The organism is Mesorhizobium sp. M0292, assembly GCF_040321695.1.
Classification (GTDB): Bacteria; Pseudomonadota; Alphaproteobacteria; order Rhizobiales; family Rhizobiaceae; genus Mesorhizobium.
Window position 1 is genome coordinate 1 of record NZ_JAMYSB010000017.1, and the last position, 56052, is coordinate 56052.

53 protein-coding genes and 2 pseudogenes (1 of these 55 only partly in view) are annotated in these 56052 nt (G+C 63.4%); 30 read left to right on the forward strand and 25 right to left on the reverse strand.

Annotated features, from left to right (window positions below; genetic code table 11):
- Positions 1 to 124: 124 nt before the first annotated feature.
- Positions 125 to 310 (reverse strand): hypothetical protein, encoded by a 186-nt coding sequence (locus tag NKI96_RS23040; RefSeq protein ID WP_023710328.1) that lies wholly within the window; start codon positions 308 to 310, stop codon positions 125 to 127.
- A gap of 310 nt (positions 311 to 620) precedes the next feature.
- Between NKI96_RS23040 and NKI96_RS23045 the strand changes: the two genes are divergently transcribed.
- The 4 genes from NKI96_RS23045 to NKI96_RS23060 all read left to right on the forward strand — a co-directional run bounded on the left by NKI96_RS23045 (position 621) and on the right by NKI96_RS23060 (position 3862).
- Complete coding sequence (locus NKI96_RS23045; protein WP_023710327.1) at positions 621 to 980, forward strand: septal ring lytic transglycosylase RlpA family protein; 360 nt, start codon at positions 621 to 623, stop codon at positions 978 to 980.
- A gap of 252 nt (positions 981 to 1232) precedes the next feature.
- Positions 1233 to 2510, forward strand: a complete 1278-nt coding sequence (locus tag NKI96_RS23050) for a polyhydroxyalkanoate depolymerase (protein WP_352806380.1) — start codon at positions 1233 to 1235, stop codon at positions 2508 to 2510.
- Between the two features lie 192 nt (positions 2511 to 2702).
- On the forward strand, positions 2703 to 3320 hold the full coding sequence (locus tag NKI96_RS23055; RefSeq protein WP_023805854.1) for a transglutaminase-like cysteine peptidase: 618 nt from the start codon (positions 2703 to 2705) through the stop codon (positions 3318 to 3320).
- Between the two features lie 335 nt (positions 3321 to 3655).
- The gene (locus NKI96_RS23060; protein WP_023706943.1) at positions 3656 to 3862 is read left to right on the forward strand and encodes a hypothetical protein; all 207 of its coding nucleotides are present in this window, start codon (positions 3656 to 3658) and stop codon (positions 3860 to 3862) included.
- A 95-nt stretch (positions 3863 to 3957) separates the two neighbouring features.
- Here the strand turns inward: NKI96_RS23060 and NKI96_RS23065 are convergent, their stop codons facing one another.
- The 4 genes from NKI96_RS23065 to NKI96_RS23080 form a co-directional block, all read right to left on the reverse strand.
- Positions 3958 to 4326, reverse strand: coding sequence for a helix-turn-helix domain-containing protein (locus NKI96_RS23065; protein WP_023672100.1), 369 nt, complete (start codon positions 4324 to 4326; stop codon positions 3958 to 3960).
- Positions 4326 to 4844: a Smr/MutS family protein gene (locus NKI96_RS23070; RefSeq protein ID WP_023672101.1), complete on the reverse strand. Its 519-nt coding sequence runs from the start codon at positions 4842 to 4844 to the stop codon at positions 4326 to 4328. The genes NKI96_RS23065 and NKI96_RS23070 overlap by 1 nt, the downstream gene beginning before the upstream one ends.
- Entirely contained in the window at positions 4841 to 5941 is a 1101-nt protein-coding gene (gene mltA, locus NKI96_RS23075) for a murein transglycosylase A (RefSeq protein ID WP_023702441.1), read from the reverse strand. Before mltA ends, NKI96_RS23070 begins: the two co-directional genes overlap by 4 nt.
- 79 nt (positions 5942 to 6020) lie before the next feature.
- Complete coding sequence (locus tag NKI96_RS23080) at positions 6021 to 6725, reverse strand: Tim44/TimA family putative adaptor protein (RefSeq protein WP_023672103.1); 705 nt, start codon at positions 6723 to 6725, stop codon at positions 6021 to 6023.
- Positions 6726 to 6921: 196 nt separating this feature from the next.
- Between NKI96_RS23080 and NKI96_RS23085 the strand changes: the two genes are divergently transcribed.
- Both NKI96_RS23085 and secB read left to right on the forward strand, forming a co-directional pair.
- A complete protein-coding gene (locus NKI96_RS23085) occupies positions 6922 to 7422 on the forward strand; it encodes an FxsA family protein (protein ID WP_023742015.1) in 501 nt (166 codons plus the stop codon).
- A gap of 139 nt (positions 7423 to 7561) precedes the next feature.
- Positions 7562 to 8062, forward strand: coding sequence for a protein-export chaperone SecB (secB, locus tag NKI96_RS23090; RefSeq protein ID WP_023672105.1), 501 nt, complete (start codon positions 7562 to 7564; stop codon positions 8060 to 8062).
- A 263-nt stretch (positions 8063 to 8325) separates the two neighbouring features.
- Here secB and dnaQ read toward each other — a convergent pair whose 3' ends face one another.
- From dnaQ to NKI96_RS23115, 5 genes are all read right to left on the reverse strand, one after another.
- A complete protein-coding gene (gene dnaQ / locus NKI96_RS23095) occupies positions 8326 to 9030 on the reverse strand; it encodes a DNA polymerase III subunit epsilon (protein WP_023698097.1) in 705 nt (234 codons plus the stop codon).
- A gap of 125 nt (positions 9031 to 9155) precedes the next feature.
- Positions 9156 to 9740: a dephospho-CoA kinase gene (gene coaE / locus NKI96_RS23100; RefSeq protein WP_352806449.1), complete on the reverse strand. Its 585-nt coding sequence runs from the start codon at positions 9738 to 9740 to the stop codon at positions 9156 to 9158.
- Between the two features lie 27 nt (positions 9741 to 9767).
- Positions 9768 to 10595: a shikimate dehydrogenase gene (locus NKI96_RS23105; RefSeq protein WP_023822333.1), complete on the reverse strand. Its 828-nt coding sequence runs from the start codon at positions 10593 to 10595 to the stop codon at positions 9768 to 9770.
- Positions 10588 to 11187: a Maf-like protein gene (locus tag NKI96_RS23110; protein WP_023698100.1), complete on the reverse strand. Its 600-nt coding sequence runs from the start codon at positions 11185 to 11187 to the stop codon at positions 10588 to 10590. Before NKI96_RS23110 ends, NKI96_RS23105 begins: the two co-directional genes overlap by 8 nt.
- 58 nt (positions 11188 to 11245) lie before the next feature.
- Entirely contained in the window at positions 11246 to 12184 is a 939-nt protein-coding gene (locus NKI96_RS23115; RefSeq protein WP_373420152.1) for a pyruvate, water dikinase regulatory protein, read from the reverse strand.
- A gap of 283 nt (positions 12185 to 12467) precedes the next feature.
- Here NKI96_RS23115 and hemE point away from each other — a divergent pair, with 283 nt between their 5' ends.
- The 9 genes from hemE to NKI96_RS23160 all read left to right on the forward strand — a co-directional run bounded on the left by hemE (position 12468) and on the right by NKI96_RS23160 (position 22989).
- The gene (gene hemE / locus NKI96_RS23120; protein ID WP_352806384.1) at positions 12468 to 13499 is read left to right on the forward strand and encodes a uroporphyrinogen decarboxylase; all 1032 of its coding nucleotides are present in this window, start codon (positions 12468 to 12470) and stop codon (positions 13497 to 13499) included.
- A 53-nt stretch (positions 13500 to 13552) separates the two neighbouring features.
- Positions 13553 to 14041 carry a protoporphyrinogen oxidase HemJ gene (hemJ, locus tag NKI96_RS23125; protein ID WP_502900296.1) on the forward strand — a complete coding sequence of 163 codons (489 nt, stop codon included), beginning with the start codon at positions 13553 to 13555 and terminating at the stop codon, positions 14039 to 14041.
- A 162-nt stretch (positions 14042 to 14203) separates the two neighbouring features.
- Entirely contained in the window at positions 14204 to 15469 is a 1266-nt protein-coding gene (rho, locus tag NKI96_RS23130) for a transcription termination factor Rho (RefSeq protein WP_023672113.1), read from the forward strand.
- 146 nt (positions 15470 to 15615) lie between these two features.
- Entirely contained in the window at positions 15616 to 16542 is a 927-nt protein-coding gene (gene yddG / locus NKI96_RS23135) for an aromatic amino acid exporter YddG (RefSeq protein ID WP_352806387.1), read from the forward strand.
- Positions 16543 to 17014: 472 nt separating this feature from the next.
- Positions 17015 to 18337 carry a tRNA uridine-5-carboxymethylaminomethyl(34) synthesis GTPase MnmE gene (gene mnmE, locus NKI96_RS23140; RefSeq protein ID WP_023692916.1) on the forward strand — a complete coding sequence of 441 codons (1323 nt, stop codon included), beginning with the start codon at positions 17015 to 17017 and terminating at the stop codon, positions 18335 to 18337.
- A gap of 332 nt (positions 18338 to 18669) precedes the next feature.
- The gene (gene mnmG / locus NKI96_RS23145) at positions 18670 to 20544 is read left to right on the forward strand and encodes a tRNA uridine-5-carboxymethylaminomethyl(34) synthesis enzyme MnmG (protein ID WP_023692915.1); all 1875 of its coding nucleotides are present in this window, start codon (positions 18670 to 18672) and stop codon (positions 20542 to 20544) included.
- Positions 20541 to 21173, forward strand: a complete 633-nt coding sequence (rsmG, locus tag NKI96_RS23150; protein ID WP_023692914.1) for a 16S rRNA (guanine(527)-N(7))-methyltransferase RsmG — start codon at positions 20541 to 20543, stop codon at positions 21171 to 21173. The genes mnmG and rsmG overlap by 4 nt, the downstream gene beginning before the upstream one ends.
- Before the next feature lie 65 nt (positions 21174 to 21238).
- A complete protein-coding gene (locus tag NKI96_RS23155) occupies positions 21239 to 22036 on the forward strand; it encodes a ParA family protein (protein ID WP_023692913.1) in 798 nt (265 codons plus the stop codon).
- Between the two features lie 62 nt (positions 22037 to 22098).
- Positions 22099 to 22989 carry a ParB/RepB/Spo0J family partition protein gene (locus NKI96_RS23160; RefSeq protein WP_023692912.1) on the forward strand — a complete coding sequence of 297 codons (891 nt, stop codon included), beginning with the start codon at positions 22099 to 22101 and terminating at the stop codon, positions 22987 to 22989.
- 272 nt (positions 22990 to 23261) lie between these two features.
- Here NKI96_RS23160 and holA read toward each other — a convergent pair whose 3' ends face one another.
- Complete coding sequence (gene holA / locus NKI96_RS23165; RefSeq protein ID WP_023692911.1) at positions 23262 to 24305, reverse strand: DNA polymerase III subunit delta; 1044 nt, start codon at positions 24303 to 24305, stop codon at positions 23262 to 23264.
- Positions 24306 to 24810: 505 nt separating this feature from the next.
- Here holA and NKI96_RS23170 point away from each other — a divergent pair.
- From NKI96_RS23170 to NKI96_RS23190, 5 genes are all read left to right on the forward strand, one after another.
- Positions 24811 to 26043 (forward strand): 3-methyl-2-oxobutanoate dehydrogenase (2-methylpropanoyl-transferring) subunit alpha, encoded by a 1233-nt coding sequence (locus NKI96_RS23170; protein ID WP_023687602.1) that lies wholly within the window; start codon positions 24811 to 24813, stop codon positions 26041 to 26043.
- A gap of 2 nt (positions 26044 to 26045) precedes the next feature.
- Positions 26046 to 27059 (forward strand): alpha-ketoacid dehydrogenase subunit beta, encoded by a 1014-nt coding sequence (locus NKI96_RS23175; RefSeq protein ID WP_023687603.1) that lies wholly within the window; start codon positions 26046 to 26048, stop codon positions 27057 to 27059.
- 2 nt (positions 27060 to 27061) lie between these two features.
- Entirely contained in the window at positions 27062 to 28465 is a 1404-nt protein-coding gene (locus NKI96_RS23180) for a dihydrolipoamide acetyltransferase family protein (protein WP_023692910.1), read from the forward strand.
- Between the two features lie 235 nt (positions 28466 to 28700).
- Positions 28701 to 30089 (forward strand): dihydrolipoyl dehydrogenase, encoded by a 1389-nt coding sequence (gene lpdA, locus NKI96_RS23185; RefSeq protein ID WP_023692909.1) that lies wholly within the window; start codon positions 28701 to 28703, stop codon positions 30087 to 30089.
- A gap of 206 nt (positions 30090 to 30295) precedes the next feature.
- On the forward strand, positions 30296 to 31162 hold the full coding sequence (locus NKI96_RS23190) for a glycosyltransferase (protein ID WP_023692908.1): 867 nt from the start codon (positions 30296 to 30298) through the stop codon (positions 31160 to 31162).
- A gap of 160 nt (positions 31163 to 31322) precedes the next feature.
- On the opposite strand, the gene NKI96_RS23195 is transcribed toward NKI96_RS23190, so the two are convergent.
- On the reverse strand, positions 31323 to 32426 hold the full coding sequence (locus NKI96_RS23195) for a saccharopine dehydrogenase family protein (RefSeq protein WP_023685051.1): 1104 nt from the start codon (positions 32424 to 32426) through the stop codon (positions 31323 to 31325).
- Between the two features lie 149 nt (positions 32427 to 32575).
- Here NKI96_RS23195 and NKI96_RS23200 point away from each other — a divergent pair, with 149 nt between their 5' ends.
- Positions 32576 to 33004: an Lrp/AsnC family transcriptional regulator gene (locus NKI96_RS23200; RefSeq protein WP_352806451.1), complete on the forward strand. Its 429-nt coding sequence runs from the start codon at positions 32576 to 32578 to the stop codon at positions 33002 to 33004.
- Between the two features lie 178 nt (positions 33005 to 33182).
- Here NKI96_RS23200 and NKI96_RS23205 read toward each other — a convergent pair whose 3' ends face one another.
- From NKI96_RS23205 to NKI96_RS23225, 5 genes are all read right to left on the reverse strand, one after another.
- Positions 33183 to 35216: an aldo/keto reductase gene (locus NKI96_RS23205; RefSeq protein ID WP_023685053.1), complete on the reverse strand. Its 2034-nt coding sequence runs from the start codon at positions 35214 to 35216 to the stop codon at positions 33183 to 33185.
- A gap of 27 nt (positions 35217 to 35243) precedes the next feature.
- Entirely contained in the window at positions 35244 to 36323 is a 1080-nt protein-coding gene (locus NKI96_RS23210; RefSeq protein ID WP_352806394.1) for an ABC transporter ATP-binding protein, read from the reverse strand.
- A gap of 13 nt (positions 36324 to 36336) precedes the next feature.
- Positions 36337 to 37173: a carbohydrate ABC transporter permease gene (locus NKI96_RS23215; protein ID WP_023672164.1), complete on the reverse strand. Its 837-nt coding sequence runs from the start codon at positions 37171 to 37173 to the stop codon at positions 36337 to 36339.
- A 13-nt stretch (positions 37174 to 37186) separates the two neighbouring features.
- Entirely contained in the window at positions 37187 to 38047 is an 861-nt protein-coding gene (locus tag NKI96_RS23220; RefSeq protein WP_023745911.1) for a carbohydrate ABC transporter permease, read from the reverse strand.
- Between the two features lie 180 nt (positions 38048 to 38227).
- The gene (locus NKI96_RS23225) at positions 38228 to 39499 is read right to left on the reverse strand and encodes an ABC transporter substrate-binding protein (RefSeq protein ID WP_352806397.1); all 1272 of its coding nucleotides are present in this window, start codon (positions 39497 to 39499) and stop codon (positions 38228 to 38230) included.
- A gap of 106 nt (positions 39500 to 39605) precedes the next feature.
- Between NKI96_RS23225 and NKI96_RS23230 the strand changes: the two genes are divergently transcribed.
- Positions 39606 to 40475 carry a helix-turn-helix domain-containing protein gene (locus tag NKI96_RS23230; protein WP_023831916.1) on the forward strand — a complete coding sequence of 290 codons (870 nt, stop codon included), beginning with the start codon at positions 39606 to 39608 and terminating at the stop codon, positions 40473 to 40475.
- Between the two features lie 192 nt (positions 40476 to 40667).
- Here the strand turns inward: NKI96_RS23230 and NKI96_RS23235 are convergent, their stop codons facing one another.
- From NKI96_RS23235 to NKI96_RS23245, 3 genes and pseudogenes are all read right to left on the reverse strand, one after another.
- The gene (locus tag NKI96_RS23235; RefSeq protein ID WP_023692904.1) at positions 40668 to 42056 is read right to left on the reverse strand and encodes a HAMP domain-containing sensor histidine kinase; all 1389 of its coding nucleotides are present in this window, start codon (positions 42054 to 42056) and stop codon (positions 40668 to 40670) included.
- A 56-nt stretch (positions 42057 to 42112) separates the two neighbouring features.
- On the reverse strand, positions 42113 to 42784 hold the full coding sequence (locus NKI96_RS23240) for a winged helix-turn-helix domain-containing protein (RefSeq protein ID WP_023672160.1): 672 nt from the start codon (positions 42782 to 42784) through the stop codon (positions 42113 to 42115).
- Positions 42785 to 42904: 120 nt separating this feature from the next.
- Positions 42905 to 43274: pseudogene (locus NKI96_RS23245) on the reverse strand (hypothetical protein); the annotation flags it as partial.
- Positions 43275 to 43330: 56 nt separating this feature from the next.
- On the opposite strand from NKI96_RS23245, the gene NKI96_RS23250 reads away from it, so the two are divergent.
- Positions 43331 to 43963 carry a methyltransferase family protein gene (locus NKI96_RS23250; RefSeq protein ID WP_023715721.1) on the forward strand — a complete coding sequence of 211 codons (633 nt, stop codon included), beginning with the start codon at positions 43331 to 43333 and terminating at the stop codon, positions 43961 to 43963.
- On the opposite strand, the gene NKI96_RS23255 is transcribed toward NKI96_RS23250, so the two are convergent.
- Complete coding sequence (locus NKI96_RS23255) at positions 43957 to 44172, reverse strand: hypothetical protein (protein WP_023672157.1); 216 nt, start codon at positions 44170 to 44172, stop codon at positions 43957 to 43959. The two genes, NKI96_RS23250 and NKI96_RS23255, sit on opposite strands and share 7 nt — an antisense overlap.
- On the reverse strand, positions 44169 to 44924 hold the full coding sequence (locus tag NKI96_RS23260; RefSeq protein ID WP_023692903.1) for a COG4280 domain-containing protein: 756 nt from the start codon (positions 44922 to 44924) through the stop codon (positions 44169 to 44171). Before NKI96_RS23260 ends, NKI96_RS23255 begins: the two co-directional genes overlap by 4 nt.
- A gap of 59 nt (positions 44925 to 44983) precedes the next feature.
- Here NKI96_RS23260 and NKI96_RS32615 point away from each other — a divergent pair.
- A pseudogene (locus NKI96_RS32615) lies at positions 44984 to 45169 on the forward strand (ABC transporter permease); the annotation flags it as partial.
- A gap of 90 nt (positions 45170 to 45259) precedes the next feature.
- Positions 45260 to 46261, forward strand: a complete 1002-nt coding sequence (locus tag NKI96_RS23270; protein WP_023692902.1) for a LacI family DNA-binding transcriptional regulator — start codon at positions 45260 to 45262, stop codon at positions 46259 to 46261.
- Positions 46262 to 46267: 6 nt separating this feature from the next.
- Here NKI96_RS23270 and ocd read toward each other — a convergent pair whose 3' ends face one another.
- Positions 46268 to 47329, reverse strand: coding sequence for an ornithine cyclodeaminase (gene ocd, locus NKI96_RS23275; protein WP_023692901.1), 1062 nt, complete (start codon positions 47327 to 47329; stop codon positions 46268 to 46270).
- The gene (gene rocF, locus NKI96_RS23280) at positions 47326 to 48261 is read right to left on the reverse strand and encodes an arginase (protein WP_023706789.1); all 936 of its coding nucleotides are present in this window, start codon (positions 48259 to 48261) and stop codon (positions 47326 to 47328) included. Before rocF ends, ocd begins: the two co-directional genes overlap by 4 nt.
- Before the next feature lie 146 nt (positions 48262 to 48407).
- Between rocF and NKI96_RS23285 the strand changes: the two genes are divergently transcribed.
- The 4 genes from NKI96_RS23285 to NKI96_RS23300 all read left to right on the forward strand — a co-directional run bounded on the left by NKI96_RS23285 (position 48408) and on the right by NKI96_RS23300 (position 53044).
- Positions 48408 to 48848, forward strand: a complete 441-nt coding sequence (locus NKI96_RS23285; protein WP_023685065.1) for an Lrp/AsnC family transcriptional regulator — start codon at positions 48408 to 48410, stop codon at positions 48846 to 48848.
- 590 nt (positions 48849 to 49438) lie between these two features.
- Positions 49439 to 50653, forward strand: coding sequence for a glycosyltransferase family protein (locus NKI96_RS23290; RefSeq protein ID WP_023672150.1), 1215 nt, complete (start codon positions 49439 to 49441; stop codon positions 50651 to 50653).
- Between the two features lies 1 nt (position 50654).
- Positions 50655 to 51899: a glycosyltransferase gene (locus tag NKI96_RS23295; RefSeq protein ID WP_023706790.1), complete on the forward strand. Its 1245-nt coding sequence runs from the start codon at positions 50655 to 50657 to the stop codon at positions 51897 to 51899.
- Complete coding sequence (locus tag NKI96_RS23300) at positions 51896 to 53044, forward strand: glycosyltransferase family protein (RefSeq protein WP_023706791.1); 1149 nt, start codon at positions 51896 to 51898, stop codon at positions 53042 to 53044. Before NKI96_RS23295 ends, NKI96_RS23300 begins: the two co-directional genes overlap by 4 nt.
- On the opposite strand, the gene NKI96_RS23305 is transcribed toward NKI96_RS23300, so the two are convergent.
- A complete protein-coding gene (locus NKI96_RS23305) occupies positions 53022 to 53693 on the reverse strand; it encodes a class I SAM-dependent methyltransferase (RefSeq protein ID WP_081727413.1) in 672 nt (223 codons plus the stop codon). The genes NKI96_RS23300 and NKI96_RS23305 overlap by 23 nt on opposite strands.
- A 266-nt stretch (positions 53694 to 53959) precedes the next feature.
- Between NKI96_RS23305 and NKI96_RS23310 the strand changes: the two genes are divergently transcribed.
- On the forward strand, positions 53960 to 56052 hold the 5' portion of the coding sequence (locus NKI96_RS23310) for an ABC transporter transmembrane domain-containing protein (protein WP_023698117.1). 622 nt of this gene lie beyond the right edge of the window; the window shows 2093 of its 2715 coding nt (coding positions 1–2093); it begins with the start codon at positions 53960 to 53962; its stop codon lies off the right edge, out of view.

Sequence of the window (56052 nt, forward strand, 5' to 3'; positions counted from 1 at the left end):
CCGTTGGCGTGTCCTCTGGGAAACCCCCACCCTCACCCGTCACCCCCTCCTATCGGGGTAGTGGGGTCGAGCGAAGCTCGACGGAGTGGGGGTCGATCTGTGTGGGTCGATTTTTCGTCGCAACTCACCCCCGCGAACGGCTCGCCCATACCAGCCCGGCGAAACCGACCAGCATGGTCACGATGCCGATATAGAGCCATTGCGACTGGCCGGTCATGAAACTGCCGCCGACCACGCCAATGCCCTGCAGCGACCACAGCGCGCCAATGGCGAGCACGATCAGCGCCAGCAGATATCTGAACAGTCTCATCGCCAAGATTCCTTTCCGAAGTCGATCGTCAACTGCGCCATGACCGTGATGACAGAGCGAAAGGACGGCGCCCAATCGCGCTCTCTTCTACTTGTACTATAGCGTCCTGCCTTGCTCACGGAATCTGTGAAACAGCTCGCAATATCGCTGGCGATACGGCCGCGCCACACGAAAGATGCCTGACAAACTGTTTCCCAGCGACTCCAAACGTGTGCCAGTGCCACGGAACTGCCCGATGCTTGCCGCATTTCCCGCCTTATTCGACACTTAACGGCTGGGGTCTGTCGAAAACGGAGCCAATCCCCCCAACATGAAGAAAACAAACCAGACCGCGCTTGTCGCGGTAACGGTCGCGGCTGGCCTGATGGTCGGTGCATCCGCCTCCTCCGCCGCCGGCCAGTGCGGCCGCGCCTCCTGGTACGCACTGCATTCCAGGACCGCCAATGGCGAACGCATGAACCCGTCGGCGCTGACCGCCGCGCACCGCAGCCTGCCTTTCGGCACCAAGTTGAAAGTGACCAACCAGAATAATGGCCGCAGCGTCATCGTGCGCATCAACGACCGTGGACCGTTCATCAAAGGGCGCGTGCTCGACCTGTCCAAGGGCGCCGCCGGCCAGCTCGGCTTCATCGGCTCGGGCCATACCTCGGTGTGCATGGCGCGCGTCTAGATCTGTCCAAGTCCGGCCCGATCGGGCCGGACGCATCCTGCCCCGTTGTCCAACAGCCTTGCATTTTGCAGTGCACATTGAGCCGGCTGCACCCGCCCAACGCGGTTTCTCAAGGCCTCGGACGAAAGATTGGCATATGTCACGCCACGTGACGTATTGCATCGCAGCAATATCTTGTTAACCTCCGCGCGAGACATTCAAGGCTCGGCGCTGTCCGTCGTCCCTTCGGTCACGGCAGCTGCGGAGTACCTGATGTTCTACCAGCTCTATGAAATGAACCATGCCGCCCTGCAGCCCGCGCGGCTTTATGCCGATGCAGTGCGGCTGTTCTACACCAACCCGCTCAATCCGTTTTCGCATACGCCGTGGGGCCGCTCGGTCGCTGCCACCGCCGAACTGTTCGAGCGCACAACGCGCCGCTACAGCAAGCCGCATTTCGGCCTGAGCAAGACCGTGGTCGACTGGAAGAGCGTCGAGGTCAGCGAAAAGACCGTGTGGTCGCGGCCGTTCTGCAATCTCACCCACTTCGAGCGGTCGGTGCCCGCCGGGCGCAAGGCCGACCCCAAGCTTCTCATCGTGGCGCCGATGTCGGGCCATTATGCGACGCTGCTGCGCGGCACGGTCGAGGCGATGCTGCCCTATGCCGACGTGCACATCACCGACTGGGTCGATGCCCGCATGGTGCCGGTGACCGACGGCCATTTCGACCTCGACGATTATATCGACTACATCATCGACATGCTGCATGCGCTGGGGCCGGACACCCATGTGATGGCGGTGTGCCAGCCTTCGGTGCCGGTGCTGGCGGCGGTGGCGCTGATGGAAAAGCGCGGCGATCCCTTCGTGCCCTCGACCATGACCTTGATGGGCGGGCCGATCGACACCCGCCGCAATCCGACCGCGGTCAATCTGCTGGCCAAGGAAAAGGGCATCGACTGGTTCCGCGACAACGTCATCATGCACGCGCCCTGGCCGGTGCCGGGCTTCGGCCGCGAAGTCTATCCGGGCTTCCTGCAGCTGTCGGGCTTCATGAGCATGAACCTCGACCGGCACATCACCGCCCACAAGGACTTCTTCATGCACCTGGTCAAGCATGACGGCGACAGTGCCGAGAAGCACCGCGATTTCTACGACGAATATCTGGCGGTGATGGACCTGACGGCGGAATTCTATCTGCAGACCGTCGACACGGTGTTCGTGCGCCATGCGCTGCCCAAGGGCGAGATGACGCATCGCGGCGAGGTGGTCGACACCAAGGCGATCCGCAATGTCGCGCTGTTCACGGTCGAAGGCGAGAACGACGACATTTCCGGCCTCGGCCAGACCCAGGCCGCGCATGATCTCTGCCCCAACATCCCGGCTGACCGGCATGCGCATTACATGCAGCCGGCCGTCGGCCATTACGGCGTCTTCAACGGGTCGCGATTCCGCTCGGAAATCGTTCCGCGCATCGTCGATTTCATCACAAGCTACGGCCGCCAAACACGCGTAGCGGTGAAACCCAAGCTGGTCCGCTCCGCCAAAAGCTGAGGCTCGATCCGGCTGCAGAGTGCATTGCCCGCAGCAGCGGGGCGATTTTGCGCGCCACAGGCGTTCTGTTGCACAATAGACGCTGTTGGGCGGGCGCGGGTAACCATGCCGAAGAATCTGGCTCCCCCGATAATTGACACGGAGTGTAAATCCCCTTTAACCTTTCGTTAACAACAAGGGCGAACGGGGACAATGACTTCCTCACCGATAGCACGGACGCTGCGCTTGTGGGCGGCAGCAGGGCTGGCGATCTCTGCGTGCGGGGCAGTGCCGGCACTTGCAGGCGGCGCCATGGCGACGGGCGGCATGACCTCGCAGCCGATCGGCCACTATGATTTCTGTAAAACCCAGCCCGGCGAATGCTCGATCCGGCCGAGCAACCTCAACCCCGCCGCGATGACCGACGCCTTCATGCGCAAGCTGATCAACGTGACGTCAAGGGTCAACGCCGCCGTAAAGCCGATGAGCGACTACGACATCTATGGCAAGGACGAGGTCTGGGCCTATCCCGACAAGGGCGTCGGCGATTGCGAAGACTATGTGCTGGAAAAGCGCCGCCAGCTCTCGCGCTCTGGCGTGTCGCTGGCCGATCTCTTGATCACCGTCGTGCGCAAGCCGGACGGCGAAGGCCATGCCGTGCTGACGGTGCGCACCGACAAGGGCGACTACGTCCTCGACAATCTGACCGACAAGGTGAAGATCTGGGACGCCACCGGCTATCGCTTCCTCAAGCGGCAGGCCATCGACAACACCGGCCGCTGGGTCTCGATCCGCGGCGGCCAGCAGGTGCTGGTCGGCGCGGTTCAGTAAATAAGGACGATGCATGTGAGCGCGTCGCTGCGAACAGCTTCGTCGGAAGCCCGCGGCTAATAACTTTCACGAGATAACCGCAAGTCGGCGCTGCCCCTCATTGCCCTGCCGGGCATTTCTCCCCGTATATGACGGGGAGAAAGATGCTGCCATCGGTGATTTCGCCAATCGTCAACGTTGCAAAATAGTCGCCGGCAGGCGGATGAGGGCAGCGCTGCCCTCGAAATCTTATCTCTCGAAACGCCTCCTCAAAAAATTTCGCTACCTGCGTGAACCAAACCGTCTCCAGCGGCGACACACAGCCGTAAACAGAAACCCAACCATGGAGACTTCAAATGACTGCTTTCCTGCGTAATGCTTTCCTCGCCGCCATCGCGGTATCGTCCCTGGCCGGATCCGCTATGGCCGACCAGACCGGCTGCGCCAAGAACAACCAGTGGGGCAATCGCTGTTGCGATCTCACCTCGGACTGCCTGGGTGGCGGTCGCGGCGGCGATCATGACAGCAATGGCGGCCGTGGCGGCCAGGCCGGCGCGAAGTAATCTCGCTATATGCCCGCTGGCTAACGGCCGGCGGGCATCGCCTTCAGGATGAAATGCCGGCGCTATTGATGAGCATTCGTGGCCTTGGCGCCGCCCTACTTACGCCGCTCCAGTGCGGCCCGGATCGAGCCGGTGATGCGGGCAAGCTCGGCTTCGTCCAGCTTCTCGATGTTTTCGGCCAGGAGATTGGCCAACTCGGTGGCGGCAGGACTGAGGCCGGACGTATCGAGTCTCACCCGCGGATGTGAGGCCTCGGCCAGACGCGCCAGCTCTTCGGCATCGTCCCAGATGACGTTGAAATAGCCGATGATCTTCTGGATCAGCGTCCAGGTCGGCGCGCCGCGGCGGCCATGTTCCAGCGCCGACAAATAGGCGGCGCTGACTCCGATCGCCTGCGCCATGTCCTTCTGGCGCAAGCCGCGCTCGGCTCGAAGCGCCCGCAGTTTTTCGCCGAACGGCGTCATCAGCGGGTTCGCCTGAGTCGAACGTAGAGCGCGCCCGAACCGCCGTGGTTGCGGGCGGCGTGATCGTGGCTGGAGACCAGCGGCCGGAAGGCAGGCGTCGACAGCCAGGCAGGCACGGCGCGCCGCAAGACGCCGTCGCCGCCCGACGACGACCCTTTTCCCGTAATGACGAGGACATAGCGGATGCCGCCGGCATGGGCCCGGTGCAGGAACGAAAACAGCAGCGAATAGGCCTCGTCCTGGGTCATGCCATGCAGATCGACGCGGCCTTCGATCGGCAGCCGGCCCTTCTTCAGCTTGTCCAATGTCGGCTCGTCCAGCGCGTGCGATACATGCTGCGCCTTCGGCTTGGCGGCGAGGACCGGACCGACAGCGACCGGCGTCTGTGCCGGCTTGGGGTCGACGACGATGTCGGGAATCTCGACCGCGGTCCGGCCCTTCAGCGGTCGGGCGGTGCGCGCCACCAGGTTCCACAGCACCCGGTCGTCTTCGTTGAGTTTATCGGGGCGCTTGCTCATCGATTCGATTCCGAAACGAGAGCGCGTGGAACCAAGGCATAGAAATCGGCCGCATTGCGAACGACGCCGGCGATCTCGCCGGCCGCATCGCCGGAGCCGGCGAACAGATCGCCCCGCGCCGGTCCGGTGATGGCCGAGCCGGTGTCCTGCGCAATCATCAGCCGCCGGAACGGTTTTCCGTCGAAGGCGGTCAGCGACGGAGCGTCGATGTAGAAGGGGGTACCGAATGTGTGCCGCAGGCGGTCGACCGCGAGCGAACGGCCCGGCGTCAACGGCACCTTGGCGGCGGCGATAGGACCGAGTGCGGCATCGTCGACATCGGCTTCGCGAAAGAAGATATAGGAGCGGTTCTGCCAGAGGATCTCGTCGACGCGATCCGGATGCGCCCTGAACCAGGCGCGGATAGACTGCATCGTCACTTTTTCCAGTGGGATTTCGCCGAGTTCGGCGAGAATCTTCCCCGGACCGCTGAAACGTTGGCCGGATTTGGCGGCGTAGGTGACGCGGCAAAGCCGGCCGTCGGTCATCTTCAGCCTGGCCGCACCTTGCACATGGATGAAGAAGACGTCGACCTTGTCGGCAAGCCAGGCGATTTCCAGGCCTTGGCCGGCCAGCGCGCCTCTCTCGATCTCACTGCGGTCGAAATACTCCACCAGGCCCTGCGGCGTATCGCGGGCGAAGGCGAGATAGTCGTCCATCCCTCGAGGACGGTTGGCATCATCGATGTCGACGAGATCGGAAGGCCGCTCCAGCAGCGGCACCGTGAATTCATCCGTGCGCACTGGTGAGGCCTCGACCTCCGGCTCGTAGAAGCCGGTGACCAGGCCGGGGTTTTCGAATCGAATCTGGACTGGGGCGAAATGGCGCTCGAAAAAACCCTTGGCCGCCGACCGATTCGCCGGCGAAACGGTGCGCGCCTCGTCATAAGCGCCGGCAAACGCGTCGAACCGGACGCCCAACGAACCGGTGCGGTAGGGCTTGTTCAGGACATGAAAGGCCGAACGGCGGAAGGCTTCGAAAGCGGGCAGATGGTCATCGAAATTCCAACCGGGAAGATCATCGAAGGACTTTTCCACGAAAAGCGGCGAGAGCGACACCTCAGCCTCGCCACTGCCGATGTTTGCCTGCATGTCGCTATCCCAAAAAAGCTGCCCGCACCGGGCGACATGCATAGGCTCAGTCTTCTTCCTCGGTGGCGACCAGCTTCCAGTTCGGATCGCGCGAGCGTGTGTCGCGGGCGAAGGTCCAGACATCCTTGACCTCGGCCACCGTCTCGGGATCGCCGTCGATGACGGCACCCGCCTTGTCGCGGGTCGCCGAAATCAGTTCGCTCACGATGCGCAGCGTGATGTGGGCCTCGCCGCCCTTCATCTCGGCCGAGACGATGTCGGCCTTGTCGATGCCGACGAAGGAGGACTGGATCTTTTCGGCTTTCGCCTCGCGGTCGCCAATCGCGGCAACGAAGCCGTCAAAAACCTCGCGCGACAACAGGTTCTTCAGCGTTTTTCGGTCGCCATCGGCATAGGCCATGACGATCATCTCATAAGCCATCTTGGCGCCGTCGACGAAGACTTTGGGGTCGAAGGAGGGATCATTGTCCTTGATCGCGCGCAGGCCCTTGTTGAGGTCGGTGTCGGGCTTGGCGAAGGCATCGATGGCCGCATAGGTCTCGGCAGCCGTCTCGCCCGGCATGCGCTTGCGTGGCAGCGAAACCACATTTTCGGGCTTCTGGGTCGCGTCCTTCTCGGTGCGGCTGGCCGTGTACGGATCGAAGGGCGGGCGCTCGCTGCCCGTGCGGCGGCCAAGCACGTTGCGCAGCTGGAAAAAGATCACCACCGCCGCAATCAGAAAGAAAATGGTGCCGAAGTCGAAGAATCCCATATCTTTCGCCAATCAATCCCTGACTTGGCCGGGACCGTCAGCCAATCGGGCGGCGGTCGCATGGCGTTAAACATGCAAAGCATATAGAACGCATGGCGCAATCATTCAAATCAAAGGCAGGCATACCTATCTAACGGCCTCAGTGCCAGCGGCGATTATGCGCCGCCCGGCAAACATGGAAACGATCGGTCAAGACTTGCGCATTTCCTTCCTTCCTCTGTTCCTGCTTGCGCTGCCGCTGCTGGAAATCGCCGGTTTCGTCATTGTCGGCCGCGAGGTCGGGGCGCTCGCCACGGTCGGCCTGGTGCTGGCTTCAAGCATTGCCGGCGTGCTTCTGCTCCGGCACCAGGGTTTTGGCGTCATGGCGCGGGTCCGCGCCGAGATGGCCGGCGGCGGCGACCCCAGCCGCCAGCTCGCGCATGGCGCCATGATCGTGGTCGCCGCGATCCTGTTGATCATCCCTGGCTTCATTACCGATATTATCGGCCTGCTGCTGTTCCTGCCGCCGGTGCGCGACCTTGCCTGGCGCAGGCTCAAGGGCCGCATCGTCGTCGCGACCGATTTCACCGCCGGCGGTTTTCGCGGCAGGTCGCGCGACAAGGTCATCGACCTCGACGACCGCGACTATTCGCGCGAGGACGATTTCAAGCGCGGTCCCGACCATAACTCGCCGTGGCGCCGCCTGAAGGACGACTGAACGTCACCTTGCCAACGACTGACTATTGACCCCTTTCGGCCTGAAGGCGGCAAACCTTGTCTTGTCTTGCCGACCATGCTAGCCAACGCCCGATTTCAATTCGGTCAGCGCTGCTGTCCAGGCAAAAGGAACAAGGCTCATGGCCAGCAAAGATGACGCGCCGGTCGGCGCCGCCAACGGCAACGGCGAAACGGCGCAGCCGTCGCTCAACGTGCTTGCCCAGTATGTGAAGGACCTGTCCTTCGAAAGCCCCGGCGCGCCGAACTCGCTGCGCGGCCGCGACAAGGCCCCAGGCATTGCGATCAACGTCAATGTCAATGCCAACCCGCTCTCCGACAAGCAGTTCGACGTCAATCTGACCTTGAACGCCAAGGCGTCCTTCGACCAGGAAGTGCTGTTCAATGTCGAACTGGTCTATGGCGGCGTCTTCGCCATCGCCGGCTTCCCGCAGGAGCACATGCTGCCGATCCTGTTCATCGAATGCCCGCGGCTTTTGTTCCCGTTCGCCCGCCAGATCATCGCCGAAGCCACCCGCAATGGCGGCTTCCCGCCGTTGATGCTCGACCCGATCGATTTTGCACAGATGTTCCAGCAGAAGCTGGCCGAGGACCAGGCGGCATCGAAGGTCAAGGTGAGCTGAAGGCAAGCGTCACGCGCATGAGTTGAAAGCCCGGCTTCGTGCCGGGCTTTTAGTATACTGAGATGCTGGCGGGACAGCACCCCCTCTGCCTTGCCAGGCATCTCCCCCTCAAGGGGGGAGATTGGCCGTCATCGCGACCTTCGCCAAATTTAGACGTTGCAGGAATGGGCTGGAGCGGCGAAGCTGCTGATCTCCCCCCCTTGAGGGGGAGATGGCCGGCAGGCCAGAGAGGGGTGTGACGGAACGCTACCTCCGCGATCCGTTCACCCCGCCGCCACCTTCAGCCACAGCGCCTTTTCACCGAGCGTCGCCACCAGCCCCGCATGCGCCGCTCGCTCGCCCTCGGTCAGGCGCGGCGGCAGGGCGATTGGCCTGGCGGCGATCGAGATGTCGATATCGGCAACGTCGCCATTGCTGTTGAGCTGCACCACGACGGCGTCGAGGACAAGTGCGGCCTGCTTGCCGCCGATGAGTTCGATGTAGACTTCGGCCAGGAGCTCGGAATCGAGCAGCGCGCCGTGCTTGGTGCGGTGGCCGTTGTCGATGCCGTAGCGGCGGCAGAGCGCGTCGAGCGAATTAGGGCCCATCGGATGCTTGCGCCGCGCCAGCGCCAGCGTGTCGACGACGCGCCCGGTGTCTATGGCCGGCTGGCCGAGCCGCCCGAATTCCGTGTTGAGGAAGCCGATGTCGAAACTGGCGTTGTGGGCGACGAGCTTGGCGCCGTCGGTGAAGGCGAGCCATTCCTCGGCGATTTCGGCAAAGGTCGGCTTGCCGACGAGGTCGGCGGCGCTGATGCCGTGCACGGCTTGCGCCTCGACATGGACGGCGCGCCCCTGCGGATTGATGAATTTGTGGAAGGTGCGGCCGGTCGGGAAGCGGTTGACCAGCTCGACGCCGCCAAGCTCGATGATGCGGTCGTCGCGCATGTCGAGTCCGGTGGTTTCGGTATCGAAAATGATCTCACGCATAGAATCAACCTACTCCTGGAGGAGTAGAATCATGGGGCGGAACAAAATGGCAATGGGTAATGCCGACAGCCTGCCGTCAGGGGCCTGATGGGCGCGACTTATCCCCCAGGAGTTAGCAGGCGAGCTCAGCGTCTTGAGAGCTCGGCAATGATCGCGCCGACCGCGGTGCGGGCGGCGTCCATGCCTTCACCGGTGTCGATGACGAAATCGGCCTGCCGGCGCTTTTCGGCGTCGGGCACCTGCTTGGCCAGGATTGCCGCCAGCTTTTCCTCACTCATGTCAGGACGCGCCAGCACGCGGGCGCGCTGGATATCGGCCGGCGCGGTGACGACGACGACCTTGTCGACACGGTTGCGGCCGCCGGTTTCGAACAGCAGCGGAATGTCGAGCACGACGAGCGGCGCGCCGGCGGCGCGGTGCCTTGCCAGAAAGGCATCGGCATCGGCCCGCACCAGCGGATGGACGATCGCCTCCAATGTCTTCAGCGCAGCAGCGTTGCCGAGCACGCGGCGCGCCAACTCGGTGCGGTCGACCGAACCGGCAATCACGGTGCCGGGAAAGGCCGCCTCGACGAGAGGTGCTGCCTTGCCGGCATAGAGGCGATGCACGGTCTCGTCGGAGTCATGCACCGGCACGCCGGCGTCGACGAACAATTTCGCCGTCGTCGACTTGCCCATGCCGATCGATCCGGTGAGGCCGAGCACGGTCATCATTTGGCGCCCATCATTTGCGACCCATCATTTGGCGAGGATGTCGGCGACGATCATCTGTCGCAACTCAGGCGTGACCTGCGGCATCTTGCCGAACCAGCGTTCGAAACCGGGCACAGCCTGGTGCAACAGCATGCCGAGCCCGTCGACCGTCTTCAAATTTCTCGCGCGGGCAGCGGCAAGCAGCGGTGTTTCCAGCGGCACATAGACGATGTCTGCGACAATGGCGTGAGCTGGCAGGCAGGCCGGATCGGCGGCCAGCGTCGCATCGCCATGCATGCCAAGTGCCGTCGTGTTGATTAGCAAGCCGGCATCGCCAAGCAAGTCGCCGACCGCGCCATGCGCCGAGACGCCGGCCCCGAAGCGGTCGGCGAGTTCCTGCGCCCGCGCCAGTGTGCGGTTTACGATGCGGATATCGTTGATGCCGCGCACTTTAAGCGCGTGGATGACCGCGCGCGACGCGCCGCCGGCGCCGAGCACCACGGCCGGAGCGTTTCTCTCCCAGCCCGGGGCATGCTCGTCGAGATTGCCGGCAAAGCCGATCCAGTCCGAATTGCCGCCCCACAGCACGCCGTCGTCCAGCCACAGCATGTTGACCGCGCCGATCATCTCCGCCGCTTCGTCGCGGCGCTCGACCCGGGCGAAGGCGACTTCCTTGTGTGGAATGGTGACGTTGCCGCCCTGATAGCCATTGGCCTCGAGCGACGAGAGGAACTCGGGAAAATCGGCCGGCGCGACATCGATCGCATAATAGCTGCCGTCGATGCCGTATGTGTTCAGCCAATAGCCGTGGATCTTCGGCGAGCGCGAATGCGCGATCGGATGGCCGGTGACGAAAGCTTTTTTCTCAACCATCGATGGCTCCGAGCGCACGCAATTCCGCCAGCACCGGTAACAGCGGCAGGCCGACAATGGTGAAATAATCGCCTTCGATCTTTTCGAACAGCTGGATGCCTTCGCCCTCGATCTGGTAGGCGCCGACGCTCGACAACGCCTTGGCGCCGACGCGGGCCAGGTGCCGGCCGACGAAGGCCGGATCGAGCTTGCGCATGGTAAGGCTGGCGATGCCGACATGGCGCCACAGCACCTTGCCGTTGCGGCAGAGCACGGCGGCGCTGTTCAGCTGATGCGTCTTGCCTGACAGCGCCAACAGATGGCGGCGGGCGCCTTCCATGTCGGCCGGCTTGTGGAACACTTCATCTCCCAGTGACAAAGTCTGGTCGCAGCCGAGCACCAAGGCGCCCGATCTGCGTTCGCTGACCTCGGTCGCCTTGGCTTCGGCGAGTATCAGGGCGACATCTTCCGGCGACACACCGCTGTCCTGCAACGGCGCCTCGAGCGCACGCTCGTCGACATCGGCAGGCACCGCTTCGATGCCGAGCCCGGCATTGATGAGCATTGCTTTGCGGAACGGGCTGCCGGAGGCGAGGATGATTTTTTCGGTCATGGGTTCTGGGCCTGGTCGATAGTGGTTGATTGGGGCAGGAGGTCGCGTTGCCATCCCATCATCTATTCTTCCCCCGCAGGGCAACAATGGCTGCCGCGGTCTCTTCGATCGAGCGGCGGCTGACGTCTATCATCGGCCAATTGTGGCGGGTGCAGATCTGGCGGGCATAGGCGAGCTCTTCGGCGATCGAGGCACGGTCGACATAATCGGTCGCTTCGTAGGTGCTGCTGTTGCCGAGCACGCGGTTCTGCCGGACATGCGAGATGCGTTCGGCGGTGGCGATCAGCCCGACGATCAGCGGCTTGGTGGCAGCGACCAGGCTTTCGGGCACCGGCACGCCGAGCACGATCGGGATGTTGGCGGTCTTGATGCCGCGGTTGGCGAGATAGATGCTGGTCGGCGTCTTCGATGTCCTGGAAATGCCGATCAGCACCACATCCGCGTCGTCCATATTGAGCGGCAGCTGGCCGTCATCATGCTCCATGGTGAAATTGAGTGCGTCGATACGGTGGAAATAATCGGCGTCGAGCACATGCTGGGCGCCGACGCGGCGGCCGGCCGGCGTGCCAAGATAGGACTGGAAGACGGTGAGGACCGGCTCCAGCACCGAAACACAGGGCAGCCCCATGGTGGCGCAGCGCTCGTCAATGCCGCGCGCCAGCTTCTGGTCGACGACGGTGTAGAGGATGATGCCCGGTTCCTCCTCTATGTCCTCGAAGACTTTCGCCACCTGCTTTTCGGTGCGGATGAGCGGATAGATATGCTCGATGGCTCGCGCATCCTTATATTGCGCCGAGGCGGCTCGGCCGGCCGCCAGCAGCGTCTCGCCGGTGGCGTCGGAAATCAGGTGCAGATGAAAGAAGCTCTGGGGTTTGTTCACAGGGGGCGCCTCAGGCTGTGGGCTTGTGTGGATAAATAGGGACCGCAAAGGCGACCGGCTGGAGGCGACTGTATCAGAAGGCCAGTTGTCCACAATTCGATGCGCTGTCAGCTCCACGGTGCGGCTGGGGACAAATCTGGGGACGGGCGTTTTTGCCAGCGCTTCATCCACAGAGGCGGTTTTTCAGCTGCTACGCCAAACCATTGACTCCAGTGATGGAATCCTGGTCATCCACACTCTTTGCCAATCCCGCGGAAGAAACACGCGACAAAATGCTGGCTGGCCTTTTCCAGGGCAAAGCGGGACAGGTGACAACCACCGATACCAACAGACTCTTAGAATCAGAAGATTCTAGAAATAGACTATTTAATTATAGAGAAGGCAGGGAAGAGAGCGCTCAATGCCCGAGAACCGCATCGTGCTGGACGTGCTGAGAGGCGAGGCAGTGTTTCCGCCGCCGCTCTGGATGATGCGCCAGGCCGGGCGCTATCTGCCGGAGTACCGCGAGACCAGAAAGCGCGCCGGGTCCTTCCTCGATCTTTGCTACAATCCTGATCTGGCCGTTGAGGTGACGCTGCAGCCGATCGAGCGCTTTGGCTTCGATGCCTCGATCCTGTTCTCGGACATTCTGGTCGTGCCGCATGCGCTGGGGCGCGATGTCCGCTTCGAGGAGGGCCGCGGGCCGCTGCTGACGCCAATCACTGCAGCTGTGATTTCGGCTCTCAACGGCGAAACGTTTCACGTGAATCTCGAACCGGTCTACGAGACGGTTCGCCGGCTGCGGGCAAGATTGCCTGACGAGACCACGCTGATCGGCTTCTGCGGCGCGCCGTGGACGGTGGCGACCTACATGATCGCCGGCCACGGCACACCCGACCAGGCGCCGGCGCGGCTGTTTGCCTATCGCGAACCGACGGCCTTCAAGCATCTCCTGAAAGTGCTCGCCGATCACTCCGCGGCCTATTTGATCCGCCAGATCGAAGCCGGTGCCGACGTGGTGCAGATTTTCGATTCCTGGTCCGGCGTGCTTGATGATGCGTCTTTCGAGCAGTTCTGCGTGCAACCGGTGGCGGAGATCGTCAGGCAAGTTCGTGCGGTTCATCGCGATGTTCCGATCATAGGCTTTCCCAAGGGCGCCGGCGCCCGCTACGAGACCTATCGTGAGAAGACCGGGGTGACGGGGCTGGGGATCGACTGGACCGTGCCCCTGTCGGCTGCGAACGAACTGCAGCATTCAGGTGCGGTCCAGGGCAATCTCGATCCCTTGCGGCTTGTGGCTGGCGGCAAAGCCCTGTCGGACGGCGTCGATGCGATCCTCAAGGCGCTGGGCGACGGACCGCTGATCTTCAATCTCGGCCATGGCATTACGCCGGAGACGCCGGTGGCGCATGTCGAGGCGATGGTGAAGCAGGTGCGGAGCGCGACACGCTGATGGCTCAATCGGATAATACGGGCGGCAACAGCACTCGTGGGGCGATGATGCGCATGACCATTGGCATCGGAGTGCTGGTTGTTCTCACCGCACTTTTGTTTTTCTTTGCGCCTGAGGGTTTCTATCCCTGGGCGAAGGCAATCCATATCCTGGCCGTCATCTCCTGGATGGCCGGCATGCTCTATCTGCCGCGATTGCTGGTCTACCACGCCGACGCAGAGAAGGGGTCCGTCCAGTCGGAGACCTTCAAGGTGATGGAGCGGCGTCTGCTGCGCGGCATCATCAATCCGGCGATGATTGTCACCTGGGTGTTCGGGCTTTGGCTTGCCTGGAAAGTGTTTGGCTTTCACGGCGGCTGGCTGCACGCCAAGATGGGCTTGGTGCTGTTGCTGTCGGGTGTGCATGGCTATCTGGCCGGTGCTGTCAGGAAATTCGCCGAGGACCGCAATGAAAAACCGGCGCGGCACTGGCGAATCGTCAACGAGATCCCCACATTGCTGATGATCGCCATCGTCATCCTGGTTGTCGTCAAGCCGTTCTAGGCCCATTTCGGTCGACAAAACGCAGCTTGCTCTTTCCCCCGACCGACGATAAAAGACGGGTCTTCCTTCCCGTCATGCGCCGCCCTTGATGCTTTCGGCCGCGCCCGGCATTTATCGCATCCAGCCGATATATTTTCCCCAAAGCAGATTCAGAGTCCGTCTATGCAAGAAATGAAACTCGCAGAGTTCAAGAACAAGAAGCCGCCAGAGCTGATCGCCTATGCCGAATCGCTCGAAGTGGAAAACGCCAGCGTCATGCGCAAGCAGGAACTGATGTTTGCCATCCTGAAGAAACTGGCCGCCCAGGACGTCGAGATCATCGGCGATGGTGTGGTCGAGTTGTTGCAGGACGGTTTCGGCTTCCTGCGCTCAGCCAATGCCAATTATCTGCCGGGTCCCGACGATATCTACATCTCGCCCTCGCAGATCCGCCGCTTCTCCTTGAAGACCGGCGATACCGTCGAAGGGCCGATCCGCAGCCCAAAAGAGGGCGAGCGCTATTTCGCTCTTCTCAAGGTCAACACGATCAATTTCGACGATCCCGAAAAGATCCGTCACAAGATCCATTTCGACAATCTGACGCCGCTCTATCCGACCAAGCGGCTGAAGATGGAGATCGACAATCCGACCGGCAAGGACATCTCGTCGCGGGTGATCGACCTGGTGGCGCCGATCGGCAAGGGACAGCGCGCGCTCATCAACGCGCAGCCGCGTACCGGTAAAACGGTGCTGATGCAGAATATCGCCCACTCGATCACGGCCAATCATCCGGAATGCTATCTGATCGTACTTCTGATCGACGAACGGCCAGAAGAAGTGACCGACATGCAGCGTTCGGTGAAGGGCGAGGTCGTGTCCTCGACCTTTGACGAACCGGCGGTGCGCCACGTCCAGGTCGCCGAAATGGTCATCGAAAAGGCCAAGCGCCTGGTCGAGCATGGCCGCGACGTCGTTATTCTGCTCGATTCGATCACCCGCCTCGGCCGTGCCTACAACACTGTTGTGCCGTCCTCCGGCAAGGTGCTGACCGGCGGTGTCGACGCCAACGCGCTGCAGCGGCCGAAGCGCTTCTTCGGCGCGGCCCGCAACATCGAGGAAGGCGGCTCGCTGACCATCATCGCCACCGCGCTGATCGACACCGGCAGCCGCATGGACGAAGTCATCTTCGAAGAGTTCAAGGGCACCGGCAACTGCGAAATCCAGCTCGACCGCAAGGTCGCCGACAAGCGCATCTACCCGGCCATGGACATTTTGAAGTCCGGCACCCGCAAGGAAGACCTGCTGGTCTCCAAGCAGGATCTGCAGAAGATCTTCGTCCTGCGCCGCATCCTGGCGCCGATGGGAACCACGGATGCGATCGAGTTCCTGATCGACAAGCTGAAGCAGACCAAGACCAACGCCGATTTCTTCGATTCGATGAACACGTAAGCTTCTCGTCGGCCATCGTTTCGCATTGAAGCCCCGTTCCGGGAACGGGGGCAAACAGGTCGCATTTCCGACAGGGCGTGGCCTTGGGCGGCAATTTCCATAGCTGTCGTCATGCGAGTAATCCCGTCTCGAAGATCGGAGGCCGCATGAAGAAAACAATCCCGACCCTGATCGGCTTCTCGGCCATTCTGACATGGTCGTTCCTGGCGCTGCTTTCGACTGCGGCTGGACCGATTCCGCCCTTTCAGCTGGCGGCGATGACGTTTCTGCTTGGCGGGTTGGCCGGCGCGTCGAGCTGGCTTGTCCGTCCGGCGGCGACCAAGTCGCTGCGCCAGCCGTGGCAGGTCTGGGCGCTCGGCACAGCGGGGCTGTGCATCTATCACTGCGCCTATTTCTTCGCCATCCAGTCGGCGCCGCCGGTCGAGGTCAGCCTGATCGCCTATCTCTGGCCGTTGCTGATCGTCGTCTTTGCCGCCTTCCTGCCTGGAGAAAAGCTTAGGGCCCATCACATCGCCGGCGTCGTGCTCGGCCTTGCCGGCGCCATTGTGGTGATCACCAAGGGCGGCACGATCGGACTGGCCAATGGTGTGATGAAGGGGCATGTCATCGCGCTGTTCTGCGCTTTCATCTGGGCCGGCTATTCGGTTTTATCGCGCCGCTTTGGCAAGGTGCCGACCGATGTCGTCGCCGGCTACTGCTTCATCACGGCTGCGGTCGCCTTGGTGCTGCACCTGACGCTTGAGGCTACCGTCTGGCCACAGACGGCGACGCAGTGGAGCGCCATCGTCATCTTGGGCGTAATACCGCTAGGCGCCGGCTTTTACGCCTGGGACTATGGCTGCAAGCACGGCGACATCATGATCCTCGGCGCCCTCTCCTACGCGGCGCCCCTCTTGTCGGTCATCGTGCTTCTGCTGGCAGGCTTTGGTGTGTTTCACTGGTCGGTGGCTGTTGCTTGCATCCTGATCACGGTCGGAGCGGTGGTCGCGGCCAAGGATTTGCTGTTCGCGCCGCGGCCGCCATCCATTGATGTGAAGCCGCTTCCTTCGGCGTTGGACGGAAACACGGGTTGAGCTACCGGCGTCGCAGCAGCGGCTCGGTTCCTACGGATCCGTCGCCACCGGCATGATAGCGGTGCACAGCCCCGGTCTGCCGGTCGGCGGCCGGATGCCACTGGCCAATGTTAAGTCGATTCGCATCCGTTCCAATCGGGCGACGATCGGCGTGACGCGGGTCGGGATTTCCGATTCGCAACCGGAACGAGGCTTTCCCCATGGGGAGATGGGCGCCAGCTTCACGGTTCCGGGCCAGGAACAGGCATTAACGATGCCGGCCTGCCGTAGGGCTTGCTGGCCCGCCCAGAACTGCTTGGCGTCGGGATTAGGACCCGACTGCTCGCACATGGATGACAAGGCGGCTATACAGATTTGGTAATGTCCGGCCGCTCCCGCGATCGACCTTGATATTGACGAACAGCCGGTTCATGACGGCCGCGGCACTGTGGGATTGTCGACCGGACAGCTAGGCGACCGGTGAGAAGGGCAAATGATTTCAGGCGATTCGATCGTTGCGCTTTCCAGCGGGCGCCTGCCCGCCGGCATCGCTGTCATCCGCATTTCCGGACCGAAGACTCGATTCGTCGTCGAAACGGTTGCCGGTGGTAAGGTCAAGGACCGGGTTGCAACCCTGCGCAAGCTCCGAACGGTGGACGGGTCGCTTATCGACAACGGCCTGGTGCTGTTTTTTCCGGGGCCGAACAGTTTTACCGGCGAGGATGTCGCCGAGTTCCAAGTCCATGGCGGCCGCGCCGTCGCCGGCAAGATGCTGGAGATCATTGCCGGGTTTGACGGCGTGCGTCATGCGGAACCTGGTGAATTTACGTGCCGGGCTCTTCTCAACGGCAAGCTGGATCTGGTCGAGACGGAGGCGTTGGCCGATCTGGTCAACGCCGAAACCGAAGCGCAGCGGCGCTTTGCCGTGCAGAATGCCGAAGGAGTGCAAAGCGAACTCTATCTTGGCTGGCGCCATCGCCTGATCCATGCACGGGCCATGATCGAGGCGGAAATCGACTTCGCCGACGAAGACGACGTGCCCGGTTCCGTTTCGGACACGGTTTGGTCCGATGTGCGCGCAATGGTGGGCGAGATCGGCCGGCATGTCGATGGCTTCCATGCCGCCGAGATCATCCGTGACGGGTTTGAGGTTGTCATCCTCGGTGCACCGAACGCCGGAAAATCCAGCCTGTTCAACGCGCTGGCCAGGCGTGAGGCGGCGATTGTTACCGACGAGCCCGGCACGACGCGGGACTTGCTCGAAGTGGTGCTGGATGTCCACGGAGTGCGGGTCAGGGTAACCGACACCGCGGGCCTGCGCGAGGCGCCCGGCAAGATCGAAGCGATCGGTATCGAAAAGGCGCGGGCCAAGGCGCACACGGCTGACCTGGTGCTGTTGCTGGAAGATCTGGCGGACCCGAGTGCGATCGGCAACATGCCTGTCGAGGCCCCGGCTTTGAGAATCGGCACCAAGGTCGATCTCTTGAAAGGTTCGCCGCGATTGGAGGCGTATGATGCGTTGATCTCGACGGTGGACGGCACTGGGTTGGCTGAACTCCTGGCCGAGATCGGCAGGCGCGCCGCGGCTGCTATCGGCGATGCCGGTGACATCCTGCCGTCGCGGTTGCGGCATGTGGAGCTGCTCAATGAGACCAGGCGCTTTCTGATCTCGGCTTTGTCGGGGCAAGAGCGCGGCCAGGAGCTGCGGGCGGAGGAGCTGCGTCTTGCGGCGGACCGGCTCGGCCGGATTGTCGGCGCGGTGGATGTCGAGGACCTGCTGGACGTGATCTTTTCGCAGTTTTGCATTGGGAAGTGACTCACGTGAAACAGGGGGGCGCGCTGTGTGAGTGACTCACGTGAAACACAGGGGGCCGCCCAAGTGCGTGTTTCACGTGAAATGAGACGGTTGGCAAAAGGGCAAGTGGCCGAAAGCCTGCACCGCCCCTCATTGTCCCCGTTCATGGGGAGAAGATGCCGGAAGGTAGATGAAGGGCAGCGCCAAACGAGGCTTCGCTGCTCCTATGACTCACGTGAAACACCTCTGCGACTTTCAGCACTCCGGTCCACGTGAACGAATCAACCTGCAATCCTTGACAGCGTCCTCTCGTGGGGACATGTGTCGGGAAATCTCTGAATCTGGAAGGGACAATGATCGATCGCTATGATGTGGTTGTGGTGGGCGGTGGCCATGCCGGGTGCGAGGCTGCGTGCGCTGCCGCGCGCGCCGGCGCCAGGACCGCGCTGGTCACGCTGCGCTTCGACACGATCGGTGTCATGTCCTGCAATCCGGCGATCGGCGGCCTCGGGAAGGGCCATCTGGTGCGTGAGATCGACGCCATGGACGGGCTGATGGGCCGCATCGCCGATGCTGCCGGCATCCAATTCCGCCTGCTCAATCGCCGCAAAGGCCCTGCCGTGCGCGGGCCGCGCACGCAGGCCGACCGCAAGCTGTATCGGCTGGCCATGCAGGAAGCGATTCGGCAGCAGAACGGTCTCGACGTCGTCGAAGGCGAGGTTCTGGACTTCGACATCGTGGATGGACGCATCGCCGCTGTGCTCCTGGCCGACGGGCGCCGGTTGGCGTGCGGCGCCGTGGTGCTGACCACCGGCACCTTCCTTCGCGGCCTCATCCACATTGGCGACAGGAAGATTGTCGCCGGGCGGATGAACGAGCAAGCGAGCCTTGGCCTGTCGGCGACGATGAGCCGCGCCGGTTTCGCGCTTGGACGGCTGAAGACCGGCACGCCGCCGCGGCTCGATGGCCGCACCATCGACTGGCCGTCGCTGGAAAGCCAGGCGGCCGACGAACATCCAGTGCCGTTCTCGCTGCTCACCGACACAATCAAGAATCCGCAAATCCATTGCGGCATCACGCGTACGACACCGGCGACGCACGAGCTGATCCGCGCCAATCTCGGCCGCTCCGCCATGTATTCCGGCTCGATAGAGGGGGTCGGACCACGCTATTGCCCGTCGATCGAAGACAAGATCGTCAAGTTCGGCGATCGAGAAGGTCATCAGATATTCCTCGAGCCGGAAGGGCTGGACGACGACACGGTCTACCCCAATGGCATTTCGACCTCCCTGCCCGAGGATGTGCAACTCGACATTCTCAAAACTATACCCGGGCTAGAGCGGGCGACCATGCTGCAGCCCGGCTACGCCATCGAATACGACCATGTCGATCCGCGCGAGTTGGAGCCGACGCTTGAGGCCAAACGTATTGCGGGGCTTTTCCTAGCCGGTCAGATCAACGGCACCACCGGTTATGAAGAAGCCGGAGCGCAGGGCCTGCTCGCCGGGCTCAACGCCGCGCGCAAGGCGGCGGCCGACGACCAAATCGTGCTCAGCCGCACCGAAGCCTATATCGGTGTGATGGTCGACGACCTCACCAGCCGCGGCATTGCCGAGCCCTACCGCATGTTCACTTCGCGGGCGGAGTTTCGCCTATCGCTGCGCGCCGACAATGCCGATGAAAGGCTTACGCCTCTCGCAAATCGGCTTGGTATCGTGTCGCCGGAGCGGACACAGCGGTTCAATCAAGTCACACAGGATCTTGATAGGGCGCGCGAACTCGCAGTTGCGACGACGATGACGCCCAACGAAGCGGCGCGGCATGGGCTGGAGATCAACAGGGACGGCGTGCGCCGCTCCGCTTATGAATTGCTCGCTCATCCCGGTGTCGATATAGCCTGGCTGGCCCGTGTTGCGCCGGCCTTTGGCGCAATCGACGTCAAAACCGCTGAGCGGCTCGAAACGGAAGCGAAATATTCGGTTTACCTTGATCGCCAGCAGGCGGATGTCGGACAGATCCGGCGCGAGGAAAGCCGGCTGATCCCGGCGTCGGTGGATTTCGCCGATGTTCCTGGCCTGTCCAATGAGCTGAAGCAGAAGATGCTAACGCGTCAGCCCCGGTCGATCGCTGACGCGCAGCGTATGGAAGGCATGACCCCGGCGGCGCTGGCCATCATCGTCGCGCACGTCCGCAACGCCGAATCGGCCGCCCAAAGGGCCGTTGCGTGAGCGCTGCCTCATGGGCGAGCCTGCAAGAGGCCGCGGGACCGGTTTCACGTGAAACATTCGATCGGTTGGTGACGTTCGAACAGTTGTTCCTGAAATGGAACCGCAGCATCAATCTGGCCGCGCCGTCGACGCTGGACGATGTCTGGGGCCGCCATATTCTGGATAGCGCGCAGCTGGCGCGAATCGCACCGCAGGCCAAACGCTGGGCCGATCTCGGTTCGGGCGGCGGTTTTCCGGGCCTGGTAATGGCCTTCCTGCTGGTCGAACGCGATGGCGCGTCGATCTATCTGGTCGAGAGCAACCGGAAGAAAGCATCGTTTTTACAGGCGGTCATTGGCCAGTTCGGTTTGCCGGCACGGGTCGTCGCCCGGCGCATTGACGACAGCTATGCGCTTGTTTCCGAACCGGAAATCATCACGGCGCGGGCGCTGGCCGCGCTGCCGGCGCTGCTCGATCTGTCGGCGCCGTGGCTGACCAAGGGATCGCGGGCGCTGTTCCACAAAGGCCGGGATTACCGCTCCGAGGTGGAAGAAAGCACTCACCGCTGGGCTTTCGATCTGGTAGAATATCCGAGCAAGACCGACGCCCATGGCGTCATCCTCGAAGTGACCGATCTGCGGACGGCGTAAGCTCTCCTTCGCAACCTTGGCGACGCAATGAATACCTGGCCCACATGAATACCTGGCACAGACCCATGAAAACCGGACCTCGCACCATCACCGTCGCCAACCAGAAGGGCGGCGTCGGCAAGACCACGACCGCCATCAATCTGGCCACGGCGCTGGCCGCCATCGGCGAAAAGGTGCTGATCGTCGATCTCGATCCGCAAGGCAATGCCTCGACCGGTCTTGGCATCGACCGCAAGGACCGCACCGTCTCGTCCTACGATGTGCTGACCGGCGAACTGGGCCTGGAAGAGGCGGCCATTCCAACGGCGGTGCCCGGCCTGTCGATCGTGCCGTCGACGCTCGATCTGCTCGGCATCGAGATGGAAATCGCCTCGGCGCCGGATCGCGTGCTTAAGCTGCGCAACGCGCTGCGCGCCGCCACCGAGCGCGGTGCGCCGTTCGGCTATGTGCTGATCGACTGCCCGCCCTCGCTCAACCTTTTGACTTTGAATTCAATGGCGGCAGCCGATTCTGTTCTTGTGCCGCTGCAGTGCGAGTTCTTCGCTCTCGAAGGGCTAAGCCAACTCCTGGAAACGGTGGAGCAGGTGCGCCGTTCGATCAATCCGGACTTGATCATCCAGGGCATCGTGCTGACCATGTATGACGGCCGCAACAACCTCGCCAACCAGGTGGTGCAGGACGTGCGGGCACATATGGGCGACAAGGTCTACGAGACGATCATTCCTAGGAATGTGCGAGTGTCCGAGGCGCCCTCCTATGGCAAGCCGGCGATCCTCTATGACCTGAAATGCTCCGGCAGCCAAGCCTATCTGCAACTGGCATCCGAAGTGATCCGCCGCGAGCGAAAATTGCGCGCTGCATGATTAGGCAGGGTCGATAAACAAAGCCGATCCGGCACCGAAACGATCAAGAATCTGGAATTGAGATGAGCGAAGACCTTTCGAGAAAGAGACTGGGGCGTGGACTGGCGGCGCTGATCGGGGAGATCGACCGCCCGGTGGCAGCGGCCGAAAAGCCAGGCCTGAATGCCGACGGCAAGGTGCCGATCGAGTTTCTGAGCCCGAACCCGAAAAACCCGCGCCGGCATTTCGGCGACGCCGATCTGACGGATCTCGCGCAATCGATCCGCGAACATGGCGTCGTGCAGCCGGTAGTGGCGCGGCCTTCGCCGACGCAGGCCGGGCGCTACGAGATCATCGCCGGCGAGCGCCGCTGGCGGGCGGCGCAGCGCGCCGGGCTGACCGAGATCCCGATCATCGTGCGCGACGTCAACGACCGCACGGCGCTCGAACTGGCGATCATCGAGAACGTCCAGCGCACCGACCTCAATCCGGTCGAGGAGGCGCTCGGCTACCAGCAGTTGATCGACGATCACGGCTACACCCAGGCCGATCTCGGCAATGTCATCGGCAAGAGCCGCAGCCACGTCGCCAACACGCTCAGGCTGTTGAAGCTGCCCGACGTGATCCGCGACATGCTGGTCGACGGCGTGCTGTCGGCCGGCCATGCCCGGACGCTGGTGACGGCGCAGGATCCCGCCGGGCTAGCCAAGCAGATCGTCGAAGAAGGGCTTTCGGTGCGCCAGGCTGAGGCGCTGGCGCAGATGCCGGCGGGCGGCACGCCGCCCAAGGCAAAACCAGCACACGGCGCATCGGGCAAGGATGCCGACACGCTGGCGCTGGAAAGGCTGATGACCAACACGATCGGCATGATCGTGACCATCGAGCACAAGGGCAAAGGCGGCGCGATCCGCGTGGACTACCGCAGTCTGGAGCAGCTCGACGAGCTATGCCGGCGGTTGAAGGATGAGCGGTAGAGGGTTGGGGTTGCGCCATATTTAGCCGGCGAATGAAGTTCTGGCTTAGGATGAAGAAAGGGCTTGGCGGTTGCCGGCCCTTCTTTTTATTGGCGATTGCCGAAGGGATCGAACTGCTGATCTCCCCCCTTGAGGGGGAGATGGCCGGCAGGCCAGAAGGGGTCGTCTCGCATCAAGCGCCGACCTCGTTTGTCGTTGCGAAAGCGCCAGCGCTCCACGCGCGGCGACCCCCTCTGTCGCCTTTGGCGACATCTCCCCCTCAAGGGGGGAGATCACCGCTGCGCCAGCCTCGCGCTCTCCACCGCAATGCCGAGCAGCGCCTGCCGTGCCAGCGCTTCCGACAAATCCGGCCTGCGCCTGGTCTGCAGCACGGCCGATTGCAGCCGGTTCAGCGCGCGGCTGAGCGCCTCGACGTTCCAGCGCTCCAGCGCCTTCTCCACCAGCTTGCGCCGCGAGAAAAACACCGGCGGACGGGCGGCGGCCATGGCCGAGGCGGCGTTGCGGCCGGCGGTGTCCATCTGGCCGCGCATGACCTGAAGCTGCTGCAGCTGCCGCATCGCCGAGGACAGCACCAGGAAAGGATGGCCGCCGGACAGGCAGTGGCGGGTGAAGGCGGTGTCGAAGTCACCGATCCTGCCCTCCAGCACAGCATCGACCGCGTCGTCGAAGGAGGCGCCGGAAACGTCGCCGGACATCGCCCTGACGTCATCGAGGCCAATGTCCTTCTGGCCGTGGGCGTAAAGCACCAGCTTTTCGATTTCACCGCGCGAGGCCAGCCGGTCGCCGCCGAGATTGCGGCGCAGCGCCTGGCGCGCATCGAGCGCCATCGACATGCCGGCCTTGCGCAGCTCGTCGTCGATGACGCTGTCGATGTCGCGGGCTTCATCGGCATAGCAAGGCAGCGCCATGGCGTTGTCGGCCGCCTCGACCACGGCGCGCAGTCCGATGCCCTTTTTCAGGTCGCCGGCCTCGATGAGAATGATGGCGTCGCGCGCGGGCTCGGCCGTCAGTGCCTTGACGTCGTCGGCCAGCGCCTTCTGACCGCTGGCGTTGCGCACCCATAGAAGCCGCCGGTCGGAGAACATCGGCACGGTGCGGGCTTCATCGAGCAGCCGGCCCTGGTCGCGATCGACCTCCGCGCCGTCGAGCCGGACCACCGAGAAGGGGTCGTCGAGCGGCAGGCCGGTTTTCGCGGCAAAGGCTTTGGCCCGCTCGGCGACGAGGCCGCGGTCGGGTCCGTAAAGCAGGACGATCGATATGCGCGCGTCAGGCTTCGCCAGCCACGAATCGACCTCATATCCTTTTTTCTGCGCCATGCTGGGTGGTTAGCATGATGCGGTCGCTGAGTGAACGTTCTCCAGAGAGTTCGAGACCTTGGCGCCCTTCCTCGCCTCCGGAGGGGGAGAGGTGGCTCGGCGAAGCCGAGACGGAGTGGGGGAACCACCTGGCAATCGCCGCGAACGAACAAAGGAAGGGCACTCAAGCATTGCCTAGCGCCCAAGGGTCGACCCCCACTCCGTCGAGCTTCGCTCGACACCTCTCCCTCGATCGACGGGGGAGAGGAAAGCGCGAGTTCGCCGACCTTGGTGCCTTCATCTCTCCCGGAGGCCGTGAAGTGACTATCTGCCGGAAATCCTGCAAAACTTTGCGCCTAATTGCGCGCCGCTCCCCAACATCGACAAGAAATTTCGCCGACATATCTGCATCTTGCGGTCGCCTGCCGGCCGTGACGCCGGATGGGTTGCGGCGCCCCATGAATTGGCGCTGTGCCGGGCGCGCGGATGTGCAAATATCACCGCAGCAAATGGGAGGACCATGGTCATGACCGATGCTGGGATGTTGCGGTTTCATGTGCCGGAGCCGGAAGTGCGGCCGGGCGGAACGCCCGACTTCTCCAACGTGCCTATCCCCAAGGCGGGCTCGGTGCCGCGACCGGACATCGATGTCGATCCGCGCACCATCCGCGACATGGCGTTTTCGATCATCCGCGTGCTCAACCGCACCGGTGAGGCGGTCGGGCCGTGGGCCGGGCTGCTCACCGACGAGGAGCTGCTCGAGGGGTTGCGCCACATGATGACGCTGCGCAGCTTCGATGCGCGCATGCAGATGGCGCAGCGCCAGGGCAAGACCTCGTTCTACATGCAGCATCTGGGCGAAGAGGCGGTGAGCTGCGCTTTCCGCAAGGCGCTGGCGCCAGGCGACATGAATTTCCCGACCTATCGGCAAGCCGGCCTGCTCATCGCCGACGGCTATCCGATGGTCACGATGATGAACCAGATCTATTCCAACGAGGCCGATCCGCTCAAAGGGCGGCAGCTGCCGATCATGTATTCGTCGAAGGAGCATGGCTTCTTCTCGATCTCCGGCAATCTGGCGACGCAATACATCCAGGCGGTCGGCTGGGCGATGGCTTCCGCTATCAGCAACGATTCGAAAATCGCGGCGGCGTGGATCGGCGACGGCTCGACGGCCGAATCCGATTTCCATTCCGCACTGGTGTTCGCCTCGACGTACAAGGCGCCGGTCATCCTCAACGTCGTCAACAACCAGTGGGCGATCTCGACGTTTCAAGGCATTGCGCGTGGCGGCTCCGGCACCTTTGCCGCGCGCGGCCTCGGCTTCGGCATTCCGGCGCTGCGCGTCGACGGCAATGATTATCTCGCCGTGCATGCCGTGGCCAAATGGGCGGCGGAACGGGCGCGGCAGAATCTCGGGCCGACGCTGATCGAATATGTCACCTACCGTGCCGGCGCGCATTCGAGCTCGGACGATCCGTCGGCCTATCGGCCGAAGACGGAATCCGACGCCTGGCCGCTCGGCGATCCGGTGATGCGGCTGAAGAACCATCTGATCCAACGCGGCGTCTGGTCGGACGAGCGTCACGCCCAGGCCGAAGCGGAAATCCTCGAGACGGTGATCGCGGCGCAGAAGGAAGCTGAAGGCCACGGCACGCTGCATGCCGGCGGCAAGCCGTCGACGCGCGAGATGTTCGAGGGCGTGTTTGCCGAGATGCCGCCGCATCTCAGGCGCCAGCGCCAGCAGGCGGGAGTCTGACCATGCCGAGACGGACCATGATCGAGGCGATCCGCGACGCCATGGACGTGTCGATGGCGCGCGACGAACGCGTCATCGTCTATGGCGAGGATGTCGGCTTCTTCGGGGGTGTCTTCCGCTGCACGGCAGGCCTGCAAGCGAAGTACGGCAAGAGCCGCTGCTTCGATGCGCCGATCAACGAATCCGGCATTGTCGGCTCCGCCATCGGCATGGCCGCCTATGGGCTGAAGCCATGCGTGGAAATTCAGTTTGCCGACTACATGTACCCGGCTTACGACCAGCTGACGCAGGAAGCAGCACGCCTGCGCTACCGCTCGAACGGCGATTTCACCTGCCCGATCGTTGTCCGCATGCCGACCGGCGGCGGCATCTTTGGCGGCCAGACGCACAGCCAGAGCCCGGAAGCGCTGTTCACCCATGTGTCGGGACTAAAGACGGTGGTGCCGTCCAATCCGCACGACGCCAAGGGACTGCTGATCGCGGCGATCGAGGATCCCGATCCGGTGATTTTTCTGGAGCCGAAGCGGCTCTATAACGGACCGTTCGATGGCCATCACGACCGACCGGTGACGCCATGGTCGAAGCATGAACTGGGCGAGGTCGCCGACGGCCATTACACGGTGCCGCTCGGCAAGGCGGCGATCCGCCGGGCGGGCTCGGCCGTCACCGTGCTCGCCTACGGCACCATGGTCTATGTCGCGCAGGCGGCTGTGGAAGAAACCGGCATCGATGCCGAGATCATCGATTTGCGGACCCTGCTGCCGCTCGATCTCGACGCGATAGTCGCTTCGGTGAAGAAGACCGGACGCTGCGTCGTCGTGCACGAGGCGACACTGACCTCCGGCTTCGGCGCCGAGCTGTCGGCGCTGGTGCAGGAAAATTGTTTCTACCATCTGGAAGCGCCGGTGGCGCGCGTCACCGGTTGGGACACGCCCTACCCGCATGCGCAGGAATGGGATTATTTCCCGGGGCCGGCCCGTGTCGGCCGCGCGCTTCTCGAAACCATGGGAGCCTAGGGATGGGCGAACACATCATCAAGCTGCCGGATGTCGGTGAAGGCGTCGCCGAGGCCGAACTTGTGGAGTGGCACGTCAAGGTCGGCGACCTCGTGCGCGAGGACTCGGTGCTTGCCGCCGTCATGACCGACAAGGCGACGGTGGAAATACCTTCGCCGGTCGATGGCGAGATCCTGTGGCTGGGCGCCGAGATCGGCGACACGGTGGCGATCGGCTCGCCCATCGTGCGGCTGAAGGTGGCGGGGGAGGGCAATGTCGCGGAAGGCTCGAAATCGTCAGAGGTCACGGCGGCACCGACCCCCACCCCTGCCGGGGCGAGCCACGGGTCTCGCCCGTCCTCCGGACCCCCACAAGAGGGAGGCGTTTCGGCCACGAAATCCTACGCCAAGTCGCCAGCACCTGCACCAGCAGCCAAAAGCCCACGGGCAGCTGAGACTGAATCCCCCTCCCCCTTGTGGGGAGGGGCCAGGGGTGGGGGTGCTGCGCCGACATCTAAAGGTGCGGCACCCTCCGGCGCGCCGCGCCCGGAGGGCGAAAAGCCCCTGGCGTCGCCCGCCATCCGGCTCAGGGCGAAGGAGGCGGGGATCGATCTGCGCCAGGTGTCGGGTACCGGCCCTGCCGGCCGCATCAGCCACGAAGATATCGAGGCATTCCTGGCACGCGGACCGCAGGTAGCGAAGGCGTCGGGTCTGGCGCGTAATGACAGCGTCGAGGATATCAAGGTCATCGGACTGCGGCGCAAGATCGCCGAAAAAATGTCGCTGGCGAAGTCACGCATCCCGCACATCACCTATGTCGAGGAGATCGACGTCACAGCACTTGAGGAGTTGCGCGCGGCGCTCAACAAGGAAAAGCGCAAGGGTGTGGAGAGGCCGAAGCTGACGCTGCTGCCGTTCCTGATGCGGGCGATGGTCAAGGCGATTGCCGACCAGCCCAACATCAACGCGCTGTTCGACGACGAGGCCGGCATCATCCATCAGCATGGCGGCGTCCATATCGGCATTGCCGCGCAGACGCCGTCGGGCCTGGTGGTGCCGGTGGTCAAGCACGCCGAGGCGCGCGACCTCTGGGATTGCGCGGCCGAGCTCAACCGCCTGGCCGAAGCGGCGAAGTCCGGCACGGCCAGCCGCGACGAGCTGTCGGGATCGACCATCACCATCACCTCGCTCGGCGCCATGGGCGGCGTGGCGACGACGCCGGTCATCAATCATCCTGAGGTGGCGATCGTCGGCGTCAACAAGATGATGGTGCGGCCGGTCTGGGACGGCACCCAGTTCATCCCGCGCAAGATGATGAACCTGTCATCGAGCTTCGATCACCGGGTGGTCGACGGCTGGGATGCGGCGGTGTTTGTGCAGCGGATCAAGGCGCTGATTGAGACGCCAGCGCTGATATTTGTGGATTGAGGGGCGGAACAAGCGAGATGACGGCGGGACAGCGCCCCCCTCTGCCTTACCAGGCATCTCCCCCACAAGGGGGGAGATTGGACGTCACGCAGGGTTTCGCCAATCTTCACCGTTGCAGGAATGAGCGAAGCGACGAAGCTGCTGATCTCCCTCCTCGTGGGGGAGATGTCCGGCAGGACAGAGGGGGGCGCGAAGGATCGCGACGGAACATTCCCTCGCATCAAAGGGTCATGCCATGAAAGAAATCTCCTGCAAGCTGCTGGTCATCGGCGCCGGGCCCGGCGGCTACGTCTGCGCTATCCGTGCCGGCCAGCTCGGCATCGATACGGTGATCGTTGAAGCCGGCAAACCGGGCGGCACCTGTCTCAATGTCGGCTGCATCCCGTCCAAGGCGATGATCCATGCGGCGGAAGAGTTCGAGAAGGTCGCGCATATGGCCGGCGGCAGCAGTCCGCTCGGCATCTCGGTAGCAGCGCCCGTGCTCGATCTCGGCAAGACGGTTGCGTGGAAGGACGGCATTGTTAGCCGGCTGACCGGGGGCGTTGCCGGGCTACTGAAGAAGGCCAAGGTCAAGACCGTCTATGGCTGGGCGACGTTCCGCGACGGCAAGACCGTCGCGGTCGAGACCGAGACCGGCACCCAGATCATCCGCGCCGAAACGGTTGTGATCGCCACCGGCTCGGCGACGGTGGAACTGCCGTTCCTGCCGTTCGGCGGCCCGGTGATTTCATCCACAGAAGCGCTGGCTCTCGGCGAGGTGCCGAAAAAGCTCGCCGTGGTCGGCGGCGGCTATATCGGGCTGGAACTCGGCATGGCGTTCGCCAAAATGGGCGCCGCGGTGACCGTGGTCGAGGCGCTGCCGCGCGTGCTGGCGCAGTATGATGCGGAACTGACCCGGCCGGTGGTGAAACGGCTGGCCCAGCTCGGCGTCGAGGTGATGCTTGGCGCCAAGGCCAAGGGGGTCAAGGGCGACGCGCTGCTGGTCGAGACCGCGGACGGCAAGAGCACCAAAATCGCGGCAGACAAGATCCTGGTCACGGTCGGCCGCAAGCCGGTGACGGAGGGCTGGGGCCTCGATCAGATCGATCTCGACATGGCCGGCAAGTTCATCAAGATCGACGACCAGTGCCGCACCTCGATGCGCGGCATCTATGCCATTGGCGACGTCACCGGCGAGCCGATGCTGGCGCACCGGGCGATGGCGCAAGGCGAAATGGTGGCCGAGATCGTCGCCGGCCACAAGCGCAGCTGGGACAAGCGCTCGATCCCGGCCGTCTGCTTCACCGATCCGGAGCTGGTGACGGCAGGGCTAACGCCGGAGGAGGCGAAGGCTTCAGGCGAAATCAAGATCGGCCAGTTCCCCTTCGCCGCCAACGGCCGGGCGATGACGAAACTCGGCGAGGACGGGTTTGTTCGTGTTGCCGCCCGCGCGGACAACCATCTGGTGCTGGGCATCCAGGCGGTCGGGCAAGGCGTGTCGGAACTGGCGGCGGCGTTCGGCCTGGCGCTGGAAATGGGCGCGCGGCTGGAGGATATCGCCGGGACCATCCATGCGCATCCGACGCAAGGCGAAGGCTTCCAGGAAGCGGCGCTGAAGGCGCTGGGCCACGCGCTGCATATTTGAAGTGCGCTTACCCTCCCCCTTGTGGGGAGGGTCGATCCGCGTAGCGGAGCGGGGTGGGGGTCCTCGCCGACCGTCAGCGCTCACCCCCACCCCGTCTCGCCATCTCCGCTTCGCTCCGACCGCGAGCCGACCCTCCCCACAAGGGGGAGGGTGGCCGCTCAGCCGTTGGTTGTCGCAGATCAGCGGAATGTACTAAGTGTCGGTCCATGGACACCGGCCTGAAGAAATACATCGCCATACGCTACAACATCGCCGCTGGCTTCAAGCCAAGCCAGTGGGACGGAAAGGGCCGCGCCAATCTCGACCCGGTCTGGCTGGTCGAGCGCCTGGCGTTGTTCGACACCTATTGCGCGTCGTCGCTCGAAGGCCAGTCGCTGAAGGATTTTTCCGTCCTTCTGGCGTTCGATGCCGATACGCACGAGAACTATATTCGCACCGTGTGCAGCTGCGTGGCCGGTGTCGACGTCAGGCCGATCCTTGTCGAGGCGGGCGAGGATTACAATGATCGCTTCAATGCCTTCGTCCAGGCCGATACCGATGCCGACTATGTTTCGCTCACGCGGCTCGACAGCGACGACGCGCTGGCGCCGACCTTCATGGAGCGCGTCGAGCACTACGCGCGCCGGGAGATCGAAAAGCGTGTGGTGGACCTGCAGCCGCTCTACATTGCCTTTCCGGACGGCCAGAATTTCGACACGGCAAGCGGACGCTACACGCACCACTACTATGTCACGTCGGCGTTCGGCACGCTGGTCGAAAGGAGATCGCCGGCGATGAGCGGCGTCTACAGCGAGCACCACGCAAAAATGGCGACGCGCTTCAACACCGTCGTGGCGGCATCGAAGGGCGCGCAATGGTGCATCGTCATCCATGACAACAACGTCGCCAACGTGTTGAGGGGCAAGCCGGTCTCGGGGCCCTCCTTCACGGTGGGCCGACCGGCTGTCGAACCCAAGGTGCCAGCGCGAAGGCAAAGCGCGCCACGACAGGCGACGCAGCCCCGCATTGCGCCGCGGACCGCGGGCAACTTCATCCGGTTTCTGCTCGGACGACCGATGGCTCTGCGGAAGTAGCGGGCGCTTACCCTCCCCCTTGTGGGGAGGGTCGATCCGCGTAGCGGAGCGGGGTGGGGGTCCTCGCCAACTGTCGGCGCTCACCCCCACCCCGTCTCGCCATCTCCGCTTCGCTCCGACCGCGAGCCGACCCTCCCCACAAGGGGGAGGGTGAAGTAGCTCAGCTTGCCAGCCGGCTTACCATCTCGTGCTGCGCATAAGCGCGCCCAAAACGATTGGCGAGAAACGCATCCAGCGCGATGTTTTCCTGCTTGACGAAGCCGGTCGCCGGCAAGGTGCCGTCGGCCAGCATGTCGAGCACGGCGCAGATGCCGGAGGCGGTGGTGATCTGGATTGCGCTGCGCACCTGGTTGCCGATGCGCTGCGAATAGATCTTGTTGGCGTAGGTTTCCTGCAGCAGGCGGCCATTGCGGCGGCCCGAGACGGTGACGAAGACGATGACCACATCCTGCAGCGTTGCCGGCAGGGCGCTCTCGAAGATATCCTTCAGCACGTCGCGGCGGTGGCGCAGGCCGAGATCGTTGAGCAGCGCCTTCATGATCGCCGCGTGGCCGGGATAGCGGATGGTGCGGTAGTTCAGCGTGCGCACCTTGCCCTTCAGCGTCTCGGCCAGCGTGCCGAGACCGCCGGAGGTGTTGAAGGCCTCATAGGTGACGCCGTCGAGCGAGAACTCTTCGCGCTCCTCCAGCGGCGGCACCTCGATCAGCTCGCCCTCGACGATCGCCTCGCAGGGTTCGCAATATTCGTTGATGACGCCGTCGGTGCTCCATGTCAGATTGTAGTTCAGCGCATTGGACGGGTATTGCGGCAGCGCGCCGACGCGCATGCGAACGCTTTCCAGCGTGTCGAAGCGGCTGGCGAGATCATTGGCGACGATCGAGATGAAGCCCGGCGCAAGGCCGCATTGCGGAATGAACGCGCTCTTGCCCGAACGCGCCAGTTCCTTGACGCGGCGGGTGGAGATGACGTCCTCGGTCAAATCGAGATAGTGGACGCCGGTTGCGGCGGCCGCTTCGGCGATGCGTGTGGTCAAATGGAAGGGCGCGGCGCTCAGCACGGCGAAGGCGCCGGCAAGGGCGGCCTCGAGTGCGCCCGGCGCTGCGATATCGAGCTCCAGCCCCTCGACGCCGGCGGGAAGTTCGGCCGCGGCAAGCTGCGCCGCCGCGCGGTCGACAACGGTGACGTGGTAGTCGCCGCTGTCGGCGAGCATGCCTGCAATGGTCGAGCCGATCTTGCCGGCGCCGACGACGATGATTTTCTTCATGACCTTGCCCCTCGTGAAAACTCTTTGGCCCAGACCGCGCGCGGTGGACGCGATGCCTTCAAGAATCGCAGCTTGCCTGCCGAAAGGAAGCGTGAAACTGTTCGAAACGAACCCCACAATTGATCAATACGCCGATAAAGTTCGTCGAAATGCTCACTGACGCCGAACAAAAACTGCTTTCCTTGCTGCGCGCCAATGCCCGCGCATCGACCACTGAGCTGGCGCGCCAGCTCGGCGTTTCGCGCACGACGGTGCAGAGCCGGATCGAGCGGCTGGAACAGCGCGGCATCATCACCGGCTATGGCGTGCGGATGGCGCCGGAATACGAGCAGGGGCTGGTGCGGGCGCATGTGCTGCTCACCGTCACGCCCAAGCTCGCCGACAAGGTGGTGCGGGCGCTGCAGGCGCTGCCGCCGGTACGGACGCTGCACTCGGTGAGCGGCAATTTCGACATGATCGTCATCGTCGACGCGCCGTCGATCAGGGATCTGGATGCGTTGCTGGACGAGATCGGGGCGATGGACGGGGTCGAGCGGACGTCGTCGTCGATTATTTTGTCGACACGGATCGATCGGTAGGTGGAACGCATGAGCCGCTAATCTCCCCCGTGCGGGGGAGATGGCCGGCAGGCCAGAGGGGGTCAGTTCGACTGGGCTCGGCCTACCTGCCGCTGCAGAAGGAGGTTAGCGCTCCACGCGAGGCGACCCCCTCTGTCGCCTTCGGCGACATCTCCCCCTCAAGGGGGGAGATTAGCTGCTAAGCCCGCCGCCTTTCCGGCCCGCTATCCAGCCACGCCACATCCTCCGCCGACAGCTTGATATCCAGCGCCTTCAAGCTGTCCTCCAACTCGTCCAGCGTGCGCGGGCCGATCAACGGCACCGACGGAAAAGGCTGCGCCAGCACATAGGCGAGCGCGATGTGGATCGGACTTTTGCCCAGGCGCTGCGCCAGCTCGATGGCGCGGTCGCGGCGGCCGAAATTTTTCTCGGAATACCAGACCCGCACCAGCTCCTCATTGTCCTGCTTGTCGCGGCCGGCGCGGTCGGTGAAGAAGCCGCGGCCCTGGCTCGACCAGGCGAAGTTGGGCATCTGCCTTTTCGTCAACCAGGATTTCCAGTCGTCGGTGGACGAGGTGATGCAGCCGGCCCAGATCGGTTCCAGCATCTCGGCCAGCGAGAAATTGTTGGAGAGCACGCCGGGCTTCTGCTTGCCGGTGCGCTCGGCATAGGCAATCGCCTCGTCCATGCGCGCCATCGTCCAGTTCGAGCCGCCGAACGGGCCACGGATGCGGCCGGCCTTGACCTCGGCGTCCATCGCATCGACGAATTCGCCGACCGGCACATCCGGGTTGTCGCGGTGCATGAAATAGAGGTCGACATGGTCGGTCTGCAGCCGGTCCAACGACTGGGCGAGCTGCTTGCCGATGACATCGGGATAGCAGAGCGGCGAGTGGGCGCCCTTGGCGATGATCACCGACTGCTCGCGCACGCCGCGATTCCTGAGCCACTGGCCAAGCAGCGTTTCGGTGTAGCCGGCGCCGTAGACATAGCCGGTATCGAACAGATTGCCGCCGGTCTCGAAGAAAGCGTCGAGCAGGATTGCGCCCGACGAGAAGGTGCGGAAATCCTCGAAGCCGAGCGCCACCACGGAGGCCGGCTTCGACAGGCCCGGAATCTTGCGCTTGCCAATGGCCGTGCCGCCGGTGCGCAGCGGCCGGCCCGAAATGGTGTTGGTTCGCTTAGCCGGCTTTTCGATCTCATATTCGAGCCCGACGGCGGCGCGCCATCTGTCGAGGACGCGCAGCGTGCTGAGGCTGTCGGCCCAGCTCATGCCCGGCCAGGCGAACTCCTGTTTGCCGGCCAGGATCGCCTCGCCGGCGGCGTCGACCTCGAAGGAATAGAGATGGCGGGTTTCGTTGACGCTGATGGTATCGCGCGTGTCGTCGGCGAGAATTACATCGATCCGGCCAGGGCCGCCATCGCGGTTGCCGCCGCCGGCGAACCAGAAATCCGGCACCTCGATGCGGCCCTTGGTGCCGAGGATGCGCAGGACATTGTCCTGTTTCAGCGAGATGCTGCAGGACACCTCGGCGACGACGCCACCGGGGAAATGCAGCAGCGCCGAGGCCCATTCGTCGACGCCGGACTTGCCGAGATGGGCGGTGCCGACAACCTTGTCCGGCTCGGCGAAGGGTTTTCCAGTCGCAGCCCCGGCAATCAGCCGCACCATCGAGACGGGATAGCCGCCGACATCGAGGATGCCGCCGCCGGCGAGATCGTTGGCGTAGAGCCGGTGCTCGGGCATGAAGCCCGGCATGGCGAAGCCGAAGCTCGACTTCATCAGCCTGACATCGCCGATGACGCCCGACTTGATGAGTTCCACCAGCTTCGCCGTCTGCGGGTGCAGCCGGTACATGAACGCTTCGCCGAGGAAGGTGCCGGCCTTGCGCGCAGCATGGATCATGGCGTCGGCCTCGAAGGCGGTCAGCGCCAGCGGCTTTTCGCACAGCACATGCTTGCCGGCTTCCGCCGCCTTGATTGCCCATTCGGCGTGGCCGGGATGCGGGATGGCGATATAGACGGCGTCGACCTCGGGGTCAGCGAGCAGCGCGTCGTAACCGTCGAGGATGCGGGCGCCGGGAAACGTCTCGGCCAGGCCTGCCTTGCCGGGATTGCGGGCGCCGAGCGCCACGATCGTGCCGGTGCGCGAGCCTGCCACGCCGCGGGCGAACGCTTTGGCGATGTCGCCGGGCCCGAGTACCCCCCAGCGGATGGGCGCGGTAGCAGTCATGGTCATTCTCCTTGCATAGCTGGAAGGTCAGCGCAGCCGCTGGCCGTTTTCATCGAACAGATAGGATTTGCGGATGGACACGGTGATCGCCTGGGTGTCGGGGACCTTTGCCGCGTCGCGCTGGATCACCAGGTCTTCGCCATGGGCGGTCCTGGCATAGATGAAGCTGGTGCCGCCGAGATGCTCGACCACGTCGATGCCGACAGTGAGGTCGGCGTCGCCTTCGCCGCCATTGCCGAAATGTTCGGGCCGCACGCCGACAATGACCTTGGCTCCTGTTTGCGGCACGGCGCCGGTCAACGGTTGCATAATGCGGGTCATTTCCTCGCCCACCAGCTCGACGGTGACGCTGCTCATGTTGCGCCCGACGACGCGGCCCTTGATGAAATTCATCTTCGGCGAGCCTACAAAGCCGGCGACGAACTGGTTGTCGGGATTGTCGTAGAGATCGAGCGGCCTGCCGATCTGCTCGACATGGCCACCGCGCAGCACGACGATCCGGTCGGCCAGCGTCATCGCCTCGGTCTGGTCGTGGGTGACATAGATCATCGTTGTGCCGAGTTCCTTGTGCAGGCGCGAGATCTCGACCCGCATCTGGACGCGCAGCTCGGCGTCGAGATTGCTCAACGGCTCGTCGAACAGGAAGACTTGCGGTTCGCGCACGATGGCGCGGCCAATGGCGATGCGTTGGCGCTGGCCGCCGGACAATTGCCTCGGCCGCCGCGCCATCAACTCTGTGATGCGCAGGATTTCGGAGGCCCGCTTCACCCGCCGCTCGGTGTCCTCCTTGGGGTTGCCGGTCATCCTGAGACCAAAGCTCAGATTCTGCTCCACGCTCATGTGCGGGTAGAGCGCGTAGGACTGGAACACCATGGCGATGCCGCGCTCGGCCGGCTCGACATCGTTCATCACCTTGCCGCCAATGGCGATCTCGCCGCCGCTGATATCCTCCAGCCCGGCGATCATCCTGAGCAGCGTCGATTTTCCACAACCCGACGGGCCGACAAAGACGACGAACTCGCCATCGGCGATATCGATGTTGGCGCCATGGATGATCTCATAGACGCCGAAGCGTTTTACGACATTGGTGAGGGTGACTGCCGCCATATCGCTGTTGTCCCTACTTGACGGCACCGGCGGCGATGCCGGCGATGAAATGGCGCTGCAGCAGCACGAAGACGACCAGCATCGGTACGGTCAGCATGACGGCGCCGGCCATGATGCCGCCCCATGAGACCTTGGTCAGGCCGATCAGCGTGCCGAGCGCCACAGGGGCCGTCATCGCGCCGGGCTGGCTGTTGATCAAAAGCGGCCAGAGATAATTGTTCCACGAGGCGAGGAACAGGATGATGGCGAGCGCCGCCAGCATCGGCCGCGCCAGCGGCAAAGCGACGAACAGGAAGATACGCCATTCCTTGACGCCCTCGACACGTGCCGCGTCGAAAAGGTCGGCCGGCATCATCGAGAAAGCCTGGCGCATGAACAGCACGCCCAGCGAATTGAACAAGGGTGGCACGATCAGCGCAATCCAGGTGTTGGCGAGCTGGAAGTCGCGCGCCACCATGATGAATTGCGGGATCAGCACCACCGCATAGGGCAGCGTGATGGTGCCGAGGATGATCGCCACCACCGCGCCCTTGCCGAAGAACTGATAGCGGGCGAGCGCCCAGCCGGCCATCGAGGTCAGCAGCACCGAGAAGAAGGTGTAGGTCACCGCCACCGCCACCGAAATACCGATAGCGCCGACGAAATTGGTGTCGCGCTGCAGGTTGTTGAAATTGTCGACGAAATTGCCGTGCGGCAGAAGCTCGATGCCGGGGCTGAAAATGCCGTTGTCGGGCATGGTCGAAAACACCACCATCATCCACAGCGGAAACAGCCAGATCACCGCCAGCGGCGTCAGGACCAGATGCAGCAGGACGCTGCGGCCGAGCCGTCGTTGCGAGAGCGAACTCATTTCGCCTCCCCTCTCATTTGGGCTCTCGTGTCAGCCACAGTTGCACCAGCGTGATGGCGATTGCCAGCCCCGCCATGGTGTAGGCGACGGCCGAGGCGTAGCCGAAATTGAGCGAGCGAAAACCCTGGCGGTAGAGCAGCAGGCCAAGCGTCTCGGTGCCGCCGCCGGGGCCGCCGCGCTCGGTGATCAGGAACGGCTCGGTGAACAGCTGCATGGTGCCGATGATCGACAGCACGGCGCAAAACACGATGACCGGCTTGAGCAGCGGCAGCGTTATGTAGAAGAACTGCTTGAGCTTGCTGACGCGGTCGAGCGTCGCTGCTTCATAGACATCCTCGGGGATCGACTGCAGGCCGGCGAGCAGGATGATGGCGTTGTAGCCGGCCCAGCGCCAGGTTACCGCGATCATGATCAGCGCCATGGCCGGTGTGACGTTGGAGAACCAGTCGATCTTGGACAGGCCGACGCCGGCGAGCAGCTTGTTGATGATGCCGAAATCGAGATTGAACATCAGCCGGAACACGGCGGAATAGGCGACCTCGCCGACCACCACCGGAGCGAAGAAGGCGAAGCGGTAGAGGCCACGTGCTTTCAGCAGCGGCGAGTTCAGCAGCACCGCCATGACGATCGCCAGCGAGATCATCACCGGCACCTGGATGACGAGGATGAGCAGCGTGTTCTTCAGCGCGTTGAAGAAAGCGGGGTCGCCGATCAGGCGGCCCCAGTTGAACGTCGGCGCAAAGCGCCAGGGCACCGTGCGCGTCGCCTGGAAGGAAATCATGAACGAGGAGATGATCGGCCACACCCAGAAGATGGCGAAGATCAGGAGGTAGGGCGTGAGGAAGCGATAGGCCGTGGCGTTCTGGTAGCGCATGGTTCCTCCTTTCTTTTTGTTTTCCCTTCTCCCCTTGTGGGAGAAGGTGTCGCCGCAGGCGACGGATGAGGGGTGTTCCAGGGAACACCAACGCCTCACTCCGCTGGAACACCCCTCATCCGTCTCGGCGCTATCGCGCCGATCCACCTTCTCCCACAAGGGGAGAAGGGGAAGTGGAGCTTACTCCTTCACCGGCAATCCGGTCGCCGAGGCGATCTGGCTGGCGGCGTCGTCGAGTGCGGCCTTGGCATCGGGATACCCGCCGCCGAGATATTTGGTCTGCACCGCGCGCATGATGATTTCGGCATCGCTCTGGAACGGCGTGCCGCGGCTCGGCACCACCTTGGGCAGCGTGGCGAGGATGTCCTTCCACACCGCCTGGCCGCCCCAATAGGGCAGGCCTTGCGAGACATAGGGATCGTCGAGCGCCGAGATCAGCGACGGCACCAGGCCGAAATCCTTCAGCATGGTGATCTGGCCTTCGTTGGTTCCCAGTGTGTATTTCAGATAGGCGTAGGCGGCCTCCTTGTTCTTCGAGGCTGAGGTGATGGCGAGCGACGAGCCTCCGAGATTGGCGGCGCGCGGGCCGTCGGCGGTCAGGCTCGGCATCAGATAGACACCCCATTTGCCGTTTTCGCCGGCGGATTCGGTGCGGATGGTGCCCTCATACCAGCCGCCATAGACCTGGGTGGCGACGGTGCCGGCGGTGTTGTTGGTGATCTTGGTGCCCCAGTCGGCCGACGAGATGATGCCGGCGTCCTTCATGTCCTTGATCTTGGCCAGCGTGTCGACGCATTTCGGCTGGTTGACGGTGATCGACTGCCCATCGGCGGCGAAATAGCCGCAGCCCTGTTCGTTGGAAATCATGCGGAAGAATTCGGTGTCGCCGTTGAAATCGGCATTGGTCATGGTGACGCCGGGATTGGCGGCCTGGACCTTCTTGCCGGCGGCGATGAAATCGTCCCAGGTCTTGATCGAGGCCGGATCGACCCCGGCCTTCTCGTAGAAGTCGCGGCGGTAGAAGGCGGCGACTGGGCCGGAATCCCACGGCATGGCATAGGCCTTGTCGCCGACCTCCAATTCGGTGCGCTTGAAATCCGGGAATTTCTTCTGGTCGTCGGCGGTGTAGCCCAGCGTGTGCAAATCGACGAAGCAATCGGGGAACTGGCTCCAGTAATTCTCGGCCTCGCCGTTTTCGATCGAGACGATATCGGGCAGGCCGACGCCGCCGGCCGCGCAGCCGGCGATCGACTTGTCATAGGTCGGCTGATTGCCGAGATCCTGAACGGTGACCTTGACGTCGGGATGCTGTTTGTTGAAGCCGGCCACCGTCGCCTTCAGCGACGAAGCGGCGATATTCCAGCTCCAGATCGTGATTTCGCCGGACTGCGCCAAAGCCGGGGTTGAGCCCAGGCCAAGCGCCAGCGCGGCACAGATCAGTGTCGTGCGCATTGAAATCCTCCCATTTCATTTGCTCTCTCTTCGCGAGCATGGCTAGACTAGGCGGCGCGGAAGGCTTGTCCCTGACAACGGGAATAAAAGATGGGCGGAAAGTAAGATGCCGGAACGGCCGTTTTACCAGCCTGGCGCCAGCAGCGTCGAAGGCCTGCCGATGGCTTTGCAGATGTTTCACAACCATCCGCTGGTGATGCTGAAGCCGCATTGGCATGCCCAGGTCGAGGTCAATTTCATCGTCCGCGGCAGCGTGCACTACCGCATGAACGAGCACGAGATCGCGCTCACGGCGGGCGACATGTGCCTGTTCTGGGGCGGGCTGCCGCACCAGATGGACGATCTCTCCGACGACGCCATCTATGCCGGCGCGCATCTGCCGCTGGTGCATTTCTTCCGCCTGCACCTGCCGACGGATGTCCGCCACCGGCTGATGACCGGCGCCACGCTGGTGACATCGGCGACCGACCAGGCCGACCATCACAATTTCGAGCGCTGGAACCGCTATTTCCGCTCGGGCGATGCGGCGATAACCGAGCACGCCGTGAACGAGCTGCTGCTGCGGTTGGAGCGGGTGCGTTTCGAGCCCTACCGGCTGGTGCCGGAAACCGCCATCGGCCAGGAACCCGGCGGCCCGTTCGACCAGCAATCGCTGCGCAATGTCGGTCGCATGTGCGACTTCATCGCCGAGAATTTCCTCTACGACATAGACTGCGTCGACATCGCGGCGGCGGCCGACATCCATCCCAAATACGCCATGAGCATTTTCAAGAAATCGACCGGCATGACGCTCAACGAATATATGAATCTGCTGCGGCTGAGCTACGCGCAGGCGCTGCTGATGCATGAAGACGCCAATGTGCTGCGCGTCGCCATGGATTCAGGCTTCGGCTCGCTCAGCGCCTTCAACAAATCCTTCCGCAAGCTGGCAGGGATGTCGCCCTCGGATTTTCGCCGGGGTGCGGTGGGCCGATAGGTTCAACGGTCATCTTGATCAACCCGCAGCCGTTCCGGGTGGAAACATGTGCAAGGCTAATCGCGACCGCCTTTGTCGGATGCGATCATCAACTTGGAGAAAGTTGTCAGCGACTTGGCGTTTCATGAGCGCCTTCCCCCACTCCGTCGCTGCTTCGCTCGACGGAGTGGGGTCGACCTGGCTCTGGCGTTGTCATTTCAAGCCGGGACCGGTGCCCTCCGCCCGAGGAAACCCGACAATTACCGCCAGCCCAGGCCGGCGATCCTCCAGCGCAATCGTTGCACCATGCAGGTCGGCGATGGCCCGCACAAGGCTGAGGCCCAGGCCGCTGCCGGGCGTGGTGCGGCTGGAGTCCAGCCGGTAGAGCCGCTGGAACACTTTTTCGCGCTCCTGCGCCGGGATGCCGGGGCCATTGTCGGCGACCTCAGCCAGAATGCGGTCGCCTTGCCGCCGCACCGATAGAAGGATTGCCGTGCCATCGGGGCAATGCCGCAGCGCGTTCTCAACCAGATTGGCAAACAATTGCGTCAGCAGGTCGCGGTCGCCGTGGACCAGGCATGGGGTGCCGTGGACGATCGTGGCCGACAGCGACTTGCCGTCATCCTCGGCGACACCGGCGTAGATTTCGGCAATGGCATCGATGACGCCGGTGAGGTCGAGATCGACAAAGCGCGACTTGCGGGCGCCGGCCTCGATCTGGGCAATACGCAACAGCGCATCGAAAGTATCGTTGATCTGCAGGCTTTCCCCACGTGCCTCCGCCAGCTCATCGGCAACGGCCTCACCCCGCGCGGTCCTGTCGGCCGCAGCTTCCAAAATCATCTGCAGCCGGTTGAGCGGCGTCTTCAGATCATGCGCGATGTCGGCGCTGACCTGGCGCATGCCGTCCACCAGCGCCGCCAGCCGCTCCAGCGCGGCGTTGACCTGGCGCGAGACGCCGTCAATGTCGTCGCCATTGCCGAGCAGTGGAATGCGGGCGTCGAGCCGGCCGTTGGAGACATCGTCCATGGTGGTGGCAATGCCGTCGAGGCGACGCTGCACACGCGACGCCAGCAAGGCGCCGCCAGCCACCGCCAGCCCTGAAATGATCAGGGTGGCCCAGCCGAAGCTCATCAAAACGATGCGTTCCAGCTCCTCGGTTTCGGAGAGCGAGAAGGCGATTGTCAGGCTGTTGGGCCCGACCGAACCGGTCCAGGCGCGGTACATAGTGTCCGGCGCAACGCCTGGCAGGGAAGCGGCAAAATCCGAAAAGCCATCGGGAAGGTCGGCGGCGGTGAAATTCCCGGCCAGGCGATTGCCGGCGGGATCGGTGAGCGAGAACAGCTGTTCCTTGCTCGGGCTGAGCGCGGCGTGGCTGTCGACTGCCGAAACCAGATCCTCCCGGTCGTTTCCGGCATAGGTCACCGCCACGACCGAATAGGTCTCCTTGACCGACTGGTCGAGCTGCTCGGCAAGATCCGCGCTCATCAGCTGGTAGACGATGGCGCCTGACAGGATGAAGGCGAGCACGAACAGCAAGGCGAAGGTCAGGGCCAGCCGAAACGGCGTGCTGCGCAGCAGGCGAGAGCCTGTCTCAGTCATAGTGCGTTTCAGTCATGGCAAGCTTCAGTCATGGCAAGTTTCTGTCATGCCGCGCCTCAGTCGTGAACACTGTAGCCAGTGTTGCGCACGGTGTGGATCAACGCGGTTTCGAACGGCCTGTCGATCTTGGCGCGCAGCCGGCTGATATGGGTTTCGACGACGCTGGTCTTGGGGTCGAAGTGAAAATCCCAGACCCGTTCCAGAAGCATGGTGCGGGTGATGACGCGGCCCTCGCCGCGCATCAGCACTTCGAGCAGGCTGAATTCGCGCGGCTGCAGGTCGATCGCCTGGCCCTGCCTGGTGACGCGGCGCTGGATCAGGTCCATTTCGAGGTCTGCGATGCGCAGCGTCGTCTTCAGCTCCTGCACCGCAGGGCGACGGCCGAGCGCGTTGATGCGGGCGAGCAGTTCGGAAAAGGCGAATGGCTTGACGAGATAGTCGTCGCCGCCGGCCTCGAGCCCTTCAACCCTGTCGTCGACGCCGCCGACCGAGGTCAGAAAGATCGCCGGCGTGCGCACGCCCGCCGCCCGCACCGCCTTGATCATCGACAGGCCGTCGAGGCCGGGCAGCATGCGGTCGACGACGATCACGTCATAGGCGTCGCGTGTCGCGGCAAACAGCGCGTCATGCCCGTCGCGCAGCAGATCGCAGACATGCCCGGCTTCGCTCAGGCCCTTGACGACATAGTCTGCGGTCCTGGGGTCATCCTCAACAAGGAGAAGTCGCATCTCTGTTCCGGTCTGTTGCCGAGGCTTTGCCAGAGCGGCATGCTAGCACCGGCGGCGGTCCGTTCCTAGAATATCCGCCGGCGCCTGGTCGCTCGTGGTCGTTGCACATGTCCATAAGTGTCATCCGACCGGATCGCGCGCAGGGACAAGCATCCTGCGCAGCACGGCGTCTTTCAGAATAAAATGATGGAAGAGTGCCGCACCGGCATGAATGCAGATCAGAACGATGAATACCGGCTTTGCCCAAGTATGGACATCGCCCAAGGCAATCGTGGTGGTTTGCAGACGGACGCCCAAATTGTCGACCAGATTGTCGGTGATCAAGGTGCCGACGACGCTGATCAGCACCACCGCCAGCCAATAGGCATGGCACATAACGCTTCTGCGCGAATTGCAGCGCCAGCGCGACGACAAGGATGCCGGTCATGATCAGCGAGGTGACGGTCAGTCCGAAGCCAAGATTGACGGCCAGATAGTCGGCCGCCGTCTCGCTAGTGGGTGGCGAGACACCGGCGCTATGAGCCCTGCCGGGGTGCAGGAACTATGATGAGCTACGCTCCCCCCAAGCCGGCAGCGAAGGCGTTCGACCAGCACAAGCGCCTGCTCGTCATACAAGTGGCGGCAGCCCTCGCCGTCATGCTGTTGCTGTTCACCAAGCCCTTTCTCGTCGAAGGCTCGGACGGGCACGAATACATTGAGGCGCTGGGCATCGGCTTCGTGCTGGTCTGCTTCCTTGGCCGTCTGTGGAGCATTCTCTATGTCGGCGGAAGGAAGAACGACGAGCTGGTCACCATCGGCCCGTTCTCGATGAGCCGGAACCCGCTCTACTTCTTTTCCACGGTCGGCGCGGCGGGCGTCGGGTTGATGTACGGCTCGGTGCTGGTGGCGGCGGCGCTGGCTCTGGTGAGCTACCTGGTGTTCCGGGTGACGGTGCGCAAGGAAGCCGAGTTCCTGTTTGGAAAGTTCGGCCCCGCCTACAGCGTCTATGCCGAACGCACGCCGCCTTTCTGGCCGAACCCGCTGCTGTTTCACGATCAAGCCGAACGCCGGTTCTCGACAAAGGCGTTGCGGCGGACATTCACGGACGGGCTCTATTTCCTGGCGCTGTTCCCGGCCATCGAGACGATTGAGCAGTTGCGGATCAGCGGCATGCTGCCGGTGTTTTTCACCCTCTACTGACCGGAGCGCCGTGCCGCGCGGCGCACGCTGTAGAGCAGGATGACGAGGCAGCCGGGCAGAAGCAGGACGCCGCCGGCAAGCGGCGGCAACGCCAGCAGCTTCACTGCCGCGGCAATCGCTACGATCAACAGCAGCGCCAGCGTCGCAAGGCTGCCGTCGTCGATGAACATGCCGACGAGCTCCTTTAGAATGAGGCGGACGACGTTCATCGAGCAACTCCTTGTGCAGCCTTGGGGTAGCTGGCGCGCAACCAGCGCACCATGGCGAAGCACGCGACGGCGATGATTGCGAAGATGGCCAGCAGCGCCAGATCGGCGCCCGGCCAGTCGGTGCCCAGGCCTTCGCCGGTCCAGAAAATGCCGAAGCTTGTCAACATCAGGCCGACGGCGAATTTGAGCGCGTTTTCCGGCACCCGCGCCAGCGGCCTGTGCACCGCAAGGCCGATGATCGTTACCAGGACGAAGGCTGCCAACGCGCCAAGGCTGGCATAGAAGGTCTGTGCATGCGCGGCGCCGACGGCAATGACGATGAACACCACCTCGACACCTTCGAGCAGCACCGCCTTGAAGGCCGCGAGCCCGGCCAGATAATCGGCGCGGCGGTCATTGGCCTGCTGCTGCAAAGCGGCGGTTTCCTTTGAAAAGGCCGCGTCCTCGTCATGCAGGGCGATGACGCCGACACTGCGCAAAATGGCCTTTCTCAACCAGCGCATGCCAAACAGGACTAGGAGCACGCCGACGACGAACTGCAGCACCGCAATGGGAATCAGCGCCAGCAGCGGTCCGAAGGCCAGCACCAGAGCCGCCAGCACCGCCAGCGCCAGCGCCGCGCCTGTCAGCGCTGGCCGCCAGCTGCGGGTGACGCCTACCGCCAGCACGATGGTGAAGGCCTCGACCACTTCGACGAAGGAGGCAAGGAACGAGGCGGTCACGGTGGAAAGTATGGGCGTCAGGCCGTTCATGAAGGTTTCCTGTCTGCGGGAATCACTAGCCTGAGAAGGATACAGCGCTCCGGCGGAAGGGAGAACGCGCCGGCATCGTCGCCATGGTCTATCTGTTGCGTCAACATCGGTGGCCCGGTCGCCGGCGTCGCTACGAGCTGCTCGGCGTCGGCGACAATTTCAAGCCGATCGTGCTAGGCCTTGTCATTGTGCTCGCCGTCATTCTGGATGCCTATCGGGAAAAGCTGTTGAGGGTGATCCGATAAAGCGCGTCGCGCTTTTTGGTTTTTGTTTTATGGATGTCATTTTCCCAGATCCGCCGGACACTCCGGGCGACATGCACTAGGGGACAAGAAATGACGACGATTGCCGATGTCGCGCGCCATGCCGGAGTGTCGGTCGCAACCGTCTCGCATGTGATGAACCGCACGCGCCATGTCGAGCCGGAGACGGCCGAGCGCGTGCATTCGGCCATCGCCGCCTTGCGCTACAGTCCGAACACGCTGGCGCGCAGCCTGAGGCGCGGCGAGACCAAGACCATCGGCCTGCTGCTGCCGGACAATTCCAATCCGTTCTTCGCCGGCGTGGCACGCCAGATCGAGGATGCCGGCTTCCTTGCCGGCTATACGGTGATCCTGTGCAACTCCGACGGCAGCGCCGAGAAGGAGGAGCGCTACCTCCAGGTGCTGATGGCCAAGCAGATCGACGGGCTGATCTTTGCCGGCTCGTCCGATCATGCGCGGGTGTTCTCCAGCCTTCTGCCCGGCGTCCCGGCGGTGCTGATCGACCGCGAGATCCATTCGGTCAATGTCGATTCCGTGCTGGTCGATCACGATTATGGCGGCTATCTCGCCGGCCGCTATCTGGCCGGGCTCGGTCACGAGAAGATCGGCGTCATCGGCGGCCCGCGCGATTCCAGCTCCAGCCCCGCCCGCCTGCGCGGCTTCGCCAGGGCGCTGCAGGAAGCCGGCCTCGACCTGCCGCCGGCCTCGGTGGTGGATTCCGACTACCACTTCGCCGGCGGCCGCATGGCGATGGAGCGGCTGATGGCGCAGGCGCCGGGGATCACGGCGCTGTTTGCCTGTAACGATCTGATGGCCATGGGCGCGCTGACAGTGCTGCGCGGGCGCGGATTGCGGGTCCCCGGCGACATGTCGATGATCGGCTTCGACGACATACCCTATGCCGTCACCACCTGGCCGCCACTGACGACGATCGCACAGCCGGTCGAGAAGATCGGCACGCGGGCGGTCAGCCTGCTGCTCGAGCGGGTTGCCGAGCCGGCGGCGCATTCGCGCCGCGAAGTGCTCACCCCGGTGCTCGTCGAACGGGAGAGCTGCGCGCCGTTGCGCGGCTGAAGCCCCTCAGGCGGCTGCCGGCTGCAGCGCTGCCCTGAGCAGCATGCCGAAGAGGTCGCGCGGCTCGTCGGGATCGGCGAGCAGGTCGAGCTCCTCGTAGAGGCCGGTGGCCTGAAGCTGGTCTCTGATATAGCGCAGTGCGGAAAAATCCTCGGTGGCGAAGCCGACGGAATCGAACAAGGTGATCTGTTCCGCCGTCTTGCGGCCTTCCGCCTTGCCGGTCATCACCTGCCACAACTCGGTCACCGGATGGTCGGCGTGGAGCTGCTGGATTTCGCCCTCGATGCGCGTCTGCGGCGAGAACTCGACGAAGATGTCGGAGCGCAAAAGGATGTCGCGGTGCAGTTCCGTCTTGCCGGGGCAGTCGCCGCCGACCGCGTTGATGTGCACGCCGGAACCGACCATGTTGTCGGTCAGAATGGTGGCGGACAGCTTGTCGGCGGTCACCGTGGTGATGATGTCGACTCCTTCCACAGCATCCTGGCCGGTGGCGCAGATGGTGATGTCAAAGCCTTTGCCGGCGAGGTTGCGGGCGCATTTTTCCGAAGCCGAGCGGTCGATGTCGTAGAGCCGCAGCCGGTCGATGCCGAGCAGCGCTTTGAAGGCGACAGCCTGGAATTCGGACTGGGCGCCATTGCCGATGATGGCCATCGAGCGCGCGCCTTTCGGCGCCAGATATTTGGCCGCGACAGCGGAGGTCGCCGCGGTGCGCAGCGCCGTCAGGATCGTCATTTCGGTGAGCAGCATCGGATAGCCGGAGCCGACATCGGCGAGCACGCCGAAGGCGGTGACGGTCTGGCGCCCCTCGCGCATGTTCTTGGGATGGCCGTTGACATATTTGAAGCCGTATAGCCGGCCGTCGCTGGTCGGCATCAGTTCGATGACGCCGTCATGGCTGTGCGAGGCGATGCGCGGCGTCTTGTCGAACAGCTCCCAGCGGCGAAAATCCTCCTCGATATAGGCGGCGAGTTCGGTGAGGAACCGCTCGACGCCGATGGTCAGCACCAGCTTCATCATGCGGTCGACGCTGACGAAGGGGACGATGGCAAGGCGGGAAGGCTGGGTCATGCAATGCTTCCGGAATGGCTGCGGGTCGGGCGGTCCATGATGCGGCGGCCCATCAGGCTGGCGGCGAGGTCGACCATCAGCGTGGCGGTGCGGCCGCGCTCGTCGAGGAACGGGTTGAGCTCGACCAGATCGAGGCTGGAGACCAGGCCGCTGTCGGACAGCATCTCCATCACCAGATGCGCCTCGCGGAAGGTGGCGCCGCCGGGCACGGTGGTGCCGACGGCCGGCGCGATGGAGGGGTCGAGGAAGTCGACGTCGAGGCTGACATGCAGCAGGCCGTTTTCCTTTTCGACGATGGCCAGGAAGGCGCGCAGCAAAGGTGCAACGCCGTGCTCGTCAATGGTGCGCATGTCGTGCACGGTAACCCCCGCTTCGCTCAGCGCCCGGCGCTCCGCCGGATCGACGCTGCGCAGGCCCATGACGCAGATGTGGGCAGGGTCGACGGCGACAGGCAGGTCCGGGAAATAACCGTTGAAGCCCGGCCGGCCGCTGGCATAGGCGAGCGGCACGCCGTGCAGATTGCCGCTGACGGTGGTATCGAGCGTGTGGAAATCGGGATGTGCGTCGAGCCACAGCACGAAGAGCGGCCGGCCGCGTTCGGCGGCGCGGCGGGCTATGCCCGACACCGTGCCGGCCGATATCGCGTGGTCGCCGCCAAGGAAGATCGGCATGGCGTCTCGCGAAGCCGCATAGGCGGTCTCGGCAATTGCCGCCGTCCAGGCGGAAATCTCCGGCAGGGCCTTCAGCGCGAGATTGCCGTGGACGATTGCGCGCACGGCGGCCGGTTGCACCGCGCCCCAGTCCTCGACCTCGTGGCCGAGTTCCGACAGCACCGAGGCAAGCCCGGCCGTGCGCAGCGCGCTCGGCCCCATCTCGCATCCCATCCTGCCGGCGCCGTCCTGCACCGGCGCGCCAACGATCCTGCAGCGCATGGTTCTTGTTGTCCTTGTAAATTGATTGGGCGGTTGATGCGTGGAATGAACCATCCCGGCCCGGCAGAATGAACAGGCGAAATTGGCATTTCGAGAAGAATGATTTATCAATCCGATAAGTCAGCTTGGTCAAAGTGGATAGAATCATGGACTTGCTCGACGAAAGGCTGGTCACGCTGCTCAGGCATGATGCCCGGCGCAGCATCTCCGATCTCGCGGTCGATCTCGGGGTGTCGCGCGCCACGGTCAGGGCGCGCATGGAGCGGCTGGAAAAAACGGGCGAGATCATCGGCTACACGGTGGTGCTGCGCGCCGACGCGGTCGACCAGCGGATACGCGGCGTGATGATGATCGAGATCGAGGGCCATGCCGCCGACCGCGTGGTCCGGGCGCTCGGCGGCCTCGCCGAGGTTTCGACCATTCACACCACCAATGGCCGCTGGGACCTGGTGGTCGAACTCGGAACGGCGTCGCTCACCGATTTCGACGCGGTGCTTAGGCGGATACGGCTCATCCCGGGGATAACCGGCAGCGAGACAAGTCTGCTGCTGGCAACGCCGAGGACGACAAGGGCAAGGTTGGCGTAGCCGTCCTTCCGGCCGGCGTGTTCACGCAAAGCTTTGTGACGGATCTGGCGAATGGGTCGCCTGGCTGACGAATCTCATTGGGGCCGCAGCTATCCTCCACATGACGGAGGAAGCCGGCATGACGCGAGATTGCACCAGCTTCAACGGTGCAAGGACCGGACGCTTGCCACAGGCCAAGGCTGATGGCAGGATAAAAGGCCGCAACGTGCGGCCTCTGGCGGCCGTTGTGTTTCGATGGATTATGAAGCATTTTCCCAAGGTGCGGGTTCTCCTCACAATGTGCGGCAGCCTCGTTTCGCCTTGGTCGCCCTTGATTTTTCGCAATGTGCGCTTTGCCTGCCTCAGGCCGCAGGGCATTTAATTCCACGGGGTCAAGCCTCATGACAGAGATTTGTGCTCGGGCCGTCTATCGTCGGCGAAGACAAGGCATGGCGCCACAATCAGCGCCCCTGGCATTCGTGACCTGGTGAAGAATGCCGTTGCGTACCTCTCGCCCCCATGTTTCAAAACAGGTCGATAGACCCGCGAGAATGGTTTCGAAGCCTGCGGGGTTGCCCACGGTCCGGCGAGAATTCTAAAAGACGTTCACAATGACACAGCACGCAAAAGACGCACGAATTCTCATGTACAGCCACGACACGTTCGGGCTCGGCCATTTGCAGCGTTGCCGAACGATCGCGCATTCGCTGGTCGGGGATTTCCGCGGACTTCAGGTGCTAATCATTTCGGGCGCCACCATCGCCGGCGCCTTCGACTACCGCGCCCGCGTCGACTTCGTGAAGATCCCCAGCGTCATCAAGCTGCGAAACGGCGAATACACCTCGCTGGAAAAGGACATCGATCTGCACGAGACGCTAAGGATGCGGCAGTCGATTATCCGCCACACGGCCGAGAGCTTCCGGCCGGATATCTTCATCGTCGACAAGGAACCGCTGGGGCTGCGCGGAGAGATTGAGGATACGCTGTCCTACCTCAAGACGCGGGGCACCACGCTCGTGCTTGGCCTGCGCGAGGTGATGGACGCGCCGCATTTGCTCGAAGCGGAGTGGGCACGCAGGGATGTGATGCGCAAGATCGGCCTGTTCTACGACAAGGTCTGGGTCTATGGCCCGCCGGATTTCTACGATCCGCTGACCGGCCTGGAGGTGCCGCCGGCGGTCAGGGCAAAGATGAAGTTCGTCGGTTTCCTGCAACGGAGCCTGCAGCAGAACCAGTTGCCCGGCCACCGGCCCGAGGGCGACTATATCCTGGTTACCACCGGTGGCGGCGGTGACGGCGCCGACCTGATCCACAACGTCATCGAGGCCTATCAGCAGGATCCGCGATTGCAGCACCGGGCGCTGATCGTGCTTGGGCCCTACATGCCGGCGCGCAAGCGCAACAAGCTGGTCCGGAAGGGGGCCAAGATCCCCTATGTCAAGATCATCGAATTCGACAACCGGATGGAAGAGCTGATTGCCGGCGCCAAGGCGGTGGTGGCGATGGGCGGTTACAACACCTATTGCGAGATACTGTCTTTCGACAAGCCGGCGCTGATCGTGCCGCGCGTCACGCCGCGCGAGGAACAGCTGATCCGGGCACGGCGCGCAGCCGAACTCGGCCTCATCGAGATGCTTTTGCCTGAGGAAGCCGAGGATGCCCAGCGGTTTGCCGATGCGCTGCAGGTTTTGCCGGGCCGGCCCCGCCCATCGCAGAGCAATGCGCATCTGACGCTGGAAGGGCTGCCTCATATTTCCGAAATCGTCGCGGAACTGCTCGACCGGCGGGCCGGCCATCACCTTTCGGTCATTGAAGGCATGAACTGAGTTGCAACACCGCAAGATCGTCGTGGTTCTGAAGGGCTACCCGCGGCTGTCGGAAACCTTCATCGCGCAGGAGCTGCTCGGTCTGGAGCGTGCGGGGTTGGACCTGATACTTTTCGCGCTCAGGCGGCCGACCGACGCAAAACGTCATCCCGTGCATGACGAGATCAAGGCCCCCGTCCATTATCTGCCGGAATATCTGCACAGAGAGCCGCTGCGCGTGGTTCGATCGCTGTTTGCCTGTCTGCCGCGGCCTGGCTTCTGGCGCGCGCTCAAATCGCTCGCTGCCGATATCCGCCGCGACTTTACGCGCAATCGCGCGCGCCGCTTCGGGCAAGCGCTGGTGCTGGCGGCCGAATGGCCGCAAGATGCCGGATGGCTGCATGCCCATTTCGCGCACACGCCGGCATCGGTGACGCGCTATGCCAGCCAGCTTCGTGGCTTGCCCTGGAGCTGCTCAGCCCATGCCAAGGACATCTGGACGTCGGCGGACTGGGATCTGGCCGGCAAGCTTTCCTCGGCGCGCTGGACGGTCACGTGCACGAAAACCGGCTTCGACCATCTGAAAAAACTCGCCAACGGCAGTTCGTCCGTGCATCTGAGCTATCATGGGCTCGACCTTGACCGCTTCGGCAGTTTCGGCGAGGCGCGAAAACAGCGTGACGGCTCGGCGCCGGCCGAACCGGTCATGATCTTGAGTGTCGGACGCGCCGTTGAAAAGAAAGGCTATGATACGTTGCTGGAGGCTCTTGCCCTCTTGCCTGGCGATCTGGCGTGGTGTTTCGAGCATATCGGTGGCGGCGAGGAACTGAACCGGCTGAAGGCGCTCGCGCAAAGGCTCGGGCTGGAGGGGCGCGTCTCCTGGAAAGGCGCGCTGGCGCAGGAGGAGGTGCTTGAGCACTACCGCAGCGCCGACATCTTCGCTTTGGCCTGCAGGATCACCGCGGACGGCGACCGGGACGGCCTGCCGAATGTTCTGGTGGAGGCGGCCAGCCAGCGGCTTGCCTGCGTGTCGACCGATATTTCCGGCGTGCCGGAGCTTTTATCGTCGGATGAAACCGGGCTGCTGATTCCCTCGGAAAACCCGACTGCCCTGGCACAGGCGCTGGAGCGCCTGATCCGCGATCCCGTCCTGCGCGCCCGCCTCGGCGACGCCGCGGAGCGGCGCGTGCGAAGCAATTTCGACCATGTGGCAGGCATTGGACAGCTCAAGGAACTGTTCGAGCGGGAGTGGCGGGCCGCCGAATGAAGCGGCTGCGCGCTTTCTTCTATGTTCAGCACCTGCTCGGCATCGGCCATCTCGCGCGCGCCAGCCGCATTGCGGCGGCTCTGGTCGATGACGGGTTCGACGTCACCGTCGTGACCGGCGGAGCGCCGATCGCGGGATTTCCGGGATCGGGTGTAAAATCCGTGACCCTGCCGCCTGTCACCTCCGGTGACGAAGGATTTTCCGGACTTGTCGACCTGCAGGGCAAAGCCATCGACGATGATTTCAAGAGGCGGCGCTCAGAGATGCTGCTGCAGGCTTTCCGGGATTACAGGCCCGACATCGTCATTATCGAGGCGTTTCCCTTTGGACGCCGGCAGATGCGTTTCGAACTCTTGCCACTGATCGAGGCCATCGAAGCGACATCGCCCAGACCGCTGCTGGCGGCGTCCGTCCGCGACATCCTTCAGGAGCGCGTGAAGCCGAGCCGAAACGAAGAAACGGTCGATCTCGTCAACAGGCATTTCGATCTTGTCATGGTCCATGGCGATCCGGCTTTCGCAACCATCGACAAGACATTTCCGCTGGCTGGGGCGATCAGGGCCGAGGTCGCCTACACCGGGCTCGTTGCTGCGCCGCCGGCGCAAGCGGCCTCAGAGCGCTTCGACGTTCTGGTGTCGGTTGGCGGCGGGGCGGCCGGAAAGAGCCTTGTCAGATCCACCGTCGCGGCGGCGCGAAATGCCGACAACGCCTGGACATGGTGTTTGATCACCGGCCCAAACCTGCCGAAGGACGAGTTTGACGCGATTTCACGCGATGCCTCCCCACGCCTGTCCATCTTCCGGTTCCGCGAGGATTTCGCCAGCCTGCTGACCGGCGCCCGCCTGTCGGTCTCGCAGGCGGGTTACAACACGGTCTGCGATGTCATGCGCGCGGGGTGTCGCTCGCTGCTCGTTCCATTTGCAGCCGGCGGGGAAACCGAGCAGACGCGTCGCGCTCTGATGCTCGAAGAGCTCGGTCTTGCAACGGTGCTGACGGAACAGGACCTGACGCCTGAAGGTCTGGCGCATGCGATCGAGCAGGCGCTTGCGGGACCGCCGCCAGCCTCGCATCGTCTCGATCTGGAAGGGGCGCGGCGCTCGGCGCAAATCCTGCGCGAGCGCTTCAAACAGTTCCAATCAGCATGAAGCGTGTATAATTTTTTGTCGGCAATTCGCCGGAGAACCTGATCTGCCGCAGCGCCGCCATTGCTTCGAAGGCTGCAAGTGACGCCACGCAGTTGATGTGCGTCGGCTCGCTGAAATAGTCGTTCGACTGCAGCAGCACGTTCGTACCCCGCGGAAGCAGGGCAAGCCAGGCGCTGAGATCGGCTATGTGTTCGCAGCTCGTATTGACCACCAGGTCGGGTCGGCCGGCGCCATAGTCGAGTGCGTACATATCTGCCGTCAGCGCTTGAAACCGCTCGCCGGCTTGCCGGTTGAGTGTCCGGGCGACCGCGCCGACTTCGGGATCGATGTCGATGCTGTCGATCGCCCCGATGTCGAAGCGGGCGTCATTGAAAAGCATCGCCGGCAATACGCCGTACCATCCACCCAGAACCCATATGCGCTCGAACCGGCCGCCGCAGCTTTCGAACAGCCTGTCGAGCGCCCACATCTTGCAGGCGACCTGCTTGTGGTTGAAGGCATTGGCGATATCGGCCTGCGGATGCTTGGCGATGACGCGCGCCAGCCCGGCCACGAGAGGGTGGTCGACATAGGCGGCAATTCCCCGCGTGAGGTCCAGGGCTTGCTCATGCCCACCCATGCCGGCATTGCGTGGTTGCGTGACATCCATCATATTCGTCTTCTATGTTGGGATTTCGGGCGACACAACGCAATCTTGCCTCTTGCAAGCCTGTTCGACTTGCGGACGCGACTGTGCCGCAACCCGTTTCGCCATTGACCGGAGGAGGCCGATTGCATTTGTCCGGACCATCGGCGCCCATCCGCCTGGCGCGCAGCTGCCGCTTTGAGCTCGTCGTTGGCGGCGAAGACATGGCCGATACACCATTTGCCAGCAGGTGCCTTTACATTCCGCATCCTTCAAACTGACAATCGCATATGGAAACCAGCCTAGCCCGCTATATCTGGACGCACACCAGGAAGCAGCAGCTCTGGATATTGATGATCGTCGTGCTTTCGATGGTCCCGTATTTCATGTCGTTCGACCTGCCGAAGCTGATCGTCAACGGCCCGATCCAGGGCAAGGGGTTCGAGCAACCGGGCGCGACCCTGCCATTCATGCGGTTGCACTATAACCTGCCGTTCATCGGCGAGGTCCAGTTCTTCTCCGGTTTTCAACTGGACCGCACCTCGACCCTGCTTGCGCTCAGCCTTGTGTTCCTCTTGCTGGTCGTCATCAACGGCTTGTTCAAGCTCTACATCAACACTTACAAGGGCCGGCTCGGCGAACGCATGCTGCGGCGTATTCGTTTCGATCTGGTCGATCGTGTGCTGCGGTTTCCGCCGGTTTACTTCAAGCGGGTGAAATCCGCCGAAGTGGCGACCATGGTGAAGGACGAGGTGGAGCCGCTGGGCGGCTTCATTGGCGATGCCTTCCTGCAGCCGGTGCTGCTCGGCGGCCAGGCGCTGACGGCCATGCTGTTCATCATGGTCCAGAACGTCTGGCTCGGAATGATAGCGGTCGTGATCGTGGCGATCCAGATCGTGCTTATCCCGCGAATGCGGCGGCGGCTGCTCGTGCTCGGGCGCCAGCGGCAGTTGACGGCGCGCGCGCTTTCAGGCCGGGTTGGCGAAATCGTCGACGGCATCGGCGCGGTTCACGTCCACGATACGTCGAACTACGAGCGCGCCGACATAGCAGCCCGGCTCGGGCTCATCTTCAAAATCCGCTTCGATCTTTACCAATGGAAATTCATGGTAAAGTTCCTCAACAATTTTCTCGCGCAGCTCACGCCCTTTCTGTTTTACATGATCGGTGGCTATCTGGTCATCCAGGGGAGGTTGGATGTCGGCCAGCTCGTGGCCGTGATCGGCGCTTACAAGGACTTGCCCGGACCGATGAAGGAACTGATCGACTGGGATCAGGACCGGCAGGATGTCCAGGTCAAATATCAGCAGGTCGTCGAACAGTTCACCGTCGAGAATATCATCGCGCCGGAAATCGGAGCACTGACGGTCGACGATCCCGATCCGATGACCAAGCCGCTGTCGGCGGTCAGCCTGTCGATAGCAGACGATGGCGGCGCAATGCTCCTCAATCGCATCTCGCTCGAGGTCAAGCCGGGTGAGACGGTGGCTCTGGTCAGCACCGCAACAGGGGGAGCGGAGGCGCTTGCGGAAGCCTTTGCGCGGCTGACCTGGCCGGACAGCGGAAGGATCGTTTCGGGCTCCGATGACTTGCTTGATCTCCCCGAAGCCGTGACCGGCCGGCGCATGTCCTACGCTTCGTCGGATGTTTTCCTGTTCCAGGCAAGCCTGCGCGACAATTTGCTCTACGGTTTGAAGCATGCGCCGCTGACATCGGTGACATATGACGGCGCAGCGGCGGACCAGCACCGTTGGAATATCGACGAGGCGCGCCGGTCGGGCAATCCGGATCTCGATATCCGCAGCGACTGGATCAACTATGCCTCCGCCGGCGCCACCGGCCCGCACGACCTCTTCGAAGCCGTGCGCCGGGTGCTCGACGCGGTTCTTCTGTCGCGCGACATTCTGGATCTTGGCTTGCGCTCTTCGGCCGACCTCAAGCGCCACACGAAGCTTGCCGAGCGGATCGTCGAATTGCGTGCGGCGCTGCGAACCCGGTTGGAGGAAGAAGGCCTGAGCGCGCTGGTGGTTCCTTTTGAACCGGGCGCCTACAACAAGGAAGCGACGATCGGCCAGAACCTGCTCTTCGGCGCCGCGGCCGGCCCCGAACTGGCTCACAAGGCACTGGCGTCCAATCCCTATTTTGCTTCCGTGCTGAAGCAAGCCGGCCTCGACCGCACGCTCTACGAAATGGGCATGGAGATCGCCGAACAGGCGATCGAGCTGTTTGCCGACCTGCCGCCCGAACACCAGTTCTTCCAGCAGCTCGCCTTCATGAGCGCCGAGGAGATACCCGCCTACGAAACCTTGCTGCAACGGCTCAAGAATCGCCCCTACGATGCGGTTTCGGAGAACGACCGCGCCATGATGGTCACGTTGAGCTT

Bases quoted from the DNA above. Each gene is read 5' to 3' on its own strand.
- secB (WP_023672105.1), top strand. From the start codon at position 7,562: ATGGCCAGCAAAGATGACGCGCCGGTCGGCGCCGCCAACGGCAACGGC.
- NKI96_RS23220 (WP_023745911.1), bottom strand. From the start codon at position 38,047: ATGCGCTACCAGAACGCCACGGCCTATCGCTTCCTCACGCCCTACCTC.
- NKI96_RS23215 (WP_023672164.1), bottom strand. From the start codon at position 37,173: ATGAGTTCGCTCTCGCAACGACGGCTCGGCCGCAGCGTCCTGCTGCAT.
- NKI96_RS23190 (WP_023692908.1), top strand. From the start codon at position 30,296: ATGGACACCGGCCTGAAGAAATACATCGCCATACGCTACAACATCGCC.
- NKI96_RS23065 (WP_023672100.1), bottom strand. From the start codon at position 4,326: ATGACGCCGTTCGGCGAAAAACTGCGGGCGCTTCGAGCCGAGCGCGGC.
- NKI96_RS23195 (WP_023685051.1), bottom strand. From the start codon at position 32,426: ATGAAGAAAATCATCGTCGTCGGCGCCGGCAAGATCGGCTCGACCATT.
- NKI96_RS23175 (WP_023687603.1), top strand. From the start codon at position 26,046: ATGCCGAGACGGACCATGATCGAGGCGATCCGCGACGCCATGGACGTG.
- dnaQ (WP_023698097.1), bottom strand. From the start codon at position 9,030: ATGCGTGAGATCATTTTCGATACCGAAACCACCGGACTCGACATGCGC.
- NKI96_RS23230 (WP_023831916.1), top strand. From the start codon at position 39,606: ATGCCGGAACGGCCGTTTTACCAGCCTGGCGCCAGCAGCGTCGAAGGC.
- NKI96_RS23055 (WP_023805854.1), top strand. From the start codon at position 2,703: ATGACTTCCTCACCGATAGCACGGACGCTGCGCTTGTGGGCGGCAGCA.
- NKI96_RS23270 (WP_023692902.1), top strand. From the start codon at position 45,260: ATGACGACGATTGCCGATGTCGCGCGCCATGCCGGAGTGTCGGTCGCA.
- yddG (WP_352806387.1), top strand. From the start codon at position 15,616: ATGAAGAAAACAATCCCGACCCTGATCGGCTTCTCGGCCATTCTGACA.
- NKI96_RS23235 (WP_023692904.1), bottom strand. From the start codon at position 42,056: ATGACTGAGACAGGCTCTCGCCTGCTGCGCAGCACGCCGTTTCGGCTG.
- NKI96_RS23180 (WP_023692910.1), top strand. From the start codon at position 27,062: ATGGGCGAACACATCATCAAGCTGCCGGATGTCGGTGAAGGCGTCGCC.
- NKI96_RS23110 (WP_023698100.1), bottom strand. From the start codon at position 11,187: ATGACCGAAAAAATCATCCTCGCCTCCGGCAGCCCGTTCCGCAAAGCA.
- rocF (WP_023706789.1), bottom strand. From the start codon at position 48,261: ATGCGCTGCAGGATCGTTGGCGCGCCGGTGCAGGACGGCGCCGGCAGG.
- holA (WP_023692911.1), bottom strand. From the start codon at position 24,305: ATGGCGCAGAAAAAAGGATATGAGGTCGATTCGTGGCTGGCGAAGCCT.
- hemE (WP_352806384.1), top strand. From the start codon at position 12,468: ATGCCCGAGAACCGCATCGTGCTGGACGTGCTGAGAGGCGAGGCAGTG.
- NKI96_RS23205 (WP_023685053.1), bottom strand. From the start codon at position 35,216: ATGACTGCTACCGCGCCCATCCGCTGGGGGGTACTCGGGCCCGGCGAC.
- NKI96_RS23105 (WP_023822333.1), bottom strand. From the start codon at position 10,595: ATGGTTGAGAAAAAAGCTTTCGTCACCGGCCATCCGATCGCGCATTCG.
- mnmG (WP_023692915.1), top strand. From the start codon at position 18,670: ATGATCGATCGCTATGATGTGGTTGTGGTGGGCGGTGGCCATGCCGGG.
- coaE (WP_352806449.1), bottom strand. From the start codon at position 9,740: ATGACCGTGCTCGGCCTCACCGGATCGATCGGCATGGGCAAGTCGACG.
- NKI96_RS23040 (WP_023710328.1), bottom strand. From the start codon at position 310: ATGAGACTGTTCAGATATCTGCTGGCGCTGATCGTGCTCGCCATTGGC.
- NKI96_RS23060 (WP_023706943.1), top strand. From the start codon at position 3,656: ATGACTGCTTTCCTGCGTAATGCTTTCCTCGCCGCCATCGCGGTATCG.
- NKI96_RS23290 (WP_023672150.1), top strand. From the start codon at position 49,439: ATGACACAGCACGCAAAAGACGCACGAATTCTCATGTACAGCCACGAC.
- NKI96_RS23070 (WP_023672101.1), bottom strand. From the start codon at position 4,844: ATGAGCAAGCGCCCCGATAAACTCAACGAAGACGACCGGGTGCTGTGG.
- NKI96_RS23200 (WP_352806451.1), top strand. From the start codon at position 32,576: ATGCTCACTGACGCCGAACAAAAACTGCTTTCCTTGCTGCGCGCCAAT.
- NKI96_RS23225 (WP_352806397.1), bottom strand. From the start codon at position 39,499: ATGCGCACGACACTGATCTGTGCCGCGCTGGCGCTTGGCCTGGGCTCA.
- NKI96_RS23255 (WP_023672157.1), bottom strand. From the start codon at position 44,172: ATGAACGTCGTCCGCCTCATTCTAAAGGAGCTCGTCGGCATGTTCATC.
- NKI96_RS23250 (WP_023715721.1), top strand. From the start codon at position 43,331: ATGAGCTACGCTCCCCCCAAGCCGGCAGCGAAGGCGTTCGACCAGCAC.
- hemJ (WP_502900296.1), top strand. From the start codon at position 13,553: ATGACCATTGGCATCGGAGTGCTGGTTGTTCTCACCGCACTTTTGTTT.
- NKI96_RS23285 (WP_023685065.1), top strand. From the start codon at position 48,408: ATGGACTTGCTCGACGAAAGGCTGGTCACGCTGCTCAGGCATGATGCC.
- rho (WP_023672113.1), top strand. From the start codon at position 14,204: ATGCAAGAAATGAAACTCGCAGAGTTCAAGAACAAGAAGCCGCCAGAG.
- NKI96_RS23260 (WP_023692903.1), bottom strand. From the start codon at position 44,924: ATGAACGGCCTGACGCCCATACTTTCCACCGTGACCGCCTCGTTCCTT.
- mnmE (WP_023692916.1), top strand. From the start codon at position 17,015: ATGATTTCAGGCGATTCGATCGTTGCGCTTTCCAGCGGGCGCCTGCCC.
- NKI96_RS23080 (WP_023672103.1), bottom strand. From the start codon at position 6,725: ATGGGATTCTTCGACTTCGGCACCATTTTCTTTCTGATTGCGGCGGTG.
- lpdA (WP_023692909.1), top strand. From the start codon at position 28,701: ATGAAAGAAATCTCCTGCAAGCTGCTGGTCATCGGCGCCGGGCCCGGC.
- NKI96_RS23240 (WP_023672160.1), bottom strand. From the start codon at position 42,784: ATGCGACTTCTCCTTGTTGAGGATGACCCCAGGACCGCAGACTATGTC.
- NKI96_RS23050 (WP_352806380.1), top strand. From the start codon at position 1,233: ATGTTCTACCAGCTCTATGAAATGAACCATGCCGCCCTGCAGCCCGCG.
- NKI96_RS23160 (WP_023692912.1), top strand. From the start codon at position 22,099: ATGAGCGAAGACCTTTCGAGAAAGAGACTGGGGCGTGGACTGGCGGCG.
- NKI96_RS23305 (WP_081727413.1), bottom strand. From the start codon at position 53,693: ATGGATGTCACGCAACCACGCAATGCCGGCATGGGTGGGCATGAGCAA.
- ocd (WP_023692901.1), bottom strand. From the start codon at position 47,329: ATGACCCAGCCTTCCCGCCTTGCCATCGTCCCCTTCGTCAGCGTCGAC.
- NKI96_RS23300 (WP_023706791.1), top strand. From the start codon at position 51,896: ATGAAGCGGCTGCGCGCTTTCTTCTATGTTCAGCACCTGCTCGGCATC.
- NKI96_RS23170 (WP_023687602.1), top strand. From the start codon at position 24,811: ATGACCGATGCTGGGATGTTGCGGTTTCATGTGCCGGAGCCGGAAGTG.
- NKI96_RS23045 (WP_023710327.1), top strand. From the start codon at position 621: ATGAAGAAAACAAACCAGACCGCGCTTGTCGCGGTAACGGTCGCGGCT.
- NKI96_RS23210 (WP_352806394.1), bottom strand. From the start codon at position 36,323: ATGGCGGCAGTCACCCTCACCAATGTCGTAAAACGCTTCGGCGTCTAT.
- NKI96_RS23155 (WP_023692913.1), top strand. From the start codon at position 21,239: ATGAAAACCGGACCTCGCACCATCACCGTCGCCAACCAGAAGGGCGGC.